We start from the raw sequence: 57,044 nt of genomic DNA on the forward strand, positions 1-57,044 counted from the left end.
AGGCGTCGTCCTATATAAAACCAAACATATATTAAAAGGTTTCTATTTCTTAGAGTCTGTGAGTAGCAAGGATTAAAGTTCATTCATTGCCTGTCCAATTTGTCGCGCCTTACGCACGGATCTGCAAAGATTCCGATGCCAATAGCCGATATGTGGAAAAGGAAGATAATTTTTCAATCTTTTGAGAGGGTTGCCGAGAGATCCGGCATAGCTCGCTCTGGGGATAAGTCGGGGATGGGAGTGGTATTGCCGATCTTGTCCACATTACCCACAGCCACGGCGAAAGCCTTCTCGCGAAAATCCCAAATGTGGAAAACTCGGCCGTTTTCCACTTGCCGAGGATAGGCCCCTTCTCGTACCTGTCTTCTCTCCCGAGATATCAACAGGCGATGGAAAGTAGCGTGGAAAACCGAACAAGCTTCTTTCATCTGCACCTGATTTCTGACTCAACGGGCGAGACTCTCATCTCCGCCGGCCGTGCGGCCTCGGTGCAATTCCATGCCAGCCAACCGATCGAGCATGTCTATCCGCTGATCAGAAACCGCAAGCAGCTTCTGCCGGTTCTGGAGGCGATCGATAACAGCCCCGGCATCGTCCTCTATACGATCGTCGATCGCGAACTCGCCGAATTCATCGCCGAGCGGTGCAAGGAGATGGGCGTGCCTTGCGTCAATGTTCTCGAACCGGTCATGAATGTCTTCCAGACCTATCTCGGCACGGCATCGCGCCGCCGCGTCGGCGCGCAGCATGTGATGAACGCCGATTATTTCGCCCGCATCGAAGCGCTGAACTTCACCATGGATCATGATGATGGGCAGATGCCCGATGACTATGACGATGCCGATGTCGTCATCATCGGTATCAGCCGCACCTCGAAAACGCCGACGAGCATCTATCTGGCCAATCGCGGCATCAAGACCGCCAATATACCCATCGTCCACGGCGTGCCGTTGCCGGAGAGCCTGGGCAAGGCGACGAAGCCATTGATCGTCGGGCTGGTGGCAACGACCGACCGTATCTCGCAGGTACGCGAAAACCGCATTCTCGGCACGACGCCCGGCTTCGATCGCGGCGGCTATACGGATCGTGCCGCGATCTCCGAAGAGCTGAAATATGCACGGTCCCTCTGCGCCAGGCACAATTGGCCGATCATCGATGTCACGCGGCGCTCGATCGAAGAGACCGCTGCCGCCATTGTTGCCCTGCGCCCCAAGCTGCGTTAAGCGCTGCACATTATTATCTCGGAGGCAGCCGTCATGACCGTGCCCCTTATCCTTGCATCATCCAGCCCGTTCCGGCGAATGCTGATGGAAAACGCCGGATTGCATTTCCAGGCCATCGCCGCCGGTATCGACGAACGCGCGATCGAAGCGCCGCTGGAGCGGGATGGCGCCAGCCCGGATGCCGTCGCGCTCGTGCTGGCAAAGGCGAAGGCAAAGGACGTCAGCGATCGCTTCCCCAGCTCGCTCGTCATCGGTTCGGATCAGACCATGTCGCTGGGTGACCAGGTCTTCCACAAGCCGAAGACGATGGCGGATGCGGAAAATCATCTGCGGATCCTGTCTGGTAAAACGCATCGCCTGAACAGCGCCATCGCCCTGGCGCGCAATGGCGATATCATTTGGGAACATGTGTCGCACGCGGATCTGACTATGCGGGAGCTGCCGGCTGATTTCATCCATCGGCATCTCGGCCGCGTGGGTGAAAAAGCATTATCGAGCGTTGGTGCCTATCAACTCGAGGGAGAGGGCATCCAGCTTTTCTCGAAAATAGACGGCGATTATTTCACGATCGTCGGATTGCCGATGCTGCCGCTGCTTGAAAAACTGCGTGAACTGGGGGCAATCGATGGATGATTCACGTGAAACACTGGGCGTAAACGCTTTCGTAACGGGTTATCCGATCAGGCATTCACGTTCGCCGCTGATCCACGGTTACTGGCTGAAGCAGCTCGGCCTGGCCGGCAGCTATCGCGCGCATGAAGTCCCGGCAGAGGATTTCGCAGCTTTCATCGCTTCCCTGAAGGATGGCTCCAGCGGCTTCGTCGGCGGCAATGTCACGATCCCTCACAAGGAAGCGGCGTTCAAACTCGCCGATCGGCCGGACGAGCTTTCGGAAGAACTCGGTGCTTCCAACACTTTATGGCTTGAGGATGGGCTGCTGCATGCGACGAACACCGATGGCCGCGGGTTCACCGCGAACCTCGATGAGCGTCATCCCGGCTGGGATCGCAGCGACCGCGCCGTGATCCTCGGGGCGGGCGGCGCGAGCCGGGCGGTGATACAGGCCGTGCGCGATCGCGGCTTCAAGGAAATCCATGTCGTCAACCGCACGGTCGAGCGGGCGGGGGAGCTGGCGGATCGTTTCGGCGAACGGGTTCATGCCCATCCGATGGCAGCGCTCGGCGACGTCATGCAGGATGCCGGCCTTTTCATCAACACGACCTCGCTCGGCATGGACGGCGAAGCCGCGCCTCGGATCGATTTCTCGCCCCTTGTACAAGAGGCTGTCGTCACCGACATTGTCTATATACCCTTGAAGACGCCGCTTCTGGCGCAGGCCGAGGAACAGGGCTTTGCCATCGTTGATGGTCTTGGCATGCTGTTGCACCAGGCGGTGCCGGGCTTCGAAAAATGGTTCGGAAAGCGTCCGGTGGTTGATGATACTTTGAGGGCGTTGATCATCGCGGATATGGAAAAACATTGATGATCAGGATCGGGCTGACGGGATCGATCGGCATGGGAAAATCGACCTCGGCGAAACTCTTCGCCGAAGCCGGGATCCCGGTGAACGATTCCGATGCGGTCGTGCATGATCTCTACAGCGGCGAAGCGGTTGCTCTGGTCGAGGCTGCCTTCCCCGGTACGACCCGCGACGGCAAAGTCGACCGGCAGGAACTCAGTCGGAAGCTCGCAGGCGATCCCTCCGGTTTCAAGCGTCTCGAAGCCATCATCCATCCGCTCGTTCGTGAGCGTGAGCGCGAGTTCCTGGAACGTCAAAGGCAGGCGGGCGCCGATATGATCGTGCTGGATATCCCGCTGCTGTTCGAAACCGGCGCGGATAAAAGGGTCGACAAAATCGCCGTCGTCAGCTGTGATCCACAGATTCAGAGAGAAAGAGTGCTTGCCCGGCCGGGCATGACGGAGGAAAAATTCAACATGATTCTCTCCCGGCAAACGCCGGATCCGGAAAAGCGGGCACGCGCCGATTACGTCATCGATACGGGCGGCAGTATCGATGCGGCCCGCGAGCAGGTCAGAGAGATCATCGCGGATCTGCGGCGCAAGCAGCGGAATAGGAAATAGGAAAGCGGAGCCCCGACATGCGCGAAATCATTTTCGATACGGAAACCACCGGTCTCGACAACAGGGCAGACCGTATCATCGAAATCGGCGGCATCGAGCTCTTCAACCATTTCCCGACCGGCAAGACGCTGCATATATTCATCAATCCTGGCGACCGCAAGGTTCATCCCGATGCACTTGCCGTGCACGGCATCACCGATGAATCACTGAAGGACAAGCCGGCCTTCGAAATCGTTGCCGATCAGATCCTCGAATTTTTCGGCGATGCCAAATGGATTGCGCATAACGCCACCTTCGACATGGGTTTCGTCAACGCCGAATTCGCAAGGCTCGGCCGGCCGCCGATCCTCCCGGATATGGTGATCGACACCTTGGCTATGGCGCGGCGCAAGCATCCCATGGGTCCGAATTCGCTGGATGCGCTCTGCCACCGCTATGGCATCGACAATTCGCATCGCACCCAGCACGGCGCGCTTCTCGACTCCGAACTGCTGGCCGAAGTCTATATCGAGATGATCGGCGGCCGGCAGACCGCGCTCGGCCTCGGCAGTGTCATCGGTTCGTCGGCGCGCTCACGCCAGAATGATGCCGCGGAGGACATCGTCGGCGATATTTTCGAACGGCCCAATCCCTTGCCAAGCCGGTTGAATGAAGAAGAACTCGCGGCTCATGCCGCACTGGTCGCCAAGCTCGGCGCGAAGGGAACTTGGTCCAAATATCGCACATCCGAATAAGGGTGCTTCCTCAGGTACCAAAGAAAATGCCCGGGTCTTGCGATCCGGGCATTTCTGTCTTCCAGTAAGCAGAAATTCAAGCTTAGTTCGGAACGGCCGAAACCTGGGCGCGGGCCTGTTCTTCAGCCATGCGCTGCGTGAACATCTGCGCGAAATCGATCGGGTCGATCATCAGCGGCGGGAAGCCGCCATTGCGCGTGACATCGGCGATGATCTGGCGCGCAAAGGGGAACAGCAGGCGCGGGCATTCGATGAAAAGCAGCGGCAGCATGTGTTCCTGCGGGAAGCCGGTGACGCGGAAGACGCCGCCATAGACCAGCTCGGTGTGGAAGAGAACGCGCTCGCCATCCTTGGCTTCGGCGTTCAGCGTCAGCACGACGTCGAAATCCTCGTCCGACAGCGGGTTGGCGTTGACATTGACGTTGATATTGATGTCGGGAGCATTTTCCCGGGCCTGAAGCGAGCGCGGAGCGCCCGGATTCTCGAAGGAAAGATCCTTGGTGTACTGAGCAAGGATGCTGAGGCTCGGGCTGGCTGCACCGTTGCCGTTGGTCTCGTTGGCCATGGGGGTGTCCTCTCACGTCTCGATGGGTGTCGCCATCTAGCATTTAGAATAGGGGCTTACAACCCTGTGGCCCGGCGCTCAATCGCGCTGTTCTAGTCCTTTAGCCGCTTCTGGTCGGACCATGGCGACTTGCGGTTCGGCTCGCGATGGAAATCTGTTTCATCCAGATCGACGACCGGTGCGGGATTATGCGGTTGGCCTTGCGGACCGGCGCCCGGACCCTGTCCTCGCCGGAAGGCGCGCGAATTGCCGACGACGACGATGCGCTTGCGCAGGACTGTCCAGGCGAGATCGCGCACGGCCGGAATGAAAAGCAGCAGGCCGATAATGTCGGAAATGAAGCCGGGCAGCATCAGGAAGAAGGCGGCGACGACGATCATGGCGCCATGCACCATCTCGCGGCCGGGATCGCCACCATTGCGGCTTTCGGCCGAGATGCGCTGGAGGATCCCGATCCCTTGAATTCTGAGGAGAGCGGCACCGAGCAGCATGCTGAGGATGATGAGCCCCAGCGTTGCCCAGACGCCGATCATCTTTCCGACGACGATGAATCCGGCGATCTCAGCCAGAGGCATCAGAGAAACGAAGATAGGAAGAAGTGATAGGCGCATGTTACGGTGGTCCTGAAAGCGGGTTTCTTCGCGTAAGCGTTGGTTTCTCGCGTATAATAAAGAAACTGGTCCGCTATTTGAATGATACATCGATGCGGACTATATGGGGATTAATCTTTTAATTTTAACGGTGGTTCCGATACGAGATGGGTGCAAACGACTTTGTGACGATCTTTTTCCTGGTGGCGGCGGTGCTGATCTTCTTTCAGCTGCGCAGCGTTCTTGGCCGCCGCACGGGGAATGAGAAGCCGCCGCGCGATCTCTATGGTTCCGCAGATCCGGCAAATGGCCCGACGCCGCCGGACGCCGGCAAGGTCGTGACCCTGCCGCGGCGCGATGCGACCGAAGAGGAAGACCGTTTTGCCACCGTCGATGCGTTCACCCCGGCCGGAACGCCGCTGAACGACTCGCTGCGTGAAGTGAGCAAGGCTGATCCCGCCTTCAATCCGAAGGAATTCGTCAACGGCGCCCGCATGGCCTATGAGATGATCGTCATGGCCTTTGCCGATGGCGATCGCAAGTCTTTGAAGGGATTGCTGTCGCGTGAGGTCTATGACGGTTTCGATGCCGCCATCGCCGATCGCGAAGGCAAGGGCGAGAAAGTCAAGTCGACCTTCGTCAGCATCGACAAGGCTGATATTCTCAGCGCCGAGGTGAAGGGAACGGAAGCCCTCGTCACCACGCGCATCGTCAGCCAGATGATTTCTGCCACCTATGACAAGGCGGGCACCTTGATCGATGGCGATGCCGAAACCGTGGCCGAGATCAGCGACCTCTGGACCTTCGCCCGCGACACGCGTTCGCGCGATCCGAATTGGAAACTCGTGGCGACCGAATCCGAACAATGACGATCCCATCGCAGGAATTCAGGCTGGAGCCGGCAACCTTCGCCGATCTGAAGGGCTGGAAGGACGATGATCCTTCCAGCCTTTTTCGCGCAATGAAGGACTGTCGGGCCTATATCAGCGATGTGAAGCCCTATCGCACGGGCTCTGCCGGACTGACGGCCGATGATCTCCTGTCGCTTCTCGATGCCGCTGAAGGACGCAAACCGCGCGATGCGGCAGAAGCCCGGTCTTTTTTCGAGGAGCATTGCCAGCCTTTCTTCATCCGCCGCGATGGCGGGGCGACCGGTTTCGTAACCGCCTTCTACGAGCCGGAAATCGAAGTATCGGCCGAGCCGAACGAAACCTACCGCTATCCCTTTTATCGCCGGCCGGATGATCTGATCGATCTGGATGACGGCAATCGCCCAGCAGAATTAGACCCGTCCTATATGTTTGGCAGGGTTTTGGACGGCACAGTTTCCGCCTATCCCGATCGTGGCGAAATCGATCGCGGCTATCTCGAAGGCAAGGGGCTGGAAATCGCCTGGGCGAAATCCAAGGTCGATGTCTTCTTCGTGCATGTTCAGGGTGCCGCGCGCCTGCGCTATCCGGATGGGCGTCTTGGCCGCATCACCTATGCCGCCAAGGCCGGCCATCCCTTTTCGGCAGTTGGTCGCTTGCTTATCGATCGCGGCTTGCTCGATCGCGCAACCATATCCATGCAAACGATTCGCGACTGGCTCTATGCACATCCCGAGCAGGTCGATGAAGTCCTCTGGCACAATCGATCCTATATCTTCTTCCGCGAAGCCGAGGTCGGCGATGTGGGCCTAGGCCCGATCGCGGCCGCCAAGGTGCCGCTGGTCGCCGGCAGGTCCCTGGCGGTCGATCGGCTGATCCACACCTTCGGCTTTCCCTTCTTCATCCGTTCGGAAAGCTTGACGCATCTCGATGCCGGAAAGCCTTTCGCGCGGCTGATGCTGGCGCTCGACACGGGGTCGGCGATCGTCGGGCCGGCGCGCGGCGATATCTTTACCGGTTCGGGCTATGATGCCGGGGAGCTCGCCGGCACCGTGCGCAATGACGCCGATTTTTATATATTCATTCCGAAGGCGGCGGCGCAGAGGTTCGGCTGATGGCCCCGGAGAACAAGCAACGAAAGCTCAGCGCGGAGGACCGCATCCTTTGGGGTAAGGTCGCCAAGAGCACCCGACCCATGCCGGGCCGCATGACGGATATCGAGGCTTTCGAAGCAGCGTTGCAGGCAGAAGCCGAAAAAGAGGAAAGCAGCCGTGCCGCAAAGGCAAAGGCGGCACCGGTGTCCACGAGCGCGCAGGAAACTCCGACGCCCCCGAAACAGCCTGCCGGGCGCCATCACCCGCTGGAACGTCCCGTCAAGCGCAAGATCGCCAAGGGCCATTTGGCGCTCGAGGCCCGCATAGACCTTCACGGCCTCATCCAGAGCGAAGCACATTCCATGCTTCTGGATTTTCTGCTGCGAGCTCACGGTCGCGGCCTTCGCCATGTGCTCGTCATAACTGGCAAGGGCAGCTCCATGGGCAGCGAGGGAGCCTTGAAGCGCGCCGTGCCGCTCTGGTTTTCCAAGCCGGAATTCCGCTTTCTGATCTCCTCCTACGAGACGGCGGCGCAACATCACGGCGGCGAGGGCGCGCTTTATATCCGCCTGTCGCGCTTGAAGGGGGAGAAGCTTTGACCCCGTTCGGCGAAGCGGTGCGAAAGCTGCGGCTGCGCAAGGGCGTCTCGCAGAAGCAGATGGCGGCGGCGCTGAACGTGACTCCGGCTTACTTATCCGCCTTAGAACATGGGAAGCGCGGCTTGCCGAGCTTCGATCTGCTGCAGCGCATCGCCGGATACTTCAATATCATCTGGGACGAAGCCGAAGAACTCTTCCTGCTGGCCCGGTTTTCCGATCCGCGCGTCGTCATCGATACATCCGGGCTTGCGCCCGAATATACGGCCTTCGTCAACCACTTGGCGGGCAAGATCCGCGGCCTTGACGCCGCGACGATCCGGGAACTGGCCCGGGTTCTGGAAAATGCCGGCAAAACCGGCTGAAAACCGCCTTAATCCCCTGTTTTATACCTCATTTCGGGGCCTTCCGTTTGGAACTTCAGGGTGAAACATCCTATATACAAGCTAGGAAAAACCGCTGATTCGTTAGAGTCGGATGATTTTAGGTCTATTCGACCTAAAATCTGAATCCGCTCTAAACTCAAAGAAGTAGAGCATGATGTCGTCCGAAAACGCTCACACTTTTCGGCATCATGCTCTAAGGATCGGCAGGGTTCTCTAAAACGCTGGAAAGACTTCAATATATGACCGACACATCCGTAACCGATAACGGTGGCAACGCCGAGTATGGCGCAGACTCCATCAAGGTCCTGAAGGGACTTGATGCGGTGCGCAAGCGTCCCGGCATGTATATCGGTGATACGGATGACGGCTCGGGCCTGCATCACATGGTCTATGAGGTCGTCGACAACGCGATTGACGAGGCCTTGGCCGGCCACGCCGATATCGTGACGGTGACGCTCAATCCCGATGGCTCGGTCACGGTCACGGACAATGGCCGCGGTATCCCGACGGATATTCACAGCGGCGAAGGCGTTTCGGCGGCTGAGGTTATCATGACCCAGCTTCATGCCGGCGGTAAGTTCGACCAGAATTCCTACAAGGTTTCCGGCGGTCTGCACGGCGTCGGCGTCTCGGTCGTCAACGCGCTTTCGGTCTGGCTGCGCCTGAAGATCCGCCGTCAGGGCAAGATCCATGAGATGAGCTTCACCCATGGCGTTGCCGATGCACCGCTGAAGGAGACGGGCGAGGCGGGCAATGCCACCGGCACGGAAGTCAGCTTCATGCCGAGTTCGCAAACCTTCACCATGACGGAATTCGACTACAGCACGCTGGAACATCGGCTGCGCGAACTGGCCTTCCTCAATTCCGGCGTCCGTATCCTTCTGACCGACAAGCGTCATTCCGACATCCGGCAGGAAGAGATGCTCTATGACGGCGGCCTGGAAGCCTTCGTCGCCTATCTCGACCGCGCCAAGAAGCCGTTGGTCGACAAGCCGGTTTCCATCCGCAGCGAGAAGGACGGCATCACCGTCGAAGTCGCCATGTGGTGGAACGACAGCTACCACGAAAACGTGCTCTGCTTCACCAACAACATTCCCCAGCGCGACGGCGGCACGCATATGGCCGGCTTTCGCGCGGCGCTGACGCGCCAGATTACCTCCTACGGCGAGTCATCAGGCATCACCAAGAAGGAAAAGGTGACGCTGACCGGCGACGATTGCCGCGAAGGCCTCACCGCCGTGCTGTCGGTCAAGGTTCCCGATCCGAAATTCTCTTCGCAGACGAAGGACAAGCTGGTCTCGTCAGAAGTCCGTCCGGTGGTCGAAAGCCTCGTCAACGAAGCGCTTGGCACCTGGCTCGAAGAACATCCGTCCGATGCCAAGGTGCTGGTCGGCAAGGTCGTCGAGGCCGCAGCCGCCCGCGAAGCCGCCCGCAAGGCGCGCGAACTGACCCGCCGCAAGGGCGCGCTGGATATCGCATCGCTCCCCGGCAAGCTTGCCGATTGCTCCGAGCGCGACCCGGCCAAATCGGAAGTGTTCCTCGTCGAGGGTGACTCGGCAGGTGGTTCGGCCAAGCAGGGCCGGTCGCGCGAAAACCAGGCCATCCTGCCGCTGCGCGGCAAGATCCTGAACGTCGAGCGCGCCCGCTTCGACAAGATGCTGTCGAGCCAGGAAATCGGCACACTGATCACGGCACTCGGCACCGGCATCGGCAAGGACGAGTTCAACGCCGAAAAGCTGCGCTATCACAAGATCATCATCATGACGGACGCAGACGTCGACGGCGCGCATATTCGCACGCTGCTTCTGACCTTCTTCTTCCGGCAGATGCCCGACCTCATCGAGCGCGGCCACCTCTATATCGCCCAGCCGCCGCTTTATAAGGTGACGCGCGGCAAATCGGTGCAATATGTTAAGGACGAGAAGGCGCTGGAAGAATATCTGATCGGCCAGGGCACCGACGATGCAAGCCTCCGCCTTGGCAACGGCGAAGTGCGTGTCGGCCAGGATCTGCGCGAGGCGATCTACGACGCGCTGCGCCTGCGCACACTGATCGACAATCTCCATTCGCGCTATAATCGCGCCGTTGTCGAGCAGGCGGCCATCGCCGGCGCGCTTCATGCCGAAATGGTCAGCGATCCCTCCCGCGCGGAAGCGCTGGCAAACGAAGTTGCCAACCGGCTTGACGTCATCGCCGAGGAAACCGAGCGTGGCTGGACCGGTGCCCTGACGGGCGAAGGCGGCCTGCGCTTCGAGCGCACGGTACGCGGCGTCAAGGAAGTCGTCGTCCTCGACATGGCGCTCATCGGCTCGCAGGATGCCCGTCTCATCGATCAGTTGGGTTCGCGCCTGAAGGAAGTCTACCAGACCCCGCCGAAGCTTACCCGCCGCGATGGCGAGACGGAGATTTCCGGACCGCGCATGCTGCTGGATACGATCTTTGCGGGCGGCCGCAAGGGCCTGACGCTACAGCGTTACAAAGGCCTCGGCGAGATGAACGCCGAGCAGCTCTGGGAAACGACGCTCGATCCGAACGTCCGCACGCTGTTGCAGGTGAAGGTGACGGACGCGACCGATGCCGACGGCCTGTTTGCCCGGCTCATGGGCGACGAAGTCGAGCCACGCCGCGAGTTCATTCAGGACAACGCGCTGAACGTCGCCAATCTCGACATCTGACCGCTCGCTTCAGACATAAAAAGGCCCGTCAGGAACATCCGGCGGGCCTTTTCTTTTTTTATCAATTACTTGGCGATGAAAGTGCCGTTGAAGGCGAGTCCCGAAAGCGGGTTGCGCTGGCTCGGCACTTCGCGCTCGCGCAGCTTTTCCGGAAGCTGGTTCTTGTCGCCGACCTTGCCGATTGCAACGGCTGCCTCGACGCGGAAACCTTCGGGAACACCGAGAACCTCGTAGGATTTCTCGACATGGAAGCCACCCATGCCATGGGCCGCATAGCCGGCTAGATGTGCCTGGATCGCCAGGAAGCCCCAGGCTGCACCGGCATCGAAGGAATGGCTGTAACTGGGCTTCTGTTCGGCGGAACCGAGTTCGCCGCTGTGGGTGCGCGAGATGACGAAGAGCAGTGCCGAGGCGGATTTCGCCCAGCCCTGGTTGAACTCGACGAGAAGGCTCAGGAACTTGTCCCAGTTTTCCGAACCGCGCAGGGCGTAGACGAAACGCCAGGGCTGCAGGTTCGAGGCGGAGGGTGCCCATTGGGCGGCTTCCAGAATGGTCAGCAGATCAGCTTCCGGCATGCTCTCGTTGGAATAGGCGCGGGGAGACCAGCGGTCGAGAAAGAGCTTGTCGATTGGATATTGGGATTCGCGGCTATTGCTTGATGTCATGGGACTTCTTTCACTAGAGGGGATCAGCTCTCAGTCCGCGGAAAACGGGCTATTGGCTGGCTATGAACAGAGGACGGAACCTATACGCTGGTCGCACCGGCAGTCCAGGCCACGTCGAGCTCTTCGCGGAAGGCGAAGCGCTTGAGGTGATCGGCGACGACATTCTGCATGCGTTCGAGATCTTCGGGCTTCTCGACCGTCAGCGTCATGATCAGGATGCCGGGCTCTGCCGCCAGATCAAGGGAGTTTTCCGGGCTGAAGGGCACCTTGCCGGCCGCCGCATCGAATTCCACGCTGAAGCGGTGGCTCCAGTGCTTGCAGAGCTGTTGAAGATAACGGCTCGCATGATCGGTTTTAACGTTGGAAATGGATGTCGCCATGGGATGATGCTCCAATAAACCTGATCGCAAAACCTGATCGCAGTCAGCACTTTTCATACATAGAGCTATCCGCATTCTCCAGGTAGACAGTCTGTTTCAAGTTTGCGTTATTCCGGTGAAATTCTGTTCCGCTATGGTGTCCTTATGAAGGAACAGGTGCGAGTGGAGACAGAACCTTGCTGGTAAATGGGAAATGGACTGAGGATTGGCAGCCGGTCCAGGCCAAGGATGAGAAGGGCGGTTTCGTTCGCCAGACCTCGAGTTTTCGGAATTGGGTCACGCCGGATGGCGGGGCAGGACCGACGGGTGAAGGCGGCTTCAAGGCAGAGGCCGGCCGCTATCATCTTTATGTCGCGCTGATCTGCCCCTGGGCGTCGCGGACCCTGATCGGCCGCAAGCTGAAGGGGCTGGAAGAGGTCATTTCGATTTCCGTCGTCGAACCGGTGCTGTCCAAGCAGGGCTGGCGGTTCGGCGATTATCCAGGCGCCACCAATGACGCCGTCAATGGCGTCACCTACATGCACGAGATCTATACGAAGGCTGATCCCCATTTCACCGGCCGCGCCACCGTGCCTGTGCTTTGGGACAAGCAAAAGGGTACGATCGTCAACAACGAGTCGGCTGATATCCTGCGCATGTTGAACGGCGGCTTCGGAGATCTCGCCGGCAACGACATTGATCTTCATCCCGCCGACAAGCGGGAAGAGATCGACAGATTCAATGCCCGGATCTATCCCGTTCTCAACAATGGCGTCTATCGCGCCGGCTTCGCCACGACGCAGATCGCCTATGAAGAGGCCTTCAACGAGGTATTCGCTTGCCTCGATCGGGTCGAGACGGAACTGGAGGGCAGGGATTTCCTCTTTGCCGACAATCCGACCGAGAGCGATATCAGGCTGTTCGTCACCCTCGTCCGTTTCGACGTCGCCTATCACGGCCTGTTCAAATGCAATCTCCGCCGTCTGTCCGATTATGCCAATCTCCAGTCCTTCTGCCGTCGCATGCTGGATTGGCCCGGCATTGCGGAAACGGTGAATTTCGATCATATCAAGCGCGGTTACTACTCGATAGCAACGCTCAATCCCACAGGCATCGTGCCGCTTGGGCCTGCTCCCGACGAGCTGTTCTGATACTCGACCAAGTATCAGAACCGGTCTAAGGTCCCCCTCGTTCGATGGAGCGGGGAGGACCGTCATGGATTGGGAAGAGTTCCGGCAGTGGTCGGAGAAAGCAGCGCATTGGGGCGCGGATTATCGCGCGTCGCTTCGCGACAGGCCGGTCCGGGCGAAGATGGCGCCGGGAGAAATCGCCGCCCACATCGCGGACTCCCCGCCGGTAACAGGCGAAACCATGGAGGATATCTTCAAGGATTTTGAGGATATCCTCGTTCCTGGCATGACGCATTGGCAGCACCCGCGCTTCTTCGCCTATTTCCCCGCCAATGCGGCCCCCGTCTCGGTGGTTGCCGAATATCTGGTCAGCGCCATCGCCGCCCAATGCATGCTCTGGCAGACATCGCCTTCCGCGACGGAGCTTGAAACGAAAGTCGTTGACTGGCTGCGCCAGGCGCTCGGCCTGCCGGAAACATTTACCGGCGTCATCCAGGATTCTGCCTCGACCGCCACGCTTGCCGCGGTCCTCGTGATGCGCGAGAGAGCACTCGACTGGCAGGGTAACAGAAGCGGGCTCGCGGCCAACAAGGCGGTGCGCATCTATTCCACCGACCAGGTTCACACCTCCATCGACCGCGCCATCTGGATATCAGGCGTCGGCGAGGAAAACCTGGTGCGCATTCCCTCTGCTGGTCCCAGCAAAGCCATGGATCCGCGCGCGCTTGCCGCCGCTATAGAGCGCGATCGTGCGGCGGGGCTTTTGCCGGCCGGCGTCATCGCCTGTGTCGGCGGCACCAGCGTTGGCGCCTGCGACGATATCGCCGCCGTCGTCGAAGTCGCGCATGCGCGCGGGCTCTATGTCCATGTCGATGCCGCCTGGGCAGGCTCCGCGATGATCTGCCCGGAATTCCGCACGCTTTGGCAAGGCGTCGAGCAAGCCGATTCCGTCGTCTTCAATCCGCATAAATGGCTTGGCGCGCAGTTCGATTGCTCCGTCCAGTTCGTTCGCGAGCCGGAGATGCTGGTTCGCACGCTCGCGATCCAGCCGGAATATCTGCGCACCCATGGTCATGACGGCATCATCAACTATTCGGAATGGTCGGTGCCGCTCGGCCGTCGCTTCCGCGCGCTGAAGCTCTGGTTCCTGCTGCGCTATCACGGCCTGGAAGGGCTGCGGACCATGATCCGCAACCATGTTTCCTGGTCGCGGAATCTGGCTAAGCGCCTTGCCGCCGAACCCGATTTCGAAATCGTCACCGAGCCCTTCCTGTCGCTGTTTTCCTTCGATCACAAGGCGCCAGCGGGCGTCGGACAGGAGGAGCATACACAGCGGCTGATTACGGCCATTAACAATGACGGTCGGATCTACCTGACGCTGACTCGCGTCGACGGCCGGCTGGTCATTCGCTTCCAGGCCGGACAGTTCGAGGCGACGGCCGAAGATGTCGACATGGCCTTCGACGTCATCGTCGAAATCGCCAGGTCATTATCCCCGAGCTAGAAAAGCTGTTTTTCCAGCGCGGAGGGGCGAGCCATGCTAGGCTTCCAAAATCGATTGATGACACTGGTGAATAATTCGTTCATATATGATGTTATCAATCTCGTCTTTGAAAATGCAGGGAAGGAAAATCCATGAAATTGTTGCGTGTTGGCGAAGTCGGCAAGGAAAAACCGGCGCTTCTGGATAGCGACGGCAAGATCCGCGATCTCTCCGCCCATGTCGGCGATATCGGCGGCGAGGCCATTTCGCCTGCCGGCCTGGCGAAGATCGCAGCCCTCGATCCGAAGAGCCTGCCCGAACTGGCGGAAGGTCGCCTCGGCGCTTGCGTTGCCGGCACCGGCAAGTTCATCTGCATTGGCCTGAATTTCTCCGACCATGCTGCCGAAACCGGCGCCACCGTACCGCCGGAGCCGATCATCTTCATGAAGGCAAGCTCGGCCATCGTCGGCCCGAACGACAATGTGCGGATCCCGCGCGGTTCGGAAAAGACCGACTGGGAAGTCGAGCTCGGCGTCGTCATCGGCAAGACTGCGAAATATGTCAGCGAAGCCGATGCGCTTGATTATGTCGCCGGTTACTGCGTCTCGCACGACGTATCCGAACGCGCTTTCCAGACCGAGCGCTCGGGACAGTGGACCAAGGGCAAGTCCTGCGACACCTTCGGCCCGATCGGCCCCTGGCTCGTCACCAAGGATGAGATCGCCGATCCGCAGAATCTCGGCATGTGGCTCAAGGTCAACGGCAAGATGATGCAGAACGGCTCGACCAAGACCATGGTCTACGGCGTTGCCTACCTCGTCTCCTATCTCAGCCAGTTCATGTCGCTACATCCGGGCGACGTCATCTCCACCGGCACGCCTCCCGGCGTCGGCATGGGCATGAAGCCGCCGCAATATCTGAAGCCGGGCGATGTCGTCGAGCTCGGCATGGAAGGCCTCGGCTCCCAGCGCCAGACCTTCCTGGCCGACGCATAACGTGTACGGCTCGGGAACTTTAACTTTTTGAGATCATTGTTGATGCCGGAGAAGCGATTCTCCGGCGTTTTTTATAAGAAGAACCGGCAGTCGTTATGTTGCCCTGCAGCAAAAGCTGCTAGGCTGAATGGTAAGAGCTTAAAGGATGAGGATCGAGGCCGAGAGCCGTAATCATCCTGCTGCACAGCGCGACCGGAGGAGCGCCGCAGTGAAAGCAGCGACACGCAAGAGGCGTATCGTTTTGAAGATCTATGTGATTTGCGAGATCGCATACTCGCATCACGAAAGGCAAAGCCCCTAATGTTTTATCAGTTTTATGAACTCAATCATGCCGCTCTCGCCCCTTTTCGCGCCGCGGCAGACATGATGCGCCTGGCCTATGCCAATCCCCTTAATCCCCTCTCGCACACCGTGTTCGGCCGTACTTTGACGGCAAGTCTCGAGGTTTTCGAGCGCACGACCAGACGCTACGGCAAGCCGGAATTCGGGCTGCATGAGACGGTGATCGAAGACAGGCCGGTCTCGGTGCATGAGAAGATCGTCTGGAAGAAGCCTTTCTGCAATCTCATCCATTTCGAGCGCAGCCTGCCCGCGGGCCATGGCGCCGATCCTCGCATCCTGATCGTCGCGCCGATGTCCGGTCACTATGCCACGCTCCTGCGCGGCACGGTGGAAGCCCTGCTGCCAGGCGCCGACATCTACATCACCGACTGGATCGATGCCCGCATGGTGCCGATGACCAATGGCACCTTCGATCTGGAGGATTATATCGATTACGTCATCGAAATGCTGCATCACCTTGGGCCGGATACACATGTCGTTGCCGTCTGTCAGCCCTCGGTGCCGGTCCTGGCGGCGGCGGCCGTGATGGAGGCAGCCGGCGACCGTCTCGCGCCCTCGTCGATGACGCTGATGGGTGGCCCGATCGATACCCGCATCAATCCGACTGCCGTCAACCAGCTCGCCAAGGAAAAGCCGCTGGAATGGTTTGCCGGCAATGTCGTCATGAACGTGCCCTGGCCGCAGCCGGGCTTCATGCGGCCCGTCTATCCCGGCTTCCTGCAGCTTTCCGGCTTCATGTCGATGAACCTCGACCGCCATATGATCGCGCACAAGGACTTCTTCGTGCATCTCGTCAAGAATGACGGCGAGCCGGCCGAGAAGCACCGCGATTTCTATGACGAATATCTGGCGGTGATGGATCTGACGGCGGAATTCTATCTGCAGACCGTCGATCAGGTATTCATCAAGCACGCGCTTCCCAAGGGCGAACTCATGCATCGCGGCGAGCGCGTCGACCCTTCCGCCATCCGCAACATCGCGCTTTTGACCGTCGAGGGCGAGAACGACGATATCTCCGGCGTCGGCCAGACCCATGCGGCGCAGACCATCTGCACCAGCATTCCCGACCACATGCGCATGCACTATCTGCAGCCGGATGTCGGCCATTACGGCGTCTTCAACGGCTCGCGCTTCCGCCGCGAAATCGCGCCGCGCATTCTGGCTTTCACCCGCGAGCATACGCGCACCGGCCGGCCGGTCGTCAAGCGGGTCATCAAGGGTGGCAAGTCAGCCTGACGCCGCTCAAAAGTCAAAAACGAGGGCATGATGGCGTTCGAAGGGCCCATCATGCCCGACCAAACGTGAATTCTCGTCAGCGCAAAATATTAGCTTTTGTTGAATTATACGGGCAGATTCAAGCACTTGTTAGATTCCGCCTGGTGATCCCATTGAAGCCTCACGAGGAGGTTACCATCTCGATTCCAACGGTACCGCAGAGATGATCGGGCCGTTTGCCGCGCCGCGCGTCCTTGGAACGCGCTGAGATGCAGGTAGAGCTTTAAAAACCGCGCAGAAGCCTTTCCATCGACCGGTATGGGTCGAGGGGCGATGCGCCGTGCGAGGATACCTGACAATGAACCAATCTGCATTACTTCGCCCGGATTGGACTCCGGCTACTATTGTCCTGATGGTACTTGGCTTCATGGTCTTTTGGCCGCTGGGCTTCGCCATGCTCGCTTATATTCTCTTCGGGGAACGTCTGCGGGATTTCAAGCGGGATGTGAATGAAAGAACCGACGGCATGTTTGCCGGCTGCGGCCGTCATCGCGGCCGTCACCGTCATTCCTTCTCCACCGGCAACGTCGCCTTCGACGATTGGCGCAAGGCTGAACTTGAGCGTCTCGAAGAGGAGCGCCGCAAGCTGGACGAGATGCGCGCCGAGTTCGATACCTATGTTCGCGAACTGCGCCGTGCCAAGGACCAGGACGAGTTCGACCGCTTCATGCGCGAGCGCAACAGCGTCAAGCGCAATGACAATGGCGGCCCGGCGACGGAATTCCAGACACCGTGACCTTGAGCCTGCCACATAATCGAAACCGGCATCATCAGATGCCGGTTTTTCTTTGCCCGATATCAGCTCGAATCGTATAAAACTGCCTCCATGTTTCCGCTTCTATCCAGATCACGAAGATCTCCCGCCAAGTCGTCCGCGCCGGAAACGCGCACCCTCGATGTCGCCGGCCGGCTGATGCCGCTGACGATCCGCCAGCATGAGCGGGCAACGCGCATCACGCTCAGGATCGAGCCCGGCGGGCGGTCGCTGAAGATGACCATTCCGCGCGGCCTTGCCGCACGCGAGGTCAATGCTTTTCTCGACCGGCATCAGGGCTGGCTGCTGACCAAGCTCGCGAAATTCGCGGCCGACGGCAGCCTGCGCAGCGGCAGCGAAATCCTTCTCCGCGGCGTGCGCCACAGGATCGAGCATACGGGCAGCCTGCGCGGCCTTACCGAAGCCGTCATCGTCGATGGCCTGCCGGTGTTGAGCGTCAGTGGCCTGCCGGAACATGCCGGCCGCCGCATCGCGACCTTCCTCAAGAAGGAGGCGCGTGCCGATCTGGAAAGATATGTGGCGGTGCATGCGAAGGCCATCCGCGCCACCGTCACGTCAATCGCCATGAAGGATACCCGCAGCCGCTGGGGCTCCTGCTCCTCCCAGGGAAACCTGAGTTTCTCCTGGCGCATCGTCATGGCGCCGCCGCTTGTTATTGATTACCTCGCCGCCCACGAGGTCGCGCATTTGCGCGAAATGAACCACGGTCCGCGCTTCTGGGCGCTCTGCGGCAAGCTCTGCCCCAACATGGACGAAGCCAAGGCATGGCTGAAGCGCCATGGCAGCCAGCTGCATGCGATAGACTTCGATTGAACTTGCTCGAAGGCGCCCAAACCTGGCTTTGAGTAGGGGTTGTACCTGTGGTTTCATCATTCCGGTTGTTGCGGCAGCTTTGAGCCAACAGCGGCATGTTACACGAGTAAAGACCTTTGCTCCTGGCGCTCGGAACGGTTCATTCAGGCCCGACAATACGCATCGGACGCGTTCCGATGGGAGCCCCCGTTGCACGGTCAATCGTAACGGCATCGATCTCTGTTCCAGTTTCAGCGTCGAAGAACCGGGTCACGCCGTCGCTTGGGCGATGCTTGCGCCCCCATGCGCCGATTGCAAACAGGACCGGCAGGAAGTCCTGACCAGCCGCCGTCAGCACATATTCATCACGCGGAGGCCGCTCGGAGTAACGGCGTTTTTCAAGCAGGCCATCTTCTGTGAGCGCAGATAGTCGAGCGGTCAGCATCGTCGGTGCGATGCCAAGGCTCTTGCGAAACTCGTCAAAGCGGGTGAGCCCTGCATGGGCGTCCCGCATGATCAGCATGCTCCATGCATCGCCCACCAATGCGAGGCTGCGGGCGATCAGACACGGCTGGTTCGAAAGATTCTTCATGTCGATATCTTTTTGATAGTGACTTACTACGGATTTGATAGTAACAGAATGTTCATCGATGTTCCACGTGAAAATGAAAGCGAAGACCGATGAGCAAGACAGAACGCGGTGTCGCCCTGGTCACGGGCGCCTCTTCCGGTATAGGGCGAGTGACCGCACAGGCGCTGCGGCGCGAGGGATATAGGGTATTTGGAACCAGTCGAAAACCGACGGCCGACGCTCCCGACGGCGTTTCAATGCTGGTCTGCGACGTCACCGACGATAAATCCGTGCAGGCGACGGTCGATGACATAATGGTCCAGGCTGGGCGGATCGATCTGCTCGTCAACAATGCGGGAATTGGATTGCTTGGCGGCGCCGAGGAGTCCTCCGCGGCACAGGCGAAGGCACTTTTCGATGTCAACGTCTTCGGCGTTCTGCGCATGACGAACGCAGTCCTGCCCGCAATGAGACGGCAAAGAAAGGGCAGAATCATCAATATCAGCTCCATCCTCGGGCTGATTCCCGCGCCCTACAACGCACTCTATGCATCGACCAAGCATGCTATAGAGGGATATTCCGAATCTCTCGACCACGAAGTCCGCACGCAAGGCATACGCGTGGTCCTCGTCGAACCCGGTGTTACCCGCACCGCCTTCGAAGAGAACATCACGCGGCCAGATCTCCCGCTTCGAGAGTATGACGACGTTCGCGCCGATGCGGAAAAGCTGATGCGTGAGATTGTCGAGAAAGGCGATGCGCCGGAGGTGGTCGCCGACATGGTGGTCAAGGCCGCCAACGCCGCATCGCCCAAGAGACGCTACACCGCGGGTAGGATGGCAAAGCAGGTTCGCTTCATACGCCGTTTTCTGCCGGAAGCGCTCGTCGATAAAAACTTGCGCAAATTCAACGGGCTTCCGGCCTGATAGCCTCCATTGCCGGGTATGGCATCTTCGATTCCCGGCTGCTCATTACCCTGAAAACGAAAGTCAGTCCCATGAAAGCATTTCTGATCGATCGCTATGCGAAGGGTGGCGCTCTTCGGTCTGGTGAAAGCCCGGTGCCAGAGTTGCGAGAGAATGATGTGATGGTGGAGGTTCATGCCGCCAGCGTGAACCTTCTTGATGCCAAGATCAGGGATGGTGAGTTCAAGCTCATCCTGCCTTACCGGCTTCCGCTCATCCTCGGCAACGACGTCGCGGGCGTCGTCGTCCGGGTCGGCTCCAGGGTCCGTGGCTTCAAGCCGGGCGACGAAGTTTATGCGCGTCCGGCCCAGGATCGCATCGGCACGTTCGCGGAGTTCATCGCGATGAACGAGGCCGACGTGGCGCTCAAGCCGCAGAACCTGACGATGGAAGAGGCGGCGTCGGTGCCTCTCGTTGCATTGACCGCCTGGCAGGCGCTCGTCGAGCGGGCAAATCTGAAGAAGGGGCAAAAGATACTCATCCACGCGGGCTCGGGCGGCGTGGGGACGGTTGCCATTCAGCTCGCCAAATACCTCGGAGCGCATGTTGCGACGACGACGAGCACAGCCAATGTCGATCTCGTCAAAAGCCTCGGAGCCGACGTCGTCGTCGACTACAAGAAAGATGATTTCGAGAAAGTACTGCAGGGTTACGACGTCGTCCTGAACAGCCTTGGCAAGGATACGCTGGAGAAATCGCTTCGTGTCCTGAAGCCGGGTGGGAAGCTCATCTCGATTTCCGGTCCGCCGGATGCGGCGTTTGCCAGGCAGAATGGTTCCGGATGGTTGTTTCAGCAGCTCATGGGGCTGTTGAGCTCCGGCATTCGGAGAAAATCAAAACGCCACGCCGTCAGCTATTCGTTCCTCTTCATGACCGCGAACGGTGGACAGCTCGGCAAGATCACCTCTTTGATAGAGGCAGGGGCCATAAGAGCGGTCGTCGATCGGGTCTTCCCGTTCCAGGGCACGAATGAGGCGCTGGCCTATGTCGAGACCGGTCGTGCCAAAGGCAAGGTTGTGATCGCCGTGAAGTAAAGCGCGAACTGTTGTTTCAAGAGGCCATTGCGACGGTCACGGGCCGAAAAACCGCCCTTGACCGTCGCCTTTAGGCTCGACTCTTTCGAAATTTCGTGTCACTCCGCTGCCATGAACCCCGATATCAAAATTTGTGGTCTGAAGACGCCGGAAGCGGTGGATCGTGCTATCGAGCGCGGGGCTACCCATATCGGTTTCATCTTCTTTGAAAAAAGCCCGCGCTATATCGAGCCCGATCTCGCCGGCCAGCTGGCGGAGCGCGCGCGCGGCAAGGCGAAGATCGTCGCCGTCACGGTCGATCCCACCAATGACGATCTCGATGAGATCATGGCGCTGGTGAAGCCGGATATGCTGCAGCTTCATGGCAATGAAAGCCCCGAGCGCGTGCTGACCATCAAGGCGGTCCATAACGTTCCGGTCATGAAGGCCATGTCGGTGCGCGAGGCCGATGACCTGAAGCGGGTGGAATCCTATATCGGCATCGCCGACCGCTTCCTGTTCGACGCCAAGCCGCCCGCCGGCTCTGTGCTGCCGGGCGGAAACGGCGTATCCTTCGATTGGAGCCTTATGAGCTGGCTCGACGATCGTGTGGATTACATGCTGTCCGGCGGCGTCAACAAGGACAATGTCGCCGAGGCGCTGGCCTCCACCAAGGCCACCGGCATCGATCTTTCCTCCGCCCTGGAGAGTGCGCCGGGCGTGAAGGATCTCGGTAAGATCGACCAGTTTTTCGACGCTTTTGCAGAAGCATGTCTGCCGGAACCGGCAGCAGGGAGTAGAGAGTGAACCAGACGCCCAAACCCAATTCCTTCCGCTCCGGCCCCGATGAGGACGGTCGTTTCGGCATTTACGGCGGTCGTTTCGTAGCCGAAACGCTCATGCCGCTGATCCTGGACCTGCAGGAGGAATGGAACAAGGCGAAGGACGACCCGGCCTTCCAGGCGGAATTGAAGTCTCTCGGCACGCACTATATCGGCCGGCCGAGCCCGCTCTATTTTGCCGAGCGCCTGACGGCCGAGCTCGGCGGCGCGAAGATCTACTTCAAGCGCGAAGAGCTGAACCACACCGGCTCGCACAAGATCAACAATTGCATCGGCCAGATCCTGCTCGCCAAGCGCATGGGCAAGACCCGCATCATCGCCGAGACCGGCGCCGGCCAGCATGGCGTGGCGTCGGCGACCGTTGCCGCCCGCTTCGGCCTGCCCTGCGTCGTCTACATGGGTGCCACCGATGTCGAGCGCCAGGCGCCGAACGTCTTCCGCATGAAGCTGCTGGGCGCCGAGGTCATTCCGGTCACGGCCGGCAGCGGCACGCTGAAGGACGCCATGAACGAGGCACTGCGCGACTGGGTCACCAATGTCGACGATACCTATTACCTGATCGGCACGGCCGCCGGCCCGCATCCCTATCCGGAGATGGTTAGGGATTTCCAGGCCGTCATCGGCACGGAAGCCAAGCAGCAGATGCTGGAAGCCGAAGGCCGCCTGCCGGATCTCGTTATCGCGGCTGTCGGCGGCGGTTCGAACGCCATCGGCATCTTCCATCCCTTCCTCGATGACGAGAGCGTCAAGATCGTCGGCGTCGAAGCCGGCGGCAAGGGCTTGCAGGGCGACGAGCATTGCGCCTCCATCACGGCCGGTTCGCCCGGCGTGCTGCATGGCAACCGCACCTATCTGCTGCAGGACGACGACGGCCAGATCAAAGAGGGGCATTCGATCTCGGCCGGCCTCGATTATCCCGGCATCGGCCCGGAGCATTCCTGGCTGAACGATATCGGCCGCGCCGAATATGTGCCGATCATGGACCATGAGGCGCTGGAAGCGTTCCAGACGCTGACGCGCCTCGAAGGCATCATCCCGGCGCTGGAGCCGAGCCACGCGCTCGCCGAGGTGATCAAGCGCGCCCCGAAGATGGGCAAGGACGAGATCATCCTGATGAACCTCTCCGGCCGCGGCGACAAGGACATCTTCACCGTCGGCAAGATTCTGGGAATGTGAGTTAGACGCCATGACCGCACGTATGGACAAACGCTTCGCCGCTTTGAAGGCTGAAGGCCGCCCGGCACTCGTCACCTATTTCATGGGCGGCGATCCCGATTACGAGACCTCGCTCGGCATCATGAAGGCGCTGCCGGACGCCGGCGCCGACGTCATCGAACTCGGCATGCCCTTTTCCGATCCGATGGCCGACGGCCCTGCGATCCAGCTCGCCGGCCAGCGCGCCTTGAAGGCCGGCCAGACGTTGAAGAAGACGCTGCAGCTCGCCGCCGATTTCCGCAAGACGGACGCCGATACGCCGATCGTGATGATGGGCTACTACAATCCGATCTATATCTACGGCGTCGAAAAGTTTCTCGATGACGCTATCACCGCCGGCATCGACGGCCTGATCGTCGTCGACCTGCCGCCCGAAATGGATGACGAGCTCTGCATTCCGGCGATCCGCAAGGGCATCAACTTCATCCGTCTCGCGACGCCGACCACCGATGACAAGCGCCTGCCGACCGTGCTCAACAACACATCCGGCTTCGTCTATTACGTCTCGATGAACGGCATCACCGGTTCGGCGCTGCCGGATCCGTCGCTGGTCTCCGGCGCCGTCAAGCGCATCAAGCAGCACACCGACCTGCCTGTTTGCGTCGGCTTCGGCGTCAAGACGGCCGAGCACGCCAAGCTGATCGGCGCTGCCGCCGATGGCGTCGTCGTCGGCACCGCGATCGTCAACCAGATCGCCACCAGCCTCACCAAGGACGGCAAGGCGACGGCCGATACCATCCAGGCCGTGGCGACCCTGGTGCGCGGCCTGTCGACGGGCACCCGTTCCGCCCGCCTTGTTGCCGCCGAATAGTTTCCCCATATAGGCCTTTCAGCAATCCCCTACGGATTGAGGAAAGGCCTATGGGCATTTGGTGACGACTGGGCTATCGATTAATTCGGTCGATTAGGAGTTTCGAATTGAACTGGATCACGAACTACGTCCGCCCGCGGATCAATTCCATGCTGGGCCGCCGCGAGGTTCCGGAGAATCTCTGGATCAAGTGCCCGGAAACCGGCGAAATGGTCTTCCACAAGGATCTGGAAGGCAACAAGTGGGTCATCCCCGCTTCCGGCTTCCACATGAAGATGCCGGCCAAGGCCCGCCTTGCCGATCTTTTCGACAATGGCGAATACGAAGCCCTGCCGCAGCCGAAGGTCGCGCAGGACCCGCTGAAGTTCCGTGATTCGAAGAAATATGCCGATCGCCTCAAGGACAGCCGCCTGAAGACCGAGCAGGAGGATACGATCCTTTCCGGCCTCGGCAAGGTTCGCGGCCTGAAGCTCGTTGCCATCGTGCATGAATTCAATTTCATCGGCGGTTCGCTCGGTATGGCGGCCGGCGAAGCGATCGTGAAGGCTTTCGAGCGCGCCATTGCCGAAAAATGTCCTGTCGTGATGTTCCCGGCCTCGGGCGGCGCACGCATGCAGGAGGGCATCCTGTCGCTGATGCAGCTGCCGCGCACGACGGTTGCCGTCGACATGCTGAAGGAATCGGGCCAGCCCTATACCGTGGTTCTGACCAATCCGACGACCGGCGGTGTTACGGCCTCCTACGCCATGCTCGGCGATATCCAGCTTGCCGAACCTGGCGCCGAAATCGGCTTTGCCGGCAAGCGCGTGATCGAGCAGACGCTGCGTGAAAAGCTTCCGGAAGGCTTCCAGACGTCGGAATACCTGCTGGAGCATGGTATGGTCGACATGGTCGTCAAGCGTCACGATATTCCGGATACCTTGGCAACCCTTTTGAAGATCCTGACCAAGGTGCCTGCCAACGACGTGTCCGCCAAAAGCAAGAACGGTGCTGCGCTGGCGGTGGCTGCGAGCGCCTGACATTATCGATTGCCGACTGGCGGAGGTGCGGGATGACGGCTATGGATCAATCCGCAATGAGCGAGGCAGCACGGGAAATCGAGAAGCTCATGGGATTGCATCCCAAGGGCTTCGATCTGTCTTTGGAGAGAATAACCCGGCTGCTCGACGTCCTCGGCAACCCGCACAGGAATTTGCCGCCGGTGATCCATGTTGCCGGCACCAACGGCAAGGGCTCGGTGACGGCCTTCTGCCGCGCCCTGCTCGAAGCTGGCGGCTATAGCGTGCATGTCCACACCTCGCCGCATCTCGTCAACTGGCACGAGCGTTATCGCATCGGCGTCAAGGGCGGTCGCGGCAAGCTTGTCGACGATGCCGTCTTCGCCAATGTGCTAAGGCGCATCGCCAAGGCCAATGACGGGCAGAAGATCACCGTCTTCGAAATTCTGACGGCCGCGACCTTCCTCCTCTTTGCCGAGCATCCGGCCGATGCCGTCGTCATCGAGGTCGGCCTTGGCGGCCGCTTCGACGCCACCAATGTCATTTCCGATCCTGCCGTCTCGGTCATCATGCCGATTTCCCTTGATCACCAGCCCTATCTCGGCGATCGGATCGAGCTGATCGCGGCCGAGAAGGCGGGCATCCTCAAGGCCGGCCACCCGGTCGTCATCGGCCATCAGGAATATGATGCCGCGCTCGATGTGCTGATATCGACGGCCGAGCGGCTTCGTTGCCCGACCGCCGTTTTCGGCCAGGATTTTTCCGCCCACGAGGAATATGGCAAGCTGGTTTATCAGGACGAGTTCGGCCTGGCCGATCTGCCGCTGCCGCGCCTGCCGGGCCGCCACCAATATGGCAATGCCGCCGCCGCCATACGGGCGGTCAAGGCCGCCGGTTTCGTCGTCACCGAAGCGATGATGGAAAAGGCGATGACATCGGTCGAATGGCCCGGCCGCCTGCAGCGACTGACGGAAGGCGAGCTAATGCCGCATGCTCCCGAGCGCGCGGAAATCTGGGTCGATGGCGGCCACAATCCCGGCGCCGGCGAAGTCATCGCGGAGGCCATGGCGAATTTCGAGGAGCGCCGGCCACGCTCGCTGTTCCTGATCATCGGCATGATCAACACCAAGGATCCGGTGGGATACTTCAAGGCCTTTGCCGGCCTTGCGGAGAAGGTTTATTGTGTGCCGATCCGCGGCAGCGATGCAATGATCGACCCGGTCATCCTGGCCAATGCCGCCTATGATGCCGGCCTCATAGCCGAGCCCATGTCGAGCGTGGTCGAGGCGCTGGATGCTATCAAGGCGGTCGCAGTGCCGGACTCGCCCGCTCCGCGCATTCTGATCGGCGGTTCCCTCTATCTAGTCGGCGATGTCCTCGCCGACAACGGCACGCCGCCGAAGTGATTCCTGTAAGCGGCGATTCACCGCCCGCCCTCGTGGTTCGAGGCTTCGGCCCCTTCAACAGGCTCAGGAGCCTGCGCACCTCACCATGAGGGCTGCTCCCTTACTTGGCTCGCAACTCGCTCCGCCCTCATCCTGAGCTTGTCGAAGGATCAGGGCGGCCCATGGGGCAAGCGCAAACACAACACGGTTGCTGAGGTGCGAAGCCTCGAAGGGCGAGGATGGCCCGTGCTCTCCGACCAACAAAAAAGCCCGGCTTAGCCGGGCTTTTTTGTTTCATGCGATCGATACCGATCAGGATGCGCTGGAGATCCAGTTCTGCAGGGCCGTCTTGGGAGCGGCGCCGACCTTGATGTCGGCGACTTCGCCGGCCTTGAACATGGCGAGCGTCGGGATCGAGCGAACGCCGAACTGGGCGGCCAGTTCCGGATTTTCGTCGATGTTGAGCTTGGCAACCTTGACCTTGCCTTCGAACTGCACGGCGAGTTCTTCAAGAGCCGGAGCAATCATTTTGCACGGACCGCACCATTCGGCCCAGAAATCAACGACGACAGGCTCTGCAGACTGCAGCACTTCGGTGGCGAAGTTGGAGGTATCGACTTTAATGGTAGCCATAGGCTGCTCCTTACCAGAATTTACGGGTTGCTAGATATGTGATGGTGCGGTGCCCGGATGTCAATATTTGGTATTTCACTTTGTCTCGAGCTCAGCAAGCGCCAATGCGAGAGCCCTGTCGGACAGCGTGTAGATCGAGGCATTTTCGGTATAGACCAGCATGCAGTCGACGCGCTTTCCCGGATAGAGCGGAGACAGAATCTCGCGGTAGATCGCGAGCTGAGCTTTGTGTGCGAAGGGGATAGAGCTTTCCTCGCTGGGCGGCACGCGATTCGTCTTGTAGTCGAGAATGACGACACGGTCGTCCAGGTCAGCCAGCCGATCGATACGGCCGGAGACCGCATAGGACTGGCTGCCGAGCTTCAGCGTGCCCATGATCGAGACTTCCGCCTGCGCATGGGGGCTGAAAGTGCCCTGCAGGTCCGGATGCGACAGTAGCGCCATGACGGACTTTACCAGCGCATCCCGCTCCGCCTGAGGCCAGAAGCGCGCGGCTCGTTCGGCATAGCGCCGAGCCGCATCGGCGCGCTCCTCGGGCGCGATTTCGGGCAATGTCTGCAGCATGCGGTGAATGAAGCGGCCCTTTTGCAGGGCGCGGTCGGATTTGGTCTTTTCGCCGAAGAGCGCCGAGGTCACGAGCAGATCGTCGGCTTCCTCATCGATGACGGTGCCGACGCCGGAGGGGCTGAGCGGTCGCGGCAGGCTTCTTTGCGGCGGCAGCGGCCGGTTGAGGCCATCAGGCAGGCCCACGCGCTCCCCGCGCTTTTCATGCTCTCTGGCGGTTTCGAAATCAAGCTGGACCTGGGCAACACGCCAGCTCAAGCCTTCCCAGTCGCCATCGGGGCCGGAAAAGGTCTTTTGCGTGCAGTGCTGCTCATCTCCGCGCAAGGCGGTGGAAATCATGGCGTGCCACGTATCGGCATTTTCCCGAATGCCGCGATAGCCGCAGATAATCAGGCGGTCTGCGGCGCGCGTCATGCCGACATAGAGCAGGCGGCGATATTCCTCCTCCGCCAGCGCCTGCAGCCGTGCCGTATCGGCCTGGGTCATTAAATTGGCGAGCGCCGAGACCGGCACCCAGACCGGCAGCGGGATCTGGTCCCGGCCCGTCTCGATCAGCCGCATCTTTGGTAGATGCGTATGGGTGAAGGCCTTGCCGCCGCCATCGACGAGGAAAACGATCGGCGCTTCCAGCCCCTTCGAGGCATGCACCGTCATGATCCGCACTTCGTTGCGGCCCTTATCCTGCTCGCGCTTGACCGTCGGCGCCTCCAGTTCCAGCGTCGAGATGAAGGATTGCAGGCCGGGTAGGCCGCTCGTCTCATGATCGAGCGTGAAGGTCAGGAATTCATCGAGGATATCGCTGACCTCCGTGCCGAGCCGTGCCAGAAATTGCCGCCTGCCGCCGAAGCTGCCGAGCACGCGCGCATAGAAATCATGCACGGCCAGGCTCTTCGACAGGGCCAGGAACGTTCGCAGCCGCTCGACCACCTGTATGAAGCGCTCATGGCCATCTCCGGCAAATCTCTGCAGGTGGCTCCAGACGCTCTGGCCGTCATCGCGATAGGCCGCGACCGCGAAGACATCTTCCTCATTGAGGTCGAACAATGGGCTTTTCAGCAGCGCGCAAAGCGAAAGATCGTCTTCCGGCAGCAGCAGGAAGCGGCCGAGCGCCAGAAGATCCTGAATGGCAATATGGCTGGTCAGGACAAGACGGTCGGCGCCGGCAACGGGAATATTGCCGCGCCGTTTCAGGGCGCGGGTCAGCGCGTTGACGAAACTGTCGCGCTTGCGCACCAGCACGAGAATGTCGCCGGCCTCGATGAAACGGGCCTTGCCCTTCTCGATGATCTTTTCCCGGCCGACGAGGTTGCCGATCGTCTGTGCCATCCGCCGCGCCAGGATGGCGGCGGGTGCGCTTTCAGGCGTCGAATCGAAAGGCGCGGTCCAGTCCTCCTCCTTGGCGGCCGGCTCCGGCGCGATCATCTCCCAGAGATCGACGGCGCCGGGGTGGCCGATGCGGCTGGAGCGATGCACCACCGGCTCGCTGACGGCGCTGAGCCCCCGGGCATTGTCCGGGCTGGTGAAGACATGATCGACGGCGCCGAGCACATCGGCCGTCGAGCGGAAGGACAGGGGCAGCCGGATCGACGAGAATTGCTGGCCGCTGGCCGCCACCCGCCGCCGGGTGCGGTCGCTCTCCTCGGAAAACCGTTCGGGACGGGCACCCTGGAACGAATAGATCGACTGCTTCTCGTCGCCGACGGCAAAGATGGTCCTGAGCGTCGGCCGGGCGCTGTCGCCGGAGAAGAAATCCTCCGCCAGCGACTGGATGACGCTCCACTGGATGGGGCTCGTATCCTGCGCCTCGTCGACCAGAATGTGATCGATGCCCTGATCCAGCTTGTAGTGGATCCATGGCCCGACATCCTTCTTGGTCAGAAGATCGGCCGTGCGGGTGATGAGATCTTCGAAATCGAGCTGGCTGCGCCGCTTCTTCAATTCCTCATAATCGCGGGTCAGGCGATCGGCGAGAATGAGGGCGGCGCGCGTGGCGCGATACATCCGCATCAGCTTCAGCCGGTCGCGGCAGGCAACGACATGGGCGCGCGCCGCAGCCACAGCATCGGCGAGCGCAGGTGCATCGGCCAGCATCGCCTTAACGAAGAACTGGGTATCGGATTTCGGTTCGCCCTTGGCGGTCAGGACGGCCTTTTCAAGGATTTCGGCACGGGCAAGCGGATTTGCCTCGCGCTTCGCAAGGCGCAGCGCATAAGCCACCTCCTGCGCCTTGGCGCCACCCTTCTCGTCGGCGAGCGTGAGATAAAGCTCCAGCGTGGCGCCGGCCAGGCCGGGTAGCGGCCAGTATTGCTCCGCAATGCTCGTTTCCGTCTCGTCGACGGAAAGGCCAAGCCGGGCAAGCAGCGCGGCTTCGATGCCACCTTTGCGATCGGCGCTTTCGGTGAAACGGCGGATCGCATTGCGATTGGCGACGATATCGCCGAGCAGCGTCTCAAGACCTGATTCGTCGCCGAGATCGAGTACATAATCGAAGGCCCGCGCCAGTTCGGCATCGCCATGTGGGCTGGTGGATGTCAGCAGCGCGCGGCGCGCATCGTCGAGCAAGACCTCGGCCGCCCGATCGTCGAGAACGGAGAAATGCCCGGCGACGTTGGCCTCGAGCGGGAACTGATGCAGCAATGCCTCGCAAAAGGCATGGATGGTCTGGATCTTCAGTCCGCCCGGCGTTTCCAGCGCCTTGGCGAAGAGCCGGCGTGCCTCGGCCAGCTTGAAGAGATCGGGCTGTCGGCCTTCGATATCGGCAATGCGTGTCTTCAGCTCTTCGTCCGGCATGGTCGCCCAGGCGGCCAGCCGGTCGAACACACGGTTCGACATTTCGGAGGCCGCGGCCTTGGTATAGGTCAGGCAGAGGATGGCCGAGGGGCGTGCGCCAGCCAGAAGCAGGCGAATGACACGCTGCGTCAGCACATGCGTCTTGCCGGAGCCGGCATTGGCCGAGACCCACGCCGAGCGCTCGGGATCGGAGGCGATGGATTGCTGGATCGTCGTCCAGCTGATCCACACACCGGGATCGTCGCTTTCGGGCAGGGTGGCGATATCGGCGGCGGGAAAATCACTCATCGCCGCCGCCTTCCTGCTCGCTTTCCGCCGTCGACCACTCCGAAACGCGGGCAAGATGGTCGTAGTCGCCGCCATACTCGAATTGCTGCGCAGGGATCAGCCGTGAAGAGAAGCCCTTCTCGCCCGATTGCAGCAGCGAAACGAACTTCACGAGCTGGTCCATCGACTCCTGCGCGAGATCCATAGCCGACTTCGTTTCCGTCCTGCCGCCTCGGCTGGAATGCTCGTTGTTGACCGGATCGACCTTGAAGCGATCGCCGGGCCGCAGCCGGACATAGAGCAGGTTCTCAGGGGTCAGCGCGGCGATATTGCGGAAGGCGCCCGCCTTCAGCGCATAGGCTTCCAAAGCCAGCTGCGGATCGAGCAGCGCGCGCGCCTGTGCCGGGGAGGGATTGTAGCCGGTCTTGTAGTCGATAAGGTCGGCGCCTCTGTCGCTCTTGATGTCGATGCGGTCGGCAACACCAGTCAGGCGAATGCCGATCGGTTCGATCTCGACGCCGGCCGGCACTTCCGTCGCCGTTTTGCGCACTTCGGGCCGCCGTTCCGCTTCCCAGGCAAGGAAAGCCCGCGCCACTTCGCGAAAACGCGGCCGCCAGACGCTGTCGATATGAACAGGCAATCGCTCGGCATCGAAGAGGTCGGCAATGATGCGATCCATCGCCAGCGTCGCATCCGATGTGCCGGCTACATGCCCCTCGCGGACGAAACGGTCGATGATCTTGTGGTAAAGCGTGCCGCGCTCGGCGGGGCCGGGATCGCGGTTGAACGGGTCGACCGGATCGAGCCGCAGCACGCGCCGGGCATAGATCGAGTAGGGGTCGCGGCGCAGCCGCCCCACTTCGCTGAAGGAATAGCTCTTCGGCTGCAGTTCCATAGGCGGCTTTGGTGCTGGGCGCAGCGCCGGGGCCTGGTTTTCGCCCTCGTCGATCATCGCGGCCCAATGGCGGTATTGGTCGCCGCGAGCCTTCATGGCGTCTTCCAGCTCCTTGCCGCCGAGTGCGATCAGTCGCTGCAGCCAACGTGACGCGACCGTCGGCGTCGACCCCTGACGCAGCGCGCGGGAATAAATCAGGTCGCGGGTGCCGTTCGCCATTTCGAAATCGTGTGCGAGTTGGCCGATGCGGCGCTCCGGCGGCTCCAGGCCGATCTCCGTCTTCATGCTGCGAGAGATGAAGGGGTTGTTCGCCGTCTGCCCCGGCCATGAGCCTTCGTTCAACCCGCCGAGGATCAGCGTGTCGACGCTCTGCAGACGCGCTTCCAGCGTACCGAAGATGAAGAGGCGGGGATGGCTGAGCGCCCTCGGCTTCACCGCCTGGCCCACGCAGAGTGCGACCATGATGTCGATCCACTGTACCCCGTCGGCTTCAAGCTGGCCATCGGTCTCGATAACATCTTTGAGCAGGCTGGCAAGCGTGTCCCCGGCTTCGCCGGACCAGAGGCCTGCCAGGCTGCTGCGTTCGTCGATAGCGGCGGCTTCCAGAGCACGGCCGGTGCGCTCGGCCCAATCCGAAAGGGTCAAGAGACCTTCCGAAGCGGGCAGCGAAAGTGCCAATACCAGCGGTTCGCAGGCGGCGGTCACTCGTTGCGCCAGCGCGCGCGCATGCGCGATGGCTTCGGGCGGCAGCGATTTACGCCATTGCGGCGCATGGCGATTATTGGCCTGTTCCGCCACCCGCTCGTCGAGCAGGGCTTCCAACCTGCCGATGTCGACATTGGCGACACCGCCCCTGAGCGCCAGGATCTCCAGCGCATCGACGCCGGGCTGATGTGTTTCCGCCGGCAGGCCGAACAAAGCGAGGGGATGCTTCAGCAGCGAAACGACGGCAACGGGATCACCGGGGTGAAGGGCTGCCTCCAAAAGCAATTGCAGCAGCGTGCCTTGCGGTGTCGCATTCAGCGGCGTGCCGGCCGAATCGTCGGCGGTGATGCCGAAGCGGGCAAGCTCGGCGGTCACCCGCCGGGCGAGATTGCGGTCGGGCGTGATCAATGCCGCCTGGCTTTCGCCGCCGTCGCGTCCCGGTTTGTCCAGCGCCAGCCGCAAGGCGATGGCGATTGCTGTCGCTTCCTCGCGCTCATTGGCGGCTTCGATCAGCGCCACGTCGGCGAAAGCGTCCGGGATTGCAACGGGAGAGAGCGTCTTGCGCCAGCTTCCCCAGCCGCTCGTCGCCTTGGCCGGCGCCAGCGCTCGGGACAGGATCTGCGCCCGCATCTGCATGGTGTCAGCCGCATCTGCGATGGCTTCGACATCGCGACGGCTGACGCGCAGCCGCTTCAAGAGCAGCGAAAGACCATATTGCGGATGGCTGCGCGTGGTCGGATCGGCTCTTTCGCCGATGGAGGTTTCCGGCGCCACGAGATGCCAATCCTCTTCCGGCATCGCAAGATCGAGACCGGGCAGCACGATCACGCCTTGCGGCAGGGCAGCGACCGCTGCAATCAGCTCCGCCGTTGCCGGCACCGAGCCGGTCGAGCCTGCAACGATGACCGGCCCGGGATGGCGCATGGTGGAGATCCGCTGCGCCTCGGCGCGCAGGATGGCGTTGCGGTTGCGGGCTGGCGAGGATTTGCCGAGTTCTTCGAGGCGCGCCGGCCAGAAGGCGCTGGCAATCGCCAGGAATTCGGCCGTCAGTTGCCACCACAGCGCATGATCCTCGGCGGTGAGAGTGGCAAGCTCGCTCCACTTGCGATCCTCGGTCTCCAGCGAATCGATGAGCTCGGCGAGATTGCGTGCCAGCCATATGGCGTCCGCCGGGCTTGCGGGCGCCACCAGCGGCGAGTCGGAGTGAATGTCCCGCACGATCTGCGGCAGCTTGTTGCGCCAGGCAAGGATCAGCCGCGCCAATTCCAGCAGCCGGGCGGTGTTGGCGAGCGGCTGTGCCAGATCGGCCGTCTCAGGCAGGGCTTCCTCGAAATAGCCGCTGTCGTCGTCGGTCTCGCCGAGCGGGCGAATGGTGGGCAGGATGGCGGAGCGGCCGCCGAGCAGGTCGACGAATTCCGAACGCAGCACGCGCGCCGCGCGCCGCGTCGGCAGGAAGATGCTGACCTTGGCAAGCGACAGCGGGTCGCCCGGATCATGGCGGAAATGTTCGGTCAGCCGCCCGTCGCAGAGCGCTGCCGCAAGGGTCTTCAGGAAGGGCAGGCCCGCCGGAATCGTCAGGATGCGCTGCCGGTGCCCTCCCGTCATAGGCTCACGCAAACGCCCGGAAGGTCCGGATCGCTTCCTCCGCCTCGCCGATCGCCTCCGGCGTGCCCACAGTCAGCCAGTGACCGTCCATCATGGTGCCATAGAGCCGGCCGCGCTCGATGGCCTTGTCGAAGTAGATATTGACGTTGAAGGCATCGCTCGGCGCGTCATCGAGGAAGGACGGTTTCATCGCGATTGCGCCGGCATAGACGACGCCATCGCGTCCGACATCGCGGTAGCGGGCAAGCCTTCCGTCTTGCGCCATGCTGAAGTCATTCTTGCCGTTATGGCCTATGGTTCTTTCCAGTTCGACGCAGAGCATCGCCATGTCCATGCGCTGCTCGTCGTAGAATCCGGCTAACTTTTCGAGATTGGTCTGATGGCCGGGCTTCTCGCCGACCCAGAACAGGTCGGCATTCATGACGAAAACAGGATCGCGGCTCAAAAGCTTCAGGCCTTTGACAAGGCCGCCGCCATTGTTCATCAGCGCGTCCCGCTCGTCGGAAATCAGGATTTCAAGGCCGCGATAGCTGCGCAGATGCGCTTCCATCTGGTCGGCATGGTGATGGACGTTGACGACGACCCGCTCGACGCCTGCCTGCACCAGCGCATCCAGCGTATAGTCGATCATCGGCTTGCCGGCGATCTTCACCAACGGCTTCGGGATGGTGTCGGTGATCGGCCGCATGCGGGTTCCGAGCCCCGCGGCCAATACCATGGCTTGCTTGATGGTCATCTCGTCTCGAACTTTCGATTCACTATCCGTTTTCCTTAGCACAAGGCCGGAAAGCCGTCGCCGGGTCTCTGGCTGTTATGCCTGGCCGATACCCGCCTTCTCGCACCATTCGCGCAAGGGTGCGAGCGCTTCATGCTCGAAGGCGATGGCGAGATAGGCGAGCGTGCGGGGCATGTGCTTCAGATATCCCGGCTTGCCGTCGCGTTGCAGCAGCCGCACCCAGAGGCCGGCGAGCTTGCAGTTGCGCTGTGCCGACATGATCGCCCAGCTCTTCAGGAACTTGGCCTCGTCGAAGCCGCCCTGGGTGTGCCGGAGGGCGAGATAATCGGCCATCAGCCGATCATGCAGATCGCGTTCGATCGTCACCCGGGCATCCTGCACGAGCGAGGCCAGATCGTAGGAGGTCGGCCCGATCATCGCGTCCTGGAAATCGATGAGGCCGATGCGCTGGATACCCTTTTCCCGCGCCCGCCAGATGATATTCGGCGAATGCATATCGCGCAGCAGCAGGTTCTTTTCCGCATCATCCAGCTGGTCGATCAGCCGGTCCCAGATCGCCAGATAGTCGGCGCGCTCCTCGTCGCTTGCCGGCGTGCCGCGCTTCCAGGGCAGATGCCAGTCGAGAAGCAGCCGCGCTTCCATCTTCATCGCGGTCCGGTCGAAATCCGGAATGTGATGGACGTGATCCGGCGTCAACGGAATGTCGTGGGGGATCGAAAGGCCATGCAGATGCGCCAGGCATGCGACGCTGGCGCGATAACGCTCGGCAATCGGCCTCCCTTCACCGTCAAGCACGCCATCGGTGCCGAGATCCTCGATCAGAAGGATGCCCTGGTCGTAATCGGCGGCGAAGATTTCCGGGGCGGCAAAGCCGTTCTCTCTGAGGACATTGGCGATCGCCACGAAGGGATAGGTATCCCAGGCGAGATGCGCGACCTTCGGATAGGGCTTGCCGTCGAGCACGGGCGGCCCTTCCGGCAGGCGCGGCCAATCCATGAGAATGATGCGGCTGCCGCCATCGCTGGGATAAATGGATTCATAGGCCCGCAGCGAGGCGTCGCCCGTCAGGAAGCGCCTGATGGCGCCGCGATAGGCATGCGAATCGAGAAAGGCGCGGACGGCTAACACGCGCTCGATGCGCGCCATCTGTTTGGCCGGTGCGGTGATCACGGCGCGCCGTCCTTCGCCCTCATGCGTGAGCTTGAAGTCGATACGCTCCTTCGGCAGCTCGCCTTCGGCCATTTCGGGCCACTCGACAAGGCAGATGCCGGTCTGCAAGGCTTCGTCGAAGCCGAGTTCCGTCAATTCGCTGGGATCGCCAAGGCGATAGAGATCGAAATGCGAGACCGGGATGCGCAGCTCGTAGGATTGCACGAGCGTGAAGGTCGGGCTCGGCACATCCAGCTCGGCATCGTCGGCCAAGGCGCGCAGCAGCGCGCGTGCGAGCGAGGATTTGCCCGCACCAAGATCGCCTGACAGTGCCAGACAATCGCCGGCCTTCAATGCCAGCGCCAGGTCCTCGCCGAGCTGAGCCGTGGCCGTGTCATCTGCGAGGAAAAGGGAAATGCTGCTGCCGGAGGCTGTCATTCTGCTGCGACGGAATGGGGCAATTCAGCCGAAGGAATCCGGCAGGTCACCATCGTCCCCTTGCCCGGCTGGCTTTCGATGGAAACCTCGCCTTCATGCAGGCTGACGAAGCTTTCGACGATGGAAAGACCAAGGCCCGCGCCGCTGCGCTTGCCGCCCTTGCCGCCGGAGGCGAAGCGGTTGAAGACCGTGTGGATCAGCTCTTCCGATATGCCTGGACCCTTGTCGGAGACCGAGAAGACGAAATCCGAGCCTTCGCGCCCGCATTTCAGCGAGATCGTCGATCCCTCGGGCGCGAAATTGGCGGCATTGGTCAGAAGCTTGAGCAGGATCTGCTTCAGCCGCTGCTGATCGGCAATGATGGAGCCGAGATGGGCCGGCACGGTGATCTCAAGCGTCACACCGCTTTCCTGCAGCCGGTCGGCGATCTGCATCGACACTTCGTCGAGCAGGTCGGAGAGCACGATCTCGGAATAGTTCAGCCGCATGATGCCGGCATCGACCGTCGCGAGATCGAGAATGTCGTTGACCAGCGTCAGAAGGACCGAGGAGGAGGTCGAGATATGGTCGATATATTCGGCCTGCCGCTCGTTCAGCGAGCCGATGCCCGGCGTCTTCAGGAGGTCGGTAAAGCCGATGATGTTGGTCAGCGGCGAACGCAGCTCGTAGGAGACATGCTGGACGAAATCGTTCTTCAGCTCGTCCGCCTTCAGCAGCGCCTCGTTCTTCTCGGTCAGCGCCCGTTCGGCGCGCACGCTGTCCGTCTTGTTGACGAAAGTCAGCATGGTCTGCGCATTCGGCAGCGGAATGACGGCGTAGTCGAGCACCAGATTGGAAAAGAGTTCCAGCGTGCCCTGCGAGGACGGGCGCTCGTCGTCGAAGCTGGTGATCTGCTCGGCAAAGCGCTTCCAGCCGTCGGGCCGGTCATAGGAGGGAGCGCAGGCTTCGGCCAGAGCCTGGATATGTGTGCCGGGCTTCGCCTGCGCCTCGGTGATGTTCCAGAGGATGCGGAAGGCCGGGTTCGAAAGCCGGATGCGGCCATCGGGGCCGAAAACGGCGACGCCTTCGGAAAGATGGTCGATGGTTTCACCCTGGACCTTGACCAGCGTGTTGTAGCGCGTTTCGAGATCGACCTGCTCGGTCAGGTTCTCGAATACCCAGGTGGCGCCACCCTGCGGATGCGCCGTGGCAAAAACCCTGAGGATTTGGCCATTGGGCAGATGCCAGAGATCGGCCTGCGTATCGAGCGCGCGATAGACCGAAAGGACGCCGTCCTTCCATGTCTTCCAGTTCAACTGCTCGGGCAGCTTCTTGGCGCCACGCAGCCGGTCCAGAAGCTCGCTATTGTCGGGCCGCTTCTCCAGAAACGCGATGTCGAGTTCCCAGAGCTGGACGAAGGCCTGATTGTAGAATTGCAGGCGTCGCTCGCCGTCGAAGATCGCAACCGGCGTTGCCAGATGATCGAGCGTTTCGGCGTGGCTCTTCAGCGTGCGCGCGAGTTCGGCGCGAACCGATTCCGCCTCGGACACGTCGATGGCAATGCCGGCGGTGCCGTTCGGGGCTCTTACATCGACGACATCGAAGAAAGTGCGGTTGCCGTGCACGACGGTTGAGATCTTGTCGTGGAAGGGCGATTCCGGGGTGGCCGCCGCGCGAATGCGCTCACGGGCCACGGTCGTCAGGAATTCGCGTCCCTCGCGGAGGGCTTCTTCCGTGGAAACCGCTTCCACCGCTTCGCTATAGGCCTGGTTGACCCAGGTCAGCGTGCCTTCCGTATCGCGTTGCCATACGGGCAGGTCGATGGCATCGAGCAGGTTCTGGAAGGTGGAGATCGAGGTCATCAGACGGTCACGCTCGATCTTCAGCTCTGCCAGCTCGGCGCGCAGATTGTTGAGCGCGATGAAGCGGACGAAGGCGCGCCCGCCGGAAATGCGGCCCTGCGCCTCCAGGATTTCGTCGCGGTTGGTTTCGACCACCATGTCGAAGCTCTGGCCGCTGCCGCGCAGCTTATCGATCGCCTTGTCGAGTTCGCCGGCCGACCATGATTTCAGCCAGCGTCCGAAGGCGAGGAATTCGTTGTCCTGCGGCGCGCCGGTCTCGACCGGAAGCTGGCCAAGCAGCTCTGGCCGCGCATTCTGACCGTCCCAGATGACGATGCGGCGGTTCTTGTCGGCAATCAGCGCCTGATATTGCGAAATGCGCTGGTTGGCATCGGAAAGAGCCGTGCGGATCTCGCGGCTTTCGCTTTCCATGTTGCCGCGCTGCCGCACCATCCACATGGTCGAGAAGAGCGCGGCGGAAATGACGCCGATGATGACGGAGAAAACAGCCATTTCCGAGGAAGTAAAGAGGCGCATGCTCGCTTGGGCGGCATCATTGCTCTGCGCGAGAACGGGTCCCGCCAGACCGGTCACAAGGCCGCCGAAAACGCTGAGCCGCAGCAGGCGGCTCAGGCCAGCCAGCCGGCCCTCGCCGCGCTTTGCCCGCGCTGGCAACCAATATGCACCGCCCTGCCGCAACCGCGCCGCCACTCGGTGTGGCGCTGGTTGATGCAGGTTGTCTTCCCCTTCAAACATAAAAGGTCTGTCTCCGTCTTTCAGAGCATGATGCCGAAAAGTGTAAGCGGTTTTCGGATGACATCATGCTCTACTTGTTTGATTGTAGAGCGGATTCAGATTTTAGGTCGAACAGACCTAACATCATCCAGCTCTACTGTGCCGCATCCTGACAAGACATCCCATTTTCATGGCTCCGGGCACGCCCGGTTCGTCACGAATCAAGTGTAAAAACAATACTGCCTAAGGGAATCGGCGGGAAGGGAGCTGGCTAAAAAATAAGCCCCGGCATTTTGTCAATGCCAGGGCCACAAGATGTTGTGGATACTGATTTTGTAATCAGTATCTGTAGTGGTCGGACTTGAACGGGCCCTTCGGCGTCACGCCGATATACGATGCCTGCTCGTCGGAAAGCTCCGTCAGTTTGACGCCGAGCTTGGCGAGATGCAGGCGGGCGACCTTTTCATCGAGGTGCTTCGGCAGCACGTAGACCTGGTTCTGGTAGTGGCCGGGCTTAGTGAAGAGCTCGATCTGCGCCAGCGTCTGGTTGGTGAAGGAAGCCGACATGACGAAGGACGGGTGGCCGGTGGCGTTGCCGAGGTTCAAGAGGCGGCCTTCCGACAGCAGGATGATGCGGTTGCCCTTGGCGAACTCGACCATGTCGACCTGCGGCTTGATGTTCGTCCACTTCAGGTTACGCAGAGCGGCAACCTGGATCTCATTGTCGAAGTGGCCGATGTTGCCGACAATCGCCATGTCCTTCATCGCACGCATGTGGTCGATGCGGATGACGTCCTTGTTGCCGGTCGTGGAGATGAAGATGTCGGCGCTGGAGACGACGTCTTCGAGCTGGACGACTTCGTAGCCGTCCATGGCAGCCTGGAGCGCGCAGATCGGATCGACTTCCGTGACCTTGACGCGGGCGCCGGCGCCGGAAAGCGAAGCGGCCGAACCCTTGCCGACGTCGCCATAGCCGCAGACGACGGCGACCTTGCCGGCCATCATGACGTCGGTGGCGCGGCGGATGCCGTCAACCAGCGATTCCTTGCAGCCATACTTGTTGTCGAACTTCGACTTGGTGACGCTGTCGTTGACGTTGATGGCCGGGAAGGGCAGCAGCCCCTTCTGGCTGAGCTGGTAGAGGCGGTTGACGCCGGTGGTGGTTTCTTCCGTCACGCCCTTGATGGCGTCGCGCTGCTTGGTGAACCAACCCGGCGAAGCCTGCAGGCGCTTGTTGATCTGGGCGAAGAGGATTTCCTCTTCTTCCGAATGCGGATGGGAGAGCACGTCCTCGCCGGCCTCGGCGCGGGCGCCGAGCAGGATGTACATCGTGGCGTCGCCGCCGTCATCGAGGATCATATTGGACAGGCGACCATCGGCCCACTGGAAGATCTTGTCCGTGTAGATCCAGTAGTCCTCAAGGCTTTCGCCCTTGATGGCGTAAACCGGAACGCCGGAAGCAGCGATCGCGGCAGCGGCATGATCCTGGGTCGAGAAGATGTTGCAGGATGCCCAGCGGACTTCGGCACCGAGTGCCACCAGCGTCTCGATGAGAACGGCTGTTTGAATCGTCATGTGCAGCGAGCCGGTGATGCGCGCGCCCTTCAGCGGCTGCGCTTCGCCGAATTCGGCGCGGCAGGCCATCAGGCCCGGCATCTCGGTTTCGGCGATCGTGATTTCCTTGCGGCCGAAGTCGGCAAGGCCGATATCCGCGACGACGTAGTCCTTCTCAGTGCTCATGAAAGTCTCCAGCCTGAACGATGCAGCCGCGCCTGGGCAAACGCCTCGGCCGAATGCAACAAAATTGCACGCTGACAGCGTGTGGGATGATGCCGTGTAGCAGGCTTCAGGCTGGAAATCAATGACGACATAAAGAAGTCTTTATGTCTTTATATCCCGGCAGTGGCCGGAGGAAAACTTACATTTCCTCGCCGAACTTGTCGGCCACCAGCTGGTCGAGCGCATCGATGGCTTCGGCGGCCTGATTGCCGCTTGCCGTCACCAGCACGCTGCAGCCCGGGCTGGCGGCCAGCATCATCAGGCCCATGATCGAATTGCCGCCGACCGTGGTGCCGTCCTTCGAGACGGTGATGGCGGCGTCGTACGCTTCGACGGTCTGGACGAATTTTGCCGAGGCACGGGCGTGCAGGCCCCGTTTGTTGATGATCAGGAGTTCCCGGGAAAGCTCGGTCATGGGGGCGGTGTTTGCCTCGTTATTTGCCACTGAGCACACGGCTGGCCACATTGATATATTTGCGTCCGGCCTCTGAAGCTTCCACCAGGGCCCTTTCCATGTTGTTGTCGCCGCGCACGCCCGCGAGCTTGATCAGCATCGGCAGATTGACGCCCGCGATGACCTCGGTGTGGCCGCTATTCATGACGGAGATTGCGAGATTGGAAGGAGTGCCGCCGAACATGTCGGTGAGGATGATGACGCCATGCCCGTCGTCGGCGCCGGCAACGGCCTGCAGAATGTCCTGCCGCCGCTTGTCCATGTCGTCTTCGGGACCAATGCATACCGTCTCTATGAACTTCTGCGGACCAACGACATGCTCGACGGCATGCCGAAACTCTTCAGCCAGCTTGCCATGAGTGACAAGCACAAGTCCAATCATGATATTACTGCTCCCATGGCATACGCAAACAGTGGCCCATATCGCAATGCAGCAATGTCGTCCACCGGTGGGGGGACATCTTGGCGATGAAAAGACGAAGTGCAAGCTTAAAATATAGGATTTGCGTGCCTATGCGGGCCTAAATGGCCGATTAATCGAAACTCGCGCCGATTTTCGCCGTTATTATGGCGAGCGGATTCGCGGAGGTTGCGGACAAACGGATCAAGGGCAGCCGGATGGCGCTGGTAATATCGATCTGCTCATCCTCTGGCGGCAACCTTTCCGCTGTCGCCGGGTCCACCGCGCGAACGGCGAAATGCATTTCGCCTCGGGAAACATAAGGCATCCGAACAATCCCGGTATAACGGATCTCCATCAAGCCGGCGATCGAGGGCGGACATTCCGCGATCACGGAACCGTCTTGTTTGGAGATCAGCACGCGATCGTCGGCGATCAGGCTGGCGGCAAGCCCGAGCGGTTTGGCGGCCGTAAGGCACGAGAAGGCAAGAGTGGATTTGCCGCTGCCCGAAGGTCCGAGAAACAGAAGCCCGGTCCTGCCGATGATGATCGCCGTCGCGTGGATATTGGTCGCTTCGCCAGTCATGCGGCCGCTCACGCCGGCGTCTGGGCGGGCAGCGACAGGATGAAACGAGCGCCGAGCAGCGTCGAGCCGTCGCTGTCGACGATGTTTTCGGCGCGCAGCGACCCGCCATGCGCCTCGGCGATCTGCCGGCTGATAGAAAGACCGAGGCCGGAATTCTGCCCGAATGCTTCCGATTCCGGCCGGTCGGTATAGAAGCGTTCGAAGATGCGATCGATGTTTTCGGCCTGGATGCCAGGGCCGTTATCCTCGATATAGATGACGCAGCGCGTTCTCGTGCGCGTCAGCCGGACGGTAATCTTGCCGGTGTCGCTCGGAACGAAAGACCGGGCGTTTTCGATGAGATTGCTGACGATCTGGCCGATGCGGAGATCGTGTCCATCGATAGAGAACTTCGCCTTGTTGGCCGGTTTGCGGTCGACCACATATTCGATCTCGACGGCCCTCTTGCTGTGTCCGACCTGTCTCGAAATCTCGATCATGTCGCGCAGCAGCACCTCCAGATCGAGCGATTTCGCATCGGAGCGGGCGAGTTCGGCATCGAGCCGCGATGCGTCGGAGATATCGCTGATCAGGCGGTCGAGGCGGCGAACGTCGTGCTGGATCACATCCATCAGCCGCTTCTTGGAATCGTCGCTCTTGGCAAGCGGCATGGTTTCGACAGCGCTGCGCAGCGAAGTCAGCGGGTTCTTGAGCTCGTGGCTGACGTCGGCCGCGAAACTTTCGATCGCGTCAATACGGTCGTAGAGCGCCGACGTCATGTCGCGCAGCGCGATCGACAGGTTGCCGATCTCGTCCTGGCGGGCTGAAAAATCCGGAATCTCCTCGCGCTCCTTCGCGCCGCCACGGCGCACGCGGATGGCCGCGGCGGAAAGCCGGCGCAGCGGATTGGCGATGGTGGAGGATAAAAGCAGCGACAGCACGACGTTGACCAGCGTCGCGACGCCGAAGACACGCATGATCGCCAGGCGCTCGGCATGAACGATCTTGTCGATGTCGCCGGCCTGGGTCGACAGGAGCAGGACGCCAAGAACGGCACGGAAGCGCTGGATCGGCACGGCGACCGAAACGATCAGCTCGCCCTTCTCCGTGGTGCGGACGACCGCGCCGCGCACGCCGGTCAGCGCATTCATGACTTCCGGATAGATGGAGCCGTCGCCGCCGGGCGCTTCCTTGTAAACAGGCAGGTTGCCCGGCTGCAGCATCTTGTTGAGCAGGCCGCTGAACCAATCGGACCAGCTCTGCTTCTCGTCGTCGACGGGCGGCAGGTCATAGCGCAGCACCTGGCCGCGCGAATAAAGATGGCGGCTGTCGAGCAGCAGGTTGGCATCGGCGTCAAAGATGCGGGCGCGGGTGCGTGTCGGCGAGATCAGCCGCGTCAGCACCGGCGCCACCTTTTCCGGATCGATCGGGAATTCCAGGTCCTCGTCGTTCGGAACGGGCGTGATGCTCTGGCCGGCCTGCAGCTCCAGGAGCTTCTGCGGATCGATGGTGATGGAGTTCGTGTCGACCGATGCCGAGGCGGAAACGGCGCCGGCGATGATCTCGCCCTGCGTCAGCAGGCTTTCGACGCGGGCGTCGATCAGGCCTTCGCGGAACTGGTTGAGGTAGAGAATGCCGCCGACGAGGACGACCAGCGCCGCAAGGTTGAAGAACAGGATGCGCCGCGTCAGGCTCGAAAAGACGGCATTGCCGAAGATGCGGCGGATCAGGACGAAGGGATGGGTCCAGCGCCGGCGCGCGATTCGAGCGCCGCTCGGGCTTTCCGAGTCGTCTATCTCTCTGTCCTGCACCAGCTGCGCCAAGCCAACGGCCCTTTCGAAGAACGGGATCGCCGATCCCGTCCGCATGCTCTTATTCCATTCTCAGCCGTATGGTCTATGGTCCCAGCTAACGACTAGGCCGCTTCGCGGAAGCGATAGCCCACGCCATACAGCGTCTCGATCATATCAAAATCGAGGTCGACCATCTTGAATTTCTTGCGCAAGCGCTTGATGTGGCTGTCGATCGTGCGGTCGTCGACATAGACCTGCTCGTCGTAAGCGGCGTCCATCAGCGCATCGCGGCTCTTCACGACGCCGGGGCGCTGCGCGAGGGAGTGCAGGATGAGGAACTCGGTGACGGTGAGCGTCACCGGCTCGCCCTTCCAGGTGCAGGTGTGCCGCTCCTGGTCCATGACGAGCTGTCCGCGTTCCAGGGAGCGGGCCTGCTGTGCGGCACCCGGCTTGGCGGCGGCGCTGCCGCCGGCGGCATTTGCGGCTTCGCGGGCCGAGGCGCGGCGCAGCACCGCCTTGACGCGTTCGACCAGCAGACGCTGCGAGAATGGCTTGGTGATGAAATCGTCGGCGCCCATCTTCAGGCCGAAAAGCTCGTCGATCTCTTCATCCTTCGAGGTGAGGAAGATCACGGGCAGGTCCGATTTCTGGCGCAGGCGGCGCAGCAGTTCCATGCCGTCCATGCGCGGCATCTTGATATCGAAGATAGCCAGTTGCGGCGGCCGGGCAAGCAGGCCGTCGAGCGCTGAGGCTCCGTCCGTGTAGGTCTCTACCTTATATCCCTCTGCTTCCAAGGCGATCGATACGGAAGTCAGGATATTGCGGTCGTCGTCAACGAGCGCGATTGTCAACATGGTGTTCGTCTCCGTCATCAGTGCGCGTCTCCCGGATTTGGAATCCAGCCCAGGCGGTCTGCCAGCTCGATTGGCGGTAACCTGGCGCGCTTATGGGGATAAAGGTGGAACAAATTGTGGCAAAGATAAAGGGGAGGATTGCCGAGGCGTGATCTGCTTGATCTGCGGTTGTGCGACGAAACGTCTCTCCATCCCTGATTCAAACGATTTAAAAATATCGAGATTTATTTAAATCGATTAAATAACTGATATCATTAAAGTTTCTTTGTTTTTTGCTCTTGTGCTTTTAAAAAGAGCCCTCTAGGCTTTAGTTAATTCTAACGGCCAAGCCCCTTTGTAGAGGAAAATGTGATGGAGCAATTCGGCGTCCGCAATCCCGCAACCGAACTGGGATCGATCGGCCTGGGAGCCGCCGCCAGTGTTCGCTATAACCTGATGGAAGCTCACCTTTATGAGGAGGCGATTCGCCGTCAGGAAGCGGATCTGACCGCCGACGGTGCGCTCAGGGCCTTGACCGGACAGCACACCGGCCGTTCCCCGAAGGACAAGTTCGTCGTGCGCAACGCCACCACGGAAGATCAGATCTGGTGGGACAACAACAAGCCGATGTCGCCGGAACATTTCGAGCTGCTGCATGAAGACATGCTGGCGCATGCCCGGGGCAAGGACCTGTTCGTCCAGGATCTGATCGGCGGCGCCGATGTCGAATATGCCCTGCCGACGCGCGTCGTCACCGAATTCGCCTGGCATTCGCTGTTCATCCGCAATCTGCTGATCCGCCCGGAGCGCGCGGCGCTCGAAAGTTTCGTGGCGAAGCTGACGATCATCGATCTGCCGAGTTTCCGCGCCGATCCGGAGCGCCATGGCTGCCGCACGGAAACGGTGATCGCCTGCGATTTCGTCAACGGCATCGTCCTGATCGGCGGTACGTCCTATGCCGGCGAAATGAAGAAATCGGTCTTCACGGCGCTGAACTACATGCTGCCGGAGCGCGGCGTCATGCCGATGCACTGCTCGGCCAATGTCGGCCCCGAAGGCGATGCCGCGATCTTTTTCGGCCTGTCCGGCACGGGTAAAACGACGCTGTCAGCAGATCCGACCCGGACGCTCATCGGCGACGACGAGCATGGCTGGGGCGAAAACGGCATCTTCAACTTCGAAGGCGGCTGCTACGCCAAGACCATCCGTCTTTCGCCCGAGGCCGAGCCGGAAATCTACGCCACGACCCGCCGCTTCGGCACCGTGCTGGAAAATGTCGTGCTCGACGAACATGGCCGGCCGGATCTCGATGACGGTTCGCTGACGGAAAACACCCGCAGCGCCTACCCGCTGCATTTCATCCCGAACGCCTCGGCGTCAGGCATAACAGGCCATCCCGAGACGATCATCATGCTGACGGCCGATGCCTTCGGCGTCATGCCGCCGATTGCCAAGCTGACGCCGGATCAGGCGATGTACCACTTCCTGTCCGGCTACACCGCCAAGGTCGCCGGCACGGAGAAGGGCGTCGTCGAGCCGGAAGCCACCTTCTCGACCTGCTTCGGCGCTCCCTTCATGCCGCGCCATCCGGCCGAATACGGCAACCTGCTCAAGGAGTTGATCGCCCGTCACGGTGCCCGTTGCTGGCTGGTCAACACCGGCTGGACCGGCGGCGCCTATGGCAAGGGAAGCCGCATGCCGATCAAGGCGACCCGCGCTTTGCTGGCCGCCGCGCTGAAAGGCGATCTCGACAATGTCGACTTCCGCATCGATCCGAATTTCGGCTTTGCCGTTCCGGTCGCGGTCGCGGGCGTCGACAGTGCCATCCTCGATCCGCGCTCCACCTGGGCCGATGGCGAAGCCTATGATGCGCAGGCTGAAAAGCTGGTGCAGATGTTCGTCACCAACTTTGCCAAGTTCGAGGACCACGTCGACGGCAACGTCCGCGATGCGGCGCCTGGAATGCCGGTCGCGGCGGAGTAATTAATAATCACGCGGGCAATGACTCACGTGAAACCCACTCGCCCTCGTGGTTCGAGACGGCCTTTCAGGCCTCCTCACCATGAGGGCTAGTCTTTTTTGCCGACGCAACAGATCACTCCGTCCTCATCCTGAGGAGCATTCCAGCGCGACGCGCTGAAATGCCTCGAAGGACGGGGCGGCCCCCAAACTCCCCACAACCATATTTTCAACCGCGCACCGATGTGGGATAGACAGGCGCGGAGAAAATCATGGCCAGCGAAGCGCTTTACATCAACGACCGGATTACGATTGCCGGCTGGGAACTGACGGAACAATTCGTTCTGGCGGGTGGTCCTGGCGGCCAGAACGTCAACAAGGTCGCAACGGCGGTCCAGCTTTTCTTCGATGTCCAGAATTCTCCCTCGCTGACGGATCGCGTCAAGGCGAATGCGGTCAAGCTTGCGGGGCGGCGCGTTTCCAAGGATGGCGTTTTGATGATCGAGGCCAGCCGTTTCCGCAGCCAGGATCGCAATCGCGAGGATGCGCGCGAACGGCTGAAAGAGCTTATTCTCGAAGCCGCCGCCCCGCCACCGCCGCCACGCAGGAAGACCAAGCCAACCAAGGGTTCGATCGAGCGCCGGCTGAAGGAAAAATCCGGACGTTCCGAGGTCAAGAAGATGCGCGGCAAGCCGGGCGGCGATTAGGTCTGCTTTTCGGGCTGCGGCTTTTCTAGGGGTGGGTTATATTCGCGTTCCTCGAGAAGGTGTTTCTGCGGCAGCCCCCTCACCCTAGCCCTCTCCCCGAGGGGAGAGGGGACAACTACCGCAACCGCCTCGATTTACCGGCAAAATGGGGCCGTTAAACCCCTTCTCCCCTCGGGGAGAGCGACTGTCTTGTTTGTCAAGCGTTTTGCCACGGTCGTGCGTCCCTGATGATGGCGTTGAGGATGGTGAGCAGCTTTCGCATGGTAGCGACGATGGCGACGATCTTTGGCTTTCCGGCTGCCACGAGGCGGTCACGGAAGGCCTTGAGGCTTGGGTTATGGCGGCTGGCGACGAGGGCGGCCATGAACAGCACGGCGCGCACCTTGCCTCTGCCGCCGCCGATGAAGCTCTTGCCTTTCCATTGACCCGATTGCCGCGTCCAGGGCGCAAGCCCTGCCAGTGAGGCGATCTGGCGCCGGTCGAGGCTGCCGAGTTCGGGCAGCTCGGCCAGCAGCGTGCGCGCCGTTGTCGGCCCGACACCTGGCACCGAGACGAGCAGCGTCTCGCGCACCCGCCAGACCGGCGATTTGCGGATATGGTCGTCGAGATCGGCATCGAGGCTTTCGAGTTCGCGCCGCAAGGCCGCAAGCAATCGCTTGATGCTTTTCTGCGCCTGTTTGGCCAGCGCCATGCGCAACCGGTTCTCCTCGGCCACGATCATCTGCACGATCTGGCGCCTGCGGGCCACCAGCTCGGACAGAGCCTGTGTCTCGGCATCGCGCAACGGCCGGATCTCCGGCTTCGTCGCCAGGACGAAGGCGGCGATGACGGCGGCATCGATCGGATCGGTCTTGGCCCTGCGGCCGATCGCATGGGCATAGGCGCGCACTTGCGCCGGATTGACGACGAGAACCGTCAATCCGGCCGATGACAGACCGGCCACCGCCAGCGTCTCGAAGCCGCCCGTCGCCTCAAGCGCAATCACATCGACGCCGACCGCCTGCAGCCGCTCGACCAACGCATCGACACCGGCATGGTCATTGCCAACGGCAAAAACCTCCCCTTGCGGCAGGACTGCAACATCCAGCCGCTCTTTCGAAACATCAATGCCAACAATCGTTTCCATCTGATCCCATCCTTGCCTAAGCGGGCTTTGCTTGCGCAAGCGGCCCTGGCGACTGTTCGGGTTCAATGGAACGGCGGATGAAGACCCAAGCTCTCCCACGGGCTTGGTGTCCCAAAGGTGCATCGGTCTTCCATCCGCCACCGCAACAGGCATTACTACGCCAGCAGCGGGTAAAGGGAAGTTACAAAGGTGCCCGATAGGGCGGATGAGGGGGGGCTTGCTGCGGAAAAAGCAAAATCGGCCTGACCCACTCGTCCAGCAATAGCATAACCTAATCTGCAATACCTACCGGAACCATCCATGCTGCTTCCCAACGGAATTCGCCATCTGCCCGGATATCTCGATCGCCCCGCCCAGGAAGCGCTCGTCGAGACAATCCGCGGCGTCGTGGCCGAGGCACCGCTCTACACGCCGGTCATGCCCGGCACTGGCAAGGAAATGTCGGTGCGCATGACCAATTGCGGCTCGCTCGGCTGGGTCACGGACAAGCAGCGCGGCTATCGCTATCAGCCGACGCATCCGGTCACGGGGCGGCCATGGCCGGCGATGCCGCCGCAACTGCTCGATCTCTGGCATGACATAGCAGGCTATGAAAAACCGCCGGAAGCCTGTCTCGTCAATTTCTACTCTGACGATGCCCGCATGGGCCTGCATCAGGATCGCGATGAACAGGATCTCAATGCGCCCGTGCTGTCGATCTCGCTCGGCAACAGCTGCCTCTTCCGGGTCGGCGGCCTTAATCGCAATGATCGCACGCTATCCTTCAAGCTTTCCAGCGGCGATATCGTCGTTCTCGGCGGCGAGGGAAGGCTGTGCTTCCACGGGGTCGATCGCATCCATCCGGCAACGTCGACATTGCTGAAGAATGGCGGGCGGATCAACCTGACGTTACGGCGAGTCCAGCCCTGAGCCTCAGAGCTTCCTGAGCGCAACCTGTTCGATCAGGTGATTCTTGCCCTTCTGAAGGATCAGATCGGCGCGCGGGCGCGTCGGCAGGATGTTTTGGCGCAGGTTCTTCAGGTTGATGTTCTTCCAGAGTCCTTCGGCGATCGCCAGCGCCTCTTCCTCGCTGATCGAGGCGTAGCGATGGAAGAAGGAGTTGGGATCGCGGAAAGCCGTCTCGCGCAGCCGCATGAAGCGGGCGACATACCAATTGTGGATCAGCGGCTCGTCGGCATCGATATAGATCGAGAAGTCGAAGAAATCCGAGACCATCGGCACGATCTTGCCGTCTGCCGGCAGATGCCGCGACTGCAGCACGTTGATGCCTTCGAAGATCAGGATATCCGGGCGGTCGACCGTCTTGAACTCGTTCGGCAGCACGTCATAGACGAGGTGCGAATAGGAGGGCGCCTGCACATTCGGCTGGCCGGCCTTGATCGCCGAGAGGAAACGCAGCAGCGCTGCCGTATCGTAGCTTTCCGGAAAGCCCTTGCGCTGCATCAGGTTGCGGCGCTGCAATTCGGCGTTGGGATAGAGAAAGCCGTCTGTGGTGACCAGATCGACCTTCGGGCTCGACGGCCAGCGGCCCAGCAGCTCCTTCAGGATACGGGCCGTCGTGGATTTGCCGACGGCGACCGAGCCGGCAATGCCGATGACGAACGGCGTCTTGGCGATATCGGAAAGGCTGAGGAACCGGTTGCGCTGCTCGAAGAGGATCTGCGAGGATTCCACATGCGAGGACAGCAGCCGTGACAGGGACAGATAGATGCGCCTGACTTCGTCGAGGTCGATCGGGTCGCCCATGGAGCGCAGCCGCGTCACTTCGTCTGATGTCAGCGTCAGCGGCGTGTCGGCCCGGAATTTTGCCCACTCTTCGGAGGAAAAGAAATAATAGGGCGAATAGGCTTTCGCCTGGAAAATATCGAGCGTCTCGGGCGCGGGCTGGGTCTTGGTCGCTATCGTCATCGCATTCTTACCGGCTGGCCTTTTCTTGAAGGCCGGATTGGGCGGTGCGCCTTTCGAGCTCACCCATGACATTCTGCAACGGAATGCCTGCAATCTTCAATACGACCATAAGATGATATAGCAGATCGGCGGCCTCATAGGTGAGGTTGTCGCGATCGTTGGTAACGGCAGCCATCACGGCCTCGATCGCCTCTTCGCCCAGTTTCTTCGCCGCCTTCGGCTGGCCGGTGGCAAGAAGCTTCGCTGTCCAGGATTCGTCTGGCGAAGCCTTGGAGCGTTCCTCGATGATTCGTTCGAGGTCGGAAAGGGTAAATCCGCTCATCGGTTCGCTGTCTCCTAATCCAGCCGCATGGGAATGCCGCGTTCGGCCATGTAGCGCTTTGCCTCGCCCACCGAATAGGTGCCGAAGTGGAAGATCGACGCGGCAAGCACCGCCGTCGCATGGCCTTCCTTGACACCGGCGACGAGGTCGTCGAGATCGCCGACGCCGCCGGAAGCAATGACCGGCACGCGCACGGCATCGGCGATCGCCCGTGTCAGCTCCAGATCATAGCCGACCTTGGTGCCATCGCGGTCCATGGAGGTGACGAGCAGTTCGCCGGCGCCGCGCTCGACCATCTTGCGGGCGAAATCGACGGCATCGATGCCGGTCGCGTTGCGGCCGCCATGGGTATAGATCTCCCAGGCGCTCATATTGTCGCCGCCGGGTGCTTCGGTACGTCGGCGTTTCGCATCGATGGACACGACGATGCACTGGTTGCCGAACTTGTCTGCCGCTTCGGCAACGAAATCGGGATTGTTGACCGCCGCCGAATTGATCGAGACCTTGTCGGCGCCGCAGAGCAGCAGCTTGCGGATATCGGCAATGGTTCGCACGCCGCCGCCGACGGTGACCGGCATAAAGCATTGTTCGGCGGTGCGGGCCACCACGTCGAAGATCGTGTCGCGATTGTCGGAGGAGGCGGTGATGTCGAGGAAGCAGAGCTCGTCGGCGCCGGCGGCGTCATAGGCCTTGGCAGCCTCGACGGGATCGCCAGCATCGACGAGATTGAGAAAGTTGACGCCCTTGACGACGCGGCCGTCCTTGACGTCGAGGCAGGGGATGACGCGGGCTTTCAAGGTCATTGTGCTGCCTCCTTGGCCTGCTTGATCAGGGCCAGTGCCTCTTTCGGATCGATCCGGCCATCATAAAGCGCGCGGCCGGAAATCGCACCTTCCAGTTTGCGGGCATCCGGCTGGATCATGCGGCGGATATCATCCAGCGAAGCAAGCCCACCGGAGGCGATAACGGGGATGGAAACGGCCTCGGCCAATTCCAGCGTCGACGCCCAGTTAATACCCGTGAGAATGCCGTCACGGTCGATGTCGGTATAGATGATCGCGGCAACGCCGACGCCCTCGAATTTCTTGGCGAGCTCGATGATGCCGAGTTCGGAGGCTTCCGCCCAGCCCTCGACCGCCACCTTGCCACCCTTGGCATCGATGCCAACAGCGATGTGGCCCGGATACCGCCGGCAGGCTTCGACGACAAGCGCCGGATCGCGCACGGCGACCGTGCCGAGAATGACGCGGGCAAGGCCGCGCGATAGCCAGTTTTCCATATGATCGAGCGTGCGGATGCCGCCGCCGAGCTGCACCGGATTTTTTGTTGCCTTGAGAATGGCGTCGACGGCAGCGCCGTTCACGGTCTCGCCGGCGAAAGCGCCGTTGAGATCGACGACATGCAGCCACTCGAAGCCCTGGTCCTCAAAGGCTTTCGCCTGGGCGGCTGGATCGGGATTGTAGACGGTCGCCTGCTCCATATCGCCGAGCTTGAGGCGCACGCATTGCCCGTCCTTGAGGTCGATTGCGGGAAAGAGAATCATGTCTTTGTCCTTAAAGCGCTAGGCGTCACGGCTTCCAGCGCAGGAAATTGGCGATCAGGGCAAGGCCGAGTTTCTGGCTCTTTTCCGGATGGAATTGCGCGCCGGCCATGTTGTCGCGTCCGACGAAAGCGGTCATCGGCCCGCCATAGCTCGTCGTCGCGATGACATCGTCGCCATGATCCGCCGCCAGATGGTAGGAATGGACGAAATAGGCATGCAGCCCGTCCGGCCCGGTCTCGATCCCTTCAAAGAGAGCATGCGGATGGCGCAGGTCCAGCGTGTTCCAGCCGATCTGCGGGATTTTCAGGCCGGGGTCGCTAGGCGTCATCTCCTTGACGTCGCCCTTGATCCAGCCGAAGCCCTGAGTAGTCGTCTTCTCCAGCCCGCGCGAGGACATCAGCTGCATGCCGACGCAGATGCCGAGGAAGGGACGCGCCTTGTGTTCCACGACATCGACGACCGCTTCCGCCATGCCCGGCACCGCATCGAGGCCGCGGCGGCAATCGGCATAGGCGCCGACGCCGGGAAGCACGATGCGGTCCGCGGTGGCGACGCGCTCGGCGTCATCGGTCAGGTCGATCTCCGCGTCGATCCCTGCCTCGCGGGCGGCTCGCTCGAAAGCTTTCGTGGCCGAGCGCAGATTGCCGGAGCCATAGTCGATAATCGCGACGCGCATGATCAGCGTCCTCCATCATAGCCGGGAAGGCCGAAGCTCGGGCCTGGGCGGCTGGTATTGGTGTTTGTGGCTGGAATATCCCAATTGTTTGGATGGATATCTTGGCTTGGTTCCTGCTCCACGCGGGAAAAGTGGATTTCCTCCGCCGTTGCCAGATCACGCGCCGAGACGAGATCGCCGACCTTCCAGCCGCGCCCGACAAGGCGATCGCTGATCGCATGCGGGCCTTCGAGGGCGGCGAGAACATGCACACCCAGCAGAAGCGCGGCACCGGCGGCAAAGAAGCCCGGCTGGCGCATTAGCTCCAGAGCGAAGCCCTGTAGCAGAAAGGCGGCAACCGCATATAGCCAAAGCCGGTGGAAGAGCATCCAGAGCGTCGGAAACAGGAGCGCCTTCCACGAAAAGCCGTCGCGGATGAATCGCGTTCCGTCGCGATACCGATCCGATACTTCGGATCGATTAGGCGCTCCTGGCGGAGTCAAAATCAAATAGCTTGCCATCTCTTCACTTTCCCCATGATGGGGCTCAGGCGAGCGTGCCTTTCGTCGAGGGCACCCGGCCTGCCTGCCGCGGATCGATCTCGGTTGCGGTGCGCAATGCGCGCGCAACGGCCTTGAAGCATGTCTCGGCTATATGGTGATTGTTGGCGCCATAATGGTTGAGAATATGCAAGGTGATGCCGGCATTCTGCGCGAGCGCCTGGAAGAATTCACGCACCAGTTCGGTATCGAAGGTACCGATCTTCGGGGCGCTGAACGAAACGTTCCAGACGAGGAAGGGCCGGCCGGACAGATCGACGGCCGCTTTCGTCATCGTCTCGTCCATAGCCAGATCGATCGAGGCATAGCGGGTGATGCCGCGCCGGTCGCCCAGCGCCTTGGCAATCGCCTGGCCGATCGCGATGCCGGTATCCTCGACAGCATGGTGATCGTCGACATGCAGGTCGCCCTTGGTGTCGATCTCCATGTCGATCAGCGAATGTCGCGACAGCTGGTCCAGCATATGGTCGAAGAAGCCGACACCGGTCGAAATCGTCGATTTGCCGCTGCCGTCGATGTTGACGGAAACGGAGACCGAGGTCTCGTTGGTCTTGCGGGAAACGCTTGCCGTGCGGCTCGCTGCGGTCTCTGCCATGGGCTGCTCCATCGGAATACGGCCGTTCCATATCAGGCGTATCGGGAAATATCCAGAAGTTACGCGCGAGGCTTCGCGTTTAGCCGGCTTGCCGCCATCATTCGGGCGCGGCGGCCATTTGCAATCGCGAAAACCCCTCTTACATAGTTGCTGACGGGGCCGATACGCGGCCCGGCAGAAAGCCCGCCGGAACGGGGGCAAACAGGTGTTAAATGACGACAATCGTGACTATTCGCAAGAACGGCAAGGTGGTGATGGCTGGTGATGGCCAGGTGAGCCTTGGCCAGACCGTCATGAAGGGCAATGCGCGCAAGGTTCGCCGCATCGGCAAGGGCGATGTCATTGCCGGTTTCGCCGGCGCGACCGCCGATGCCTTCACCCTTCTCGAGCGCCTTGAAAAGAAGCTCGAACAATATCCCGGCCAGTTGATGCGCGCAGCCGTCGAGCTCGCCAAGGATTGGCGGACCGACAAATATCTGCGCAACCTCGAAGCCATGATGCTGGTTGCCGACAAACAAGTGACGCTCGCCATCACCGGCAACGGCGATGTGCTCGAGCCCGAACATGGCGCCATGGCGATCGGCTCCGGCGGCAATTTTGCCCTCGCCGCCGCTCTGGCGCTGATGGATGGCGACAAGTCCGCCGAAGATGTCGCCCGCCGCTCCCTCGATATTGCAGCCGACATCTGCGTCTACACGAACCACAATGTGATCGTCGAAACGCTCGATGCCGAAGCCTAAGACGTTCCTCTCTTGATAGTTTCTAGCCCTGACAGGGAACCCGCGAAATGACCACTTTTTCCCCCCGCGAGATCGTTTCCGAGCTCGATCGTTATATTGTCGGCCAGCATGAGGCCAAGCGCGCCGTGGCGATCGCATTGCGCAATCGCTGGCGCCGGCAGCAGCTCGAGCCCGACCTGCGCGACGAAGTCATGCCCAAGAACATCCTGATGATCGGCCCGACCGGCGTCGGCAAGACGGAAATCTCCCGTCGTCTCGCCAAGCTCGCCGGCGCTCCCTTCATCAAGGTGGAAGCCACGAAGTTCACCGAGGTCGGCTATGTCGGCCGCGACGTCGAGCAGATCGTCCGTGACCTCGTCGAAGTCGGCATCGGCCTGGCGCGCGAAAAGAAGCGCGCCGAGGTGCAGGCCAAGGCGCATATGAGCGCCGAAGAACGCGTGCTCGATGCTCTTGTCGGCGCCACCGCATCGCCGGCGACGCGCGACAGCTTCCGCAAGAAGCTGCGTGACGGTCAGCTCGACGACAAGGAAATCGATATCGAAGTTGCCGATACCGGCTCCGGCATGCCCGGCGGCTTTGAGATCCCCGGCATGCCCGGCGCCAATATCGGCGTCCTCAACCTCTCCGAAATGTTCGGCAAGGCCATGGGTGGCCGCACGAAGAAGGTGCGCACGACCGTCAAGGATTCCTACAAGGAGCTGGTCCGCGACGAATCCGACAAGCTGATCGACAATGAAGCGATCCAGCGCGAAGCCGTGCAATCGGCCGAAAATGACGGCATCGTCTTCCTGGACGAGATCGACAAGATCGCCGCCCGCGACGGCGGCATGGGTGCCGGCGTCTCCCGCGAAGGCGTGCAGCGCGACCTGCTGCCGCTGGTCGAAGGCACGACGGTGTCGACCAAGTATGGCCCAGTCAAAACAGACCATATCCTCTTCATCGCCTCGGGCGCCTTCCACGTGTCGAAGCCGTCGGATCTTCTGCCGGAACTGCAGGGCCGCCTGCCGATCCGCGTCGAGCTCCGGCCGCTGACCAAGGAAGATTTCCGCCGCATCCTGACCGAGCCGGAAGCGAGCCTCATCCGCCAGTACAAGGCGCTGATGGAAACGGAAGAGCTGAAGCTCGACTTCACCGACGACGCCATCGACGCTCTCGCCGATGTCGCCGTGCATCTGAACTCCACCGTCGAGAATATCGGCGCCCGCCGCCTGCAGACCGTCATGGAACGGGTGCTCGACGATATCTCCTACAATGCCTCCGACCGTGCCGGCGTGTCGGTGACCATCGATGCCGCCTATGTCCGCGAGCATGTCGGCGACCTCGCCAGCAACACGGATCTGTCCCGCTTCATTCTGTGAGCGAGCCGGCAAAGGCGATTTAAAACAGTAAACACTCGACAGCGGGCCGTTAACTTTTTAGTTAGGGGCCCGTTTCTTTGTGTAGGATGGCTTTATTCGGCCCGCTGCATAATTCCTTAAATCGGAATCGATTTAAGGATAAAATTATGCAGCAGCTTTAAAGTGCTACAGCGGCCTTTGCGCGTCATATATGACGCGCGGCGCTGTAGATTATCCGTCAGGCAGCCGCACGGAAACATCGGTTGAAACTTCGACAGGACAGCCATCTTGCGACGCATACTGATCACCCTTCTCCTGGCGGTCGCCAGCCTCACCTGGATACCCGTCTATGCGGACGCGGCGACCACGGTGCCTCCGGGCAACCGCAATGCCGAGCAGCCGCCGGTCCCCGGCGCCTCCGTGCGGCGCACGCGCGGCACGAATTCGACCTTCGAGCGCAAGTACCAGAAGGTCCGCGAACTGCTGGCGACGGATACGAAGCTGATGGCGAAGATCAAGTCGACGGCCCGCGCCTACGGCATCGAGCCGATCCACATCATCGGCGCGCTCGTCGGTGAGCACACCTATAATGTCGATGCCTATGACGGCCTGCAGTCCTATTACGTCAAGGCGGCGTCCTATGCCGGCCAGAGCTTCCGCTTCGCCTATAATGGTGAAAACGTCGGCGATTTCGTCGCCCAGTCGCAATTCGACAGCTGCAAGGGCAAGGGCGACTCCTACAGTCTGTGGACCTGCCGTGAGGATGTCTGGGAAGACGATTTCCGTGGCAAGACTGTCGGTGGCAAATCTTATCCCGACAATCGTTTCAGCGCCGTTTTCTTCCAGCCCTTCTATGCCGGCCAGACCTTCGGCCTCGGCCAGGTCAACCCGCTAACGGCGCTCGAGCTCTCCGACCTCGTCAGCCGTACCTCGGGCATTCCGAAGCTGGATGAGAAAGATGCCGGCGGCGTCTATAAGGCGATCATGGACCCGGATCTGTC

54 protein-coding genes (1 of these 54 running past the window's edge) are annotated in these 57,044 nt (G+C 61.0%); 29 read left to right on the top strand and 25 right to left on the bottom strand.

The window, feature by feature from the left end; translation table 11 throughout:
* Positions 1–401: 401 nt before the first annotated feature.
* The 5 genes from CCGE531_RS00005 to dnaQ are packed head-to-tail and all read left to right on the top strand — an operon-like array spanning position 402 to position 4,039.
* Complete coding sequence (locus tag CCGE531_RS00005) at positions 402–1,223, top strand: pyruvate, water dikinase regulatory protein (protein WP_120662350.1); 822 nt, start codon at positions 402–404, stop codon at positions 1,221–1,223.
* Positions 1,224–1,256: 33 nt separating this feature from the next.
* On the top strand, positions 1,257–1,856 hold the full coding sequence (locus CCGE531_RS00010; RefSeq protein WP_120662351.1) for a Maf-like protein: 600 nt from the start codon (positions 1,257–1,259) through the stop codon (positions 1,854–1,856).
* The gene (locus tag CCGE531_RS00015) at positions 1,849–2,706 is read left to right on the top strand and encodes a shikimate dehydrogenase (protein ID WP_120662352.1); all 858 of its coding nucleotides are present in this window, start codon (positions 1,849–1,851) and stop codon (positions 2,704–2,706) included. Before CCGE531_RS00010 ends, CCGE531_RS00015 begins: the two co-directional genes overlap by 8 nt.
* A complete protein-coding gene (gene coaE, locus CCGE531_RS00020) occupies positions 2,706–3,305 on the top strand; it encodes a dephospho-CoA kinase (protein WP_120662353.1) in 600 nt (199 codons plus the stop codon). The genes CCGE531_RS00015 and coaE overlap by 1 nt, the downstream gene beginning before the upstream one ends.
* A 17-nt stretch (positions 3,306–3,322) precedes the next feature.
* Positions 3,323–4,039, top strand: coding sequence for a DNA polymerase III subunit epsilon (dnaQ, locus tag CCGE531_RS00025; RefSeq protein WP_120662354.1), 717 nt, complete (start codon positions 3,323–3,325; stop codon positions 4,037–4,039).
* Between the two features lie 82 nt (positions 4,040–4,121).
* Here the strand turns inward: dnaQ and secB are convergent, their stop codons facing one another.
* Together secB and CCGE531_RS00035 are read right to left on the bottom strand one after the other, a co-directional pair.
* The gene (secB, locus tag CCGE531_RS00030) at positions 4,122–4,604 is read right to left on the bottom strand and encodes a protein-export chaperone SecB (RefSeq protein ID WP_112339883.1); all 483 of its coding nucleotides are present in this window, start codon (positions 4,602–4,604) and stop codon (positions 4,122–4,124) included.
* Positions 4,605–4,696: 92 nt separating this feature from the next.
* Positions 4,697–5,215 carry an FxsA family protein gene (locus CCGE531_RS00035; RefSeq protein WP_120662355.1) on the bottom strand — a complete coding sequence of 173 codons (519 nt, stop codon included), beginning with the start codon at positions 5,213–5,215 and terminating at the stop codon, positions 4,697–4,699.
* Between the two features lie 146 nt (positions 5,216–5,361).
* Between CCGE531_RS00035 and CCGE531_RS00040 the strand changes: the two genes are divergently transcribed.
* The 5 genes from CCGE531_RS00040 (at position 5,362) to gyrB (ending at position 10,814) form a co-directional block, all read left to right on the top strand.
* Entirely contained in the window at positions 5,362–6,063 is a 702-nt protein-coding gene (locus tag CCGE531_RS00040; RefSeq protein ID WP_120662356.1) for a Tim44/TimA family putative adaptor protein, read from the top strand.
* On the top strand, positions 6,060–7,178 hold the full coding sequence (locus CCGE531_RS00045; RefSeq protein WP_120662357.1) for a murein transglycosylase A: 1,119 nt from the start codon (positions 6,060–6,062) through the stop codon (positions 7,176–7,178). The genes CCGE531_RS00040 and CCGE531_RS00045 overlap by 4 nt, the downstream gene beginning before the upstream one ends.
* Positions 7,178–7,756, top strand: a complete 579-nt coding sequence (locus CCGE531_RS00050; RefSeq protein ID WP_120662358.1) for a Smr/MutS family protein — start codon at positions 7,178–7,180, stop codon at positions 7,754–7,756. Before CCGE531_RS00045 ends, CCGE531_RS00050 begins: the two co-directional genes overlap by 1 nt.
* On the top strand, positions 7,753–8,118 hold the full coding sequence (locus CCGE531_RS00055; protein WP_120662359.1) for a helix-turn-helix domain-containing protein: 366 nt from the start codon (positions 7,753–7,755) through the stop codon (positions 8,116–8,118). The genes CCGE531_RS00050 and CCGE531_RS00055 overlap by 4 nt, the downstream gene beginning before the upstream one ends.
* Before the next feature lie 260 nt (positions 8,119–8,378).
* On the top strand, positions 8,379–10,814 hold the full coding sequence (gyrB, locus tag CCGE531_RS00060; RefSeq protein WP_120662360.1) for a DNA topoisomerase (ATP-hydrolyzing) subunit B: 2,436 nt from the start codon (positions 8,379–8,381) through the stop codon (positions 10,812–10,814).
* A gap of 65 nt (positions 10,815–10,879) precedes the next feature.
* Here gyrB and CCGE531_RS00065 read toward each other — a convergent pair whose 3' ends face one another.
* Entirely contained in the window at positions 10,880–11,479 is a 600-nt protein-coding gene (locus tag CCGE531_RS00065; RefSeq protein ID WP_120662361.1) for a nitroreductase family protein, read from the bottom strand.
* 80 nt (positions 11,480–11,559) lie between these two features.
* A complete protein-coding gene (locus CCGE531_RS00070) occupies positions 11,560–11,859 on the bottom strand; it encodes a DUF2218 domain-containing protein (protein ID WP_120662362.1) in 300 nt (99 codons plus the stop codon).
* Between the two features lie 176 nt (positions 11,860–12,035).
* Here CCGE531_RS00070 and CCGE531_RS00075 point away from each other — a divergent pair, with 176 nt between their 5' ends.
* The 6 genes from CCGE531_RS00075 (at position 12,036) to CCGE531_RS00100 (ending at position 18,651) form a co-directional block, all read left to right on the top strand.
* Positions 12,036–12,989 carry a glutathione S-transferase family protein gene (locus CCGE531_RS00075; protein ID WP_120662363.1) on the top strand — a complete coding sequence of 318 codons (954 nt, stop codon included), beginning with the start codon at positions 12,036–12,038 and terminating at the stop codon, positions 12,987–12,989.
* Positions 12,990–13,053: 64 nt separating this feature from the next.
* Positions 13,054–14,472 (top strand): pyridoxal-dependent decarboxylase, encoded by a 1,419-nt coding sequence (locus CCGE531_RS00080; RefSeq protein WP_120662364.1) that lies wholly within the window; start codon positions 13,054–13,056, stop codon positions 14,470–14,472.
* A 131-nt stretch (positions 14,473–14,603) separates the two neighbouring features.
* Positions 14,604–15,446, top strand: coding sequence for a fumarylacetoacetate hydrolase family protein (locus CCGE531_RS00085; RefSeq protein ID WP_120662365.1), 843 nt, complete (start codon positions 14,604–14,606; stop codon positions 15,444–15,446).
* Between the two features lie 300 nt (positions 15,447–15,746).
* Positions 15,747–17,024, top strand: a complete 1,278-nt coding sequence (phaZ, locus tag CCGE531_RS00090) for a polyhydroxyalkanoate depolymerase (RefSeq protein WP_120662366.1) — start codon at positions 15,747–15,749, stop codon at positions 17,022–17,024.
* A gap of 337 nt (positions 17,025–17,361) precedes the next feature.
* Positions 17,362–17,799, top strand: coding sequence for a DUF2852 domain-containing protein (locus tag CCGE531_RS00095; RefSeq protein WP_120662367.1), 438 nt, complete (start codon positions 17,362–17,364; stop codon positions 17,797–17,799).
* 90 nt (positions 17,800–17,889) lie between these two features.
* Positions 17,890–18,651: a SprT family zinc-dependent metalloprotease gene (locus CCGE531_RS00100; RefSeq protein WP_120662368.1), complete on the top strand. Its 762-nt coding sequence runs from the start codon at positions 17,890–17,892 to the stop codon at positions 18,649–18,651.
* Positions 18,652–18,790: 139 nt separating this feature from the next.
* On the opposite strand, the gene CCGE531_RS00105 is transcribed toward CCGE531_RS00100, so the two are convergent.
* Complete coding sequence (locus CCGE531_RS00105) at positions 18,791–19,222, bottom strand: helix-turn-helix domain-containing protein (RefSeq protein ID WP_120662369.1); 432 nt, start codon at positions 19,220–19,222, stop codon at positions 18,791–18,793.
* A gap of 89 nt (positions 19,223–19,311) precedes the next feature.
* Between CCGE531_RS00105 and CCGE531_RS00110 the strand changes: the two genes are divergently transcribed.
* The 7 genes from CCGE531_RS00110 to CCGE531_RS00140 all read left to right on the top strand — a co-directional run bounded on the left by CCGE531_RS00110 (position 19,312) and on the right by CCGE531_RS00140 (position 26,451).
* Positions 19,312–20,127, top strand: a complete 816-nt coding sequence (locus tag CCGE531_RS00110; protein ID WP_120662370.1) for an oxidoreductase — start codon at positions 19,312–19,314, stop codon at positions 20,125–20,127.
* 71 nt (positions 20,128–20,198) lie between these two features.
* On the top strand, positions 20,199–21,200 hold the full coding sequence (locus CCGE531_RS00115; protein WP_120662371.1) for an NADP-dependent oxidoreductase: 1,002 nt from the start codon (positions 20,199–20,201) through the stop codon (positions 21,198–21,200).
* 111 nt (positions 21,201–21,311) lie between these two features.
* Complete coding sequence (locus tag CCGE531_RS00120) at positions 21,312–21,986, top strand: phosphoribosylanthranilate isomerase (protein WP_120662372.1); 675 nt, start codon at positions 21,312–21,314, stop codon at positions 21,984–21,986.
* Positions 21,983–23,197 carry a tryptophan synthase subunit beta gene (gene trpB, locus CCGE531_RS00125; RefSeq protein ID WP_120662373.1) on the top strand — a complete coding sequence of 405 codons (1,215 nt, stop codon included), beginning with the start codon at positions 21,983–21,985 and terminating at the stop codon, positions 23,195–23,197. The genes CCGE531_RS00120 and trpB overlap by 4 nt, the downstream gene beginning before the upstream one ends.
* Before the next feature lie 10 nt (positions 23,198–23,207).
* Positions 23,208–24,047 (top strand): tryptophan synthase subunit alpha, encoded by an 840-nt coding sequence (trpA, locus tag CCGE531_RS00130; RefSeq protein ID WP_120662374.1) that lies wholly within the window; start codon positions 23,208–23,210, stop codon positions 24,045–24,047.
* 107 nt (positions 24,048–24,154) lie between these two features.
* The gene (accD, locus tag CCGE531_RS00135) at positions 24,155–25,066 is read left to right on the top strand and encodes an acetyl-CoA carboxylase, carboxyltransferase subunit beta (RefSeq protein ID WP_120662375.1); all 912 of its coding nucleotides are present in this window, start codon (positions 24,155–24,157) and stop codon (positions 25,064–25,066) included.
* Between the two features lie 56 nt (positions 25,067–25,122).
* The gene (locus CCGE531_RS00140) at positions 25,123–26,451 is read left to right on the top strand and encodes a folylpolyglutamate synthase/dihydrofolate synthase family protein (protein WP_205586482.1); all 1,329 of its coding nucleotides are present in this window, start codon (positions 25,123–25,125) and stop codon (positions 26,449–26,451) included.
* Between the two features lie 291 nt (positions 26,452–26,742).
* On the opposite strand, the gene trxA is transcribed toward CCGE531_RS00140, so the two are convergent.
* From trxA to CCGE531_RS00200, 12 genes are all read right to left on the bottom strand, one after another.
* Entirely contained in the window at positions 26,743–27,063 is a 321-nt protein-coding gene (gene trxA / locus CCGE531_RS00145; RefSeq protein ID WP_120662376.1) for a thioredoxin, read from the bottom strand.
* Positions 27,064–27,138: 75 nt separating this feature from the next.
* A complete protein-coding gene (gene addA / locus CCGE531_RS00150) occupies positions 27,139–30,705 on the bottom strand; it encodes a double-strand break repair helicase AddA (protein WP_120662377.1) in 3,567 nt (1,188 codons plus the stop codon).
* Positions 30,698–33,889 carry a double-strand break repair protein AddB gene (addB, locus tag CCGE531_RS00155; RefSeq protein WP_120662378.1) on the bottom strand — a complete coding sequence of 1,064 codons (3,192 nt, stop codon included), beginning with the start codon at positions 33,887–33,889 and terminating at the stop codon, positions 30,698–30,700. Before addB ends, addA begins: the two co-directional genes overlap by 8 nt.
* Positions 33,890–33,893: 4 nt before the next feature.
* Positions 33,894–34,625, bottom strand: a complete 732-nt coding sequence (locus CCGE531_RS00160) for a nucleotidyltransferase family protein (RefSeq protein WP_120662379.1) — start codon at positions 34,623–34,625, stop codon at positions 33,894–33,896.
* Positions 34,626–34,700: 75 nt separating this feature from the next.
* The gene (gene tsaE / locus CCGE531_RS00165; RefSeq protein ID WP_120662380.1) at positions 34,701–36,212 is read right to left on the bottom strand and encodes a tRNA (adenosine(37)-N6)-threonylcarbamoyltransferase complex ATPase subunit type 1 TsaE; all 1,512 of its coding nucleotides are present in this window, start codon (positions 36,210–36,212) and stop codon (positions 34,701–34,703) included.
* On the bottom strand, positions 36,209–38,788 hold the full coding sequence (locus CCGE531_RS00170) for a PAS domain-containing sensor histidine kinase (protein WP_120662381.1): 2,580 nt from the start codon (positions 38,786–38,788) through the stop codon (positions 36,209–36,211). The genes tsaE and CCGE531_RS00170 overlap by 4 nt, the downstream gene beginning before the upstream one ends.
* A gap of 318 nt (positions 38,789–39,106) precedes the next feature.
* Positions 39,107–40,507 (bottom strand): adenosylhomocysteinase, encoded by a 1,401-nt coding sequence (gene ahcY, locus CCGE531_RS00175; RefSeq protein WP_120662382.1) that lies wholly within the window; start codon positions 40,505–40,507, stop codon positions 39,107–39,109.
* 178 nt (positions 40,508–40,685) lie between these two features.
* Positions 40,686–40,961, bottom strand: a complete 276-nt coding sequence (locus tag CCGE531_RS00180; protein ID WP_120662383.1) for an HPr family phosphocarrier protein — start codon at positions 40,959–40,961, stop codon at positions 40,686–40,688.
* A gap of 19 nt (positions 40,962–40,980) precedes the next feature.
* Positions 40,981–41,382 (bottom strand): PTS sugar transporter subunit IIA, encoded by a 402-nt coding sequence (locus CCGE531_RS00185; RefSeq protein ID WP_015338202.1) that lies wholly within the window; start codon positions 41,380–41,382, stop codon positions 40,981–40,983.
* A 151-nt stretch (positions 41,383–41,533) separates the two neighbouring features.
* Positions 41,534–41,986, bottom strand: a complete 453-nt coding sequence (locus CCGE531_RS00190; protein WP_120662384.1) for an HPr kinase/phosphorylase — start codon at positions 41,984–41,986, stop codon at positions 41,534–41,536.
* Positions 41,987–41,994: 8 nt separating this feature from the next.
* Positions 41,995–43,833, bottom strand: a complete 1,839-nt coding sequence (locus CCGE531_RS00195; RefSeq protein ID WP_120662385.1) for a sensor histidine kinase — start codon at positions 43,831–43,833, stop codon at positions 41,995–41,997.
* Positions 43,834–43,880: 47 nt separating this feature from the next.
* Positions 43,881–44,612 carry a response regulator transcription factor gene (locus CCGE531_RS00200; RefSeq protein ID WP_205586484.1) on the bottom strand — a complete coding sequence of 244 codons (732 nt, stop codon included), beginning with the start codon at positions 44,610–44,612 and terminating at the stop codon, positions 43,881–43,883.
* A gap of 351 nt (positions 44,613–44,963) precedes the next feature.
* On the opposite strand from CCGE531_RS00200, the gene CCGE531_RS00205 reads away from it, so the two are divergent.
* A complete protein-coding gene (locus tag CCGE531_RS00205) occupies positions 44,964–46,574 on the top strand; it encodes a phosphoenolpyruvate carboxykinase (RefSeq protein ID WP_120662387.1) in 1,611 nt (536 codons plus the stop codon).
* Positions 46,575–46,822: 248 nt separating this feature from the next.
* On the top strand, positions 46,823–47,257 hold the full coding sequence (arfB, locus tag CCGE531_RS00210; RefSeq protein WP_120662388.1) for an alternative ribosome rescue aminoacyl-tRNA hydrolase ArfB: 435 nt from the start codon (positions 46,823–46,825) through the stop codon (positions 47,255–47,257).
* A 196-nt stretch (positions 47,258–47,453) separates the two neighbouring features.
* Here the strand turns inward: arfB and CCGE531_RS00215 are convergent, their stop codons facing one another.
* On the bottom strand, positions 47,454–48,383 hold the full coding sequence (locus CCGE531_RS00215; protein ID WP_120662389.1) for an IS110 family transposase: 930 nt from the start codon (positions 48,381–48,383) through the stop codon (positions 47,454–47,456).
* Between the two features lie 300 nt (positions 48,384–48,683).
* Between CCGE531_RS00215 and CCGE531_RS00220 the strand changes: the two genes are divergently transcribed.
* Positions 48,684–49,292 carry an alpha-ketoglutarate-dependent dioxygenase AlkB gene (locus CCGE531_RS00220; protein ID WP_120662390.1) on the top strand — a complete coding sequence of 203 codons (609 nt, stop codon included), beginning with the start codon at positions 48,684–48,686 and terminating at the stop codon, positions 49,290–49,292.
* A 3-nt stretch (positions 49,293–49,295) separates the two neighbouring features.
* On the opposite strand, the gene coaA is transcribed toward CCGE531_RS00220, so the two are convergent.
* The 7 genes from coaA to hisB are packed head-to-tail and all read right to left on the bottom strand — an operon-like array spanning position 49,296 to position 53,966.
* Complete coding sequence (coaA, locus tag CCGE531_RS00225) at positions 49,296–50,291, bottom strand: type I pantothenate kinase (RefSeq protein WP_120662391.1); 996 nt, start codon at positions 50,289–50,291, stop codon at positions 49,296–49,298.
* Between the two features lie 7 nt (positions 50,292–50,298).
* Positions 50,299–50,613: a phosphoribosyl-ATP diphosphatase gene (locus CCGE531_RS00230; RefSeq protein ID WP_120662392.1), complete on the bottom strand. Its 315-nt coding sequence runs from the start codon at positions 50,611–50,613 to the stop codon at positions 50,299–50,301.
* 14 nt (positions 50,614–50,627) lie between these two features.
* Positions 50,628–51,416: an imidazole glycerol phosphate synthase subunit HisF gene (gene hisF / locus CCGE531_RS00235; RefSeq protein WP_120662393.1), complete on the bottom strand. Its 789-nt coding sequence runs from the start codon at positions 51,414–51,416 to the stop codon at positions 50,628–50,630.
* On the bottom strand, positions 51,413–52,156 hold the full coding sequence (hisA, locus tag CCGE531_RS00240) for a 1-(5-phosphoribosyl)-5-[(5-phosphoribosylamino)methylideneamino]imidazole-4-carboxamide isomerase (protein ID WP_120662394.1): 744 nt from the start codon (positions 52,154–52,156) through the stop codon (positions 51,413–51,415). Before hisA ends, hisF begins: the two co-directional genes overlap by 4 nt.
* Positions 52,157–52,181: 25 nt before the next feature.
* Complete coding sequence (gene hisH / locus CCGE531_RS00245) at positions 52,182–52,832, bottom strand: imidazole glycerol phosphate synthase subunit HisH (RefSeq protein ID WP_120662395.1); 651 nt, start codon at positions 52,830–52,832, stop codon at positions 52,182–52,184.
* 2 nt (positions 52,833–52,834) lie between these two features.
* Positions 52,835–53,332, bottom strand: a complete 498-nt coding sequence (locus CCGE531_RS00250; RefSeq protein ID WP_120662396.1) for a DUF2628 domain-containing protein — start codon at positions 53,330–53,332, stop codon at positions 52,835–52,837.
* A 25-nt stretch (positions 53,333–53,357) separates the two neighbouring features.
* Positions 53,358–53,966 (bottom strand): imidazoleglycerol-phosphate dehydratase HisB, encoded by a 609-nt coding sequence (gene hisB, locus CCGE531_RS00255; protein WP_120662397.1) that lies wholly within the window; start codon positions 53,964–53,966, stop codon positions 53,358–53,360.
* Between the two features lie 212 nt (positions 53,967–54,178).
* On the opposite strand from hisB, the gene hslV reads away from it, so the two are divergent.
* The 3 genes from hslV to CCGE531_RS00270 form a co-directional block, all read left to right on the top strand.
* On the top strand, positions 54,179–54,706 hold the full coding sequence (hslV, locus tag CCGE531_RS00260; protein WP_120662398.1) for an ATP-dependent protease subunit HslV: 528 nt from the start codon (positions 54,179–54,181) through the stop codon (positions 54,704–54,706).
* 47 nt (positions 54,707–54,753) lie between these two features.
* Positions 54,754–56,064, top strand: a complete 1,311-nt coding sequence (gene hslU / locus CCGE531_RS00265) for an ATP-dependent protease ATPase subunit HslU (protein ID WP_120662399.1) — start codon at positions 54,754–54,756, stop codon at positions 56,062–56,064.
* 267 nt (positions 56,065–56,331) lie between these two features.
* A protein-coding gene (locus CCGE531_RS00270) for a DUF1402 family protein (RefSeq protein ID WP_120662400.1) crosses the window boundary here: on the top strand, positions 56,332–57,044 show its 5' portion. Its footprint extends 241 nt past the window's final position; the window shows 713 of its 954 coding nt (coding positions 1–713); the start codon lies at positions 56,332–56,334; the stop codon falls past the right edge of the window.

Source organism: Rhizobium sp. CCGE531, assembly GCF_003627795.1.
Taxonomy (GTDB): domain Bacteria; phylum Pseudomonadota; class Alphaproteobacteria; order Rhizobiales; family Rhizobiaceae; genus Rhizobium.

Coding starts and splice junctions, on each gene's coding strand:
- CCGE531_RS00010 (WP_120662351.1), top strand. CDS start 1,257: ATGACCGTGCCCCTTATCCTTGCATCATCCAGCCCGTTCCGGCGAATG.
- CCGE531_RS00015 (WP_120662352.1), top strand. CDS start 1,849: ATGGATGATTCACGTGAAACACTGGGCGTAAACGCTTTCGTAACGGGT.
- coaE (WP_120662353.1), top strand. CDS start 2,706: ATGATCAGGATCGGGCTGACGGGATCGATCGGCATGGGAAAATCGACC.
- dnaQ (WP_120662354.1), top strand. CDS start 3,323: ATGCGCGAAATCATTTTCGATACGGAAACCACCGGTCTCGACAACAGG.
- secB (WP_112339883.1), bottom strand. CDS start 4,604: ATGGCCAACGAGACCAACGGCAACGGTGCAGCCAGCCCGAGCCTCAGC.
- CCGE531_RS00035 (WP_120662355.1), bottom strand. CDS start 5,215: ATGCGCCTATCACTTCTTCCTATCTTCGTTTCTCTGATGCCTCTGGCT.
- CCGE531_RS00040 (WP_120662356.1), top strand. CDS start 5,362: ATGGGTGCAAACGACTTTGTGACGATCTTTTTCCTGGTGGCGGCGGTG.
- CCGE531_RS00045 (WP_120662357.1), top strand. CDS start 6,060: ATGACGATCCCATCGCAGGAATTCAGGCTGGAGCCGGCAACCTTCGCC.
- CCGE531_RS00050 (WP_120662358.1), top strand. CDS start 7,178: ATGGCCCCGGAGAACAAGCAACGAAAGCTCAGCGCGGAGGACCGCATC.
- gyrB (WP_120662360.1), top strand. CDS start 8,379: ATGACCGACACATCCGTAACCGATAACGGTGGCAACGCCGAGTATGGC.
- CCGE531_RS00065 (WP_120662361.1), bottom strand. CDS start 11,479: ATGACATCAAGCAATAGCCGCGAATCCCAATATCCAATCGACAAGCTC.
- CCGE531_RS00070 (WP_120662362.1), bottom strand. CDS start 11,859: ATGGCGACATCCATTTCCAACGTTAAAACCGATCATGCGAGCCGTTAT.
- CCGE531_RS00080 (WP_120662364.1), top strand. CDS start 13,054: ATGGATTGGGAAGAGTTCCGGCAGTGGTCGGAGAAAGCAGCGCATTGG.
- CCGE531_RS00085 (WP_120662365.1), top strand. CDS start 14,604: ATGAAATTGTTGCGTGTTGGCGAAGTCGGCAAGGAAAAACCGGCGCTT.
- phaZ (WP_120662366.1), top strand. CDS start 15,747: ATGTTTTATCAGTTTTATGAACTCAATCATGCCGCTCTCGCCCCTTTT.
- CCGE531_RS00095 (WP_120662367.1), top strand. CDS start 17,362: ATGAACCAATCTGCATTACTTCGCCCGGATTGGACTCCGGCTACTATT.
- CCGE531_RS00100 (WP_120662368.1), top strand. CDS start 17,890: ATGTTTCCGCTTCTATCCAGATCACGAAGATCTCCCGCCAAGTCGTCC.
- CCGE531_RS00105 (WP_120662369.1), bottom strand. CDS start 19,222: ATGAAGAATCTTTCGAACCAGCCGTGTCTGATCGCCCGCAGCCTCGCA.
- CCGE531_RS00110 (WP_120662370.1), top strand. CDS start 19,312: ATGAGCAAGACAGAACGCGGTGTCGCCCTGGTCACGGGCGCCTCTTCC.
- CCGE531_RS00115 (WP_120662371.1), top strand. CDS start 20,199: ATGAAAGCATTTCTGATCGATCGCTATGCGAAGGGTGGCGCTCTTCGG.
- CCGE531_RS00120 (WP_120662372.1), top strand. CDS start 21,312: ATGAACCCCGATATCAAAATTTGTGGTCTGAAGACGCCGGAAGCGGTG.
- trpA (WP_120662374.1), top strand. CDS start 23,208: ATGACCGCACGTATGGACAAACGCTTCGCCGCTTTGAAGGCTGAAGGC.
- CCGE531_RS00140 (WP_205586482.1), top strand. CDS start 25,123: ATGAGCGAGGCAGCACGGGAAATCGAGAAGCTCATGGGATTGCATCCC.
- trxA (WP_120662376.1), bottom strand. CDS start 27,063: ATGGCTACCATTAAAGTCGATACCTCCAACTTCGCCACCGAAGTGCTG.
- addA (WP_120662377.1), bottom strand. CDS start 30,705: ATGAGTGATTTTCCCGCCGCCGATATCGCCACCCTGCCCGAAAGCGAC.
- addB (WP_120662378.1), bottom strand. CDS start 33,889: ATGACGGGAGGGCACCGGCAGCGCATCCTGACGATTCCGGCGGGCCTG.
- CCGE531_RS00160 (WP_120662379.1), bottom strand. CDS start 34,625: ATGACCATCAAGCAAGCCATGGTATTGGCCGCGGGGCTCGGAACCCGC.
- tsaE (WP_120662380.1), bottom strand. CDS start 36,212: ATGACAGCCTCCGGCAGCAGCATTTCCCTTTTCCTCGCAGATGACACG.
- CCGE531_RS00170 (WP_120662381.1), bottom strand. CDS start 38,788: ATGTTTGAAGGGGAAGACAACCTGCATCAACCAGCGCCACACCGAGTG.
- ahcY (WP_120662382.1), bottom strand. CDS start 40,507: ATGAGCACTGAGAAGGACTACGTCGTCGCGGATATCGGCCTTGCCGAC.
- CCGE531_RS00180 (WP_120662383.1), bottom strand. CDS start 40,961: ATGACCGAGCTTTCCCGGGAACTCCTGATCATCAACAAACGGGGCCTG.
- CCGE531_RS00185 (WP_015338202.1), bottom strand. CDS start 41,382: ATGATTGGACTTGTGCTTGTCACTCATGGCAAGCTGGCTGAAGAGTTT.
- CCGE531_RS00190 (WP_120662384.1), bottom strand. CDS start 41,986: ATGACTGGCGAAGCGACCAATATCCACGCGACGGCGATCATCATCGGC.
- CCGE531_RS00195 (WP_120662385.1), bottom strand. CDS start 43,833: ATGCGGACGGGATCGGCGATCCCGTTCTTCGAAAGGGCCGTTGGCTTG.
- CCGE531_RS00200 (WP_205586484.1), bottom strand. CDS start 44,612: ATGTTGACAATCGCGCTCGTTGACGACGACCGCAATATCCTGACTTCC.
- CCGE531_RS00205 (WP_120662387.1), top strand. CDS start 44,964: ATGGAGCAATTCGGCGTCCGCAATCCCGCAACCGAACTGGGATCGATC.
- arfB (WP_120662388.1), top strand. CDS start 46,823: ATGGCCAGCGAAGCGCTTTACATCAACGACCGGATTACGATTGCCGGC.
- CCGE531_RS00215 (WP_120662389.1), bottom strand. CDS start 48,383: ATGGAAACGATTGTTGGCATTGATGTTTCGAAAGAGCGGCTGGATGTT.
- CCGE531_RS00220 (WP_120662390.1), top strand. CDS start 48,684: ATGCTGCTTCCCAACGGAATTCGCCATCTGCCCGGATATCTCGATCGC.
- coaA (WP_120662391.1), bottom strand. CDS start 50,291: ATGACGATAGCGACCAAGACCCAGCCCGCGCCCGAGACGCTCGATATT.
- CCGE531_RS00230 (WP_120662392.1), bottom strand. CDS start 50,613: ATGAGCGGATTTACCCTTTCCGACCTCGAACGAATCATCGAGGAACGC.
- hisF (WP_120662393.1), bottom strand. CDS start 51,416: ATGACCTTGAAAGCCCGCGTCATCCCCTGCCTCGACGTCAAGGACGGC.
- hisA (WP_120662394.1), bottom strand. CDS start 52,156: ATGATTCTCTTTCCCGCAATCGACCTCAAGGACGGGCAATGCGTGCGC.
- hisH (WP_120662395.1), bottom strand. CDS start 52,832: ATGCGCGTCGCGATTATCGACTATGGCTCCGGCAATCTGCGCTCGGCC.
- CCGE531_RS00250 (WP_120662396.1), bottom strand. CDS start 53,332: ATGGCAAGCTATTTGATTTTGACTCCGCCAGGAGCGCCTAATCGATCC.
- hisB (WP_120662397.1), bottom strand. CDS start 53,966: ATGGCAGAGACCGCAGCGAGCCGCACGGCAAGCGTTTCCCGCAAGACC.
- hslV (WP_120662398.1), top strand. CDS start 54,179: ATGACGACAATCGTGACTATTCGCAAGAACGGCAAGGTGGTGATGGCT.
- hslU (WP_120662399.1), top strand. CDS start 54,754: ATGACCACTTTTTCCCCCCGCGAGATCGTTTCCGAGCTCGATCGTTAT.